Annotated in this window: 53 protein-coding genes (2 of these 53 running past the window's edge); 42 read left to right on the top strand and 11 right to left on the bottom strand. The window is 73.2% G+C overall.

The window, feature by feature from the left end; genetic code table 11:
• The 5 genes from ACGFK0_RS26345 to glyS form a co-directional block, all read left to right on the top strand.
• On the top strand, positions 1 to 193 hold the 3' end of the coding sequence (locus tag ACGFK0_RS26345) for a carbamate kinase (RefSeq protein WP_392909244.1). The gene continues 779 nt to the left of window position 1, outside the view; the window shows 193 of its 972 coding nt (coding positions 780-972); the start codon falls outside the window, past its left edge; its stop codon occupies positions 191 to 193.
• Positions 194 to 237: 44 nt separating this feature from the next.
• The gene (locus ACGFK0_RS26340) at positions 238 to 1344 is read left to right on the top strand and encodes a ring-opening amidohydrolase (RefSeq protein WP_392909242.1); all 1107 of its coding nucleotides are present in this window, start codon (positions 238 to 240) and stop codon (positions 1342 to 1344) included.
• Positions 1345 to 1413: 69 nt separating this feature from the next.
• On the top strand, positions 1414 to 2109 hold the full coding sequence (locus ACGFK0_RS26335) for an SseB family protein (protein ID WP_392909240.1): 696 nt from the start codon (positions 1414 to 1416) through the stop codon (positions 2107 to 2109).
• A 42-nt stretch (positions 2110 to 2151) separates the two neighbouring features.
• Entirely contained in the window at positions 2152 to 2901 is a 750-nt protein-coding gene (locus tag ACGFK0_RS26330) for a phytanoyl-CoA dioxygenase family protein (RefSeq protein WP_392909238.1), read from the top strand.
• Positions 2902 to 2950: 49 nt separating this feature from the next.
• Entirely contained in the window at positions 2951 to 5485 is a 2535-nt protein-coding gene (glyS, locus tag ACGFK0_RS26325) for a glycine--tRNA ligase subunit beta (protein WP_392909277.1), read from the top strand.
• Here glyS and ACGFK0_RS26320 read toward each other — a convergent pair.
• Positions 5472 to 6479, bottom strand: a complete 1008-nt coding sequence (locus ACGFK0_RS26320; protein WP_392909236.1) for a DUF2332 domain-containing protein — start codon at positions 6477 to 6479, stop codon at positions 5472 to 5474. The two genes, glyS and ACGFK0_RS26320, sit on opposite strands and share 14 nt — an antisense overlap.
• 78 nt (positions 6480 to 6557) lie before the next feature.
• Between ACGFK0_RS26320 and aroC the strand changes: the two genes are divergently transcribed.
• From aroC to aroQ, 4 genes are read left to right on the top strand one after another with little or no spacing between them, the layout of a single operon-like run.
• On the top strand, positions 6558 to 7736 hold the full coding sequence (gene aroC / locus ACGFK0_RS26315; RefSeq protein WP_392909234.1) for a chorismate synthase: 1179 nt from the start codon (positions 6558 to 6560) through the stop codon (positions 7734 to 7736).
• 15 nt (positions 7737 to 7751) lie between these two features.
• The gene (locus tag ACGFK0_RS26310) at positions 7752 to 8261 is read left to right on the top strand and encodes a shikimate kinase (RefSeq protein ID WP_392909232.1); all 510 of its coding nucleotides are present in this window, start codon (positions 7752 to 7754) and stop codon (positions 8259 to 8261) included.
• Positions 8258 to 9370 (top strand): 3-dehydroquinate synthase, encoded by a 1113-nt coding sequence (gene aroB / locus ACGFK0_RS26305; RefSeq protein ID WP_392909230.1) that lies wholly within the window; start codon positions 8258 to 8260, stop codon positions 9368 to 9370. The genes ACGFK0_RS26310 and aroB overlap by 4 nt, the downstream gene beginning before the upstream one ends.
• On the top strand, positions 9367 to 9810 hold the full coding sequence (aroQ, locus tag ACGFK0_RS26300; RefSeq protein ID WP_392909228.1) for a type II 3-dehydroquinate dehydratase: 444 nt from the start codon (positions 9367 to 9369) through the stop codon (positions 9808 to 9810). The genes aroB and aroQ overlap by 4 nt, the downstream gene beginning before the upstream one ends.
• Positions 9811 to 9853: 43 nt before the next feature.
• On the opposite strand, the gene ACGFK0_RS26295 is transcribed toward aroQ, so the two are convergent.
• The gene (locus ACGFK0_RS26295; RefSeq protein ID WP_392909226.1) at positions 9854 to 10432 is read right to left on the bottom strand and encodes a TetR/AcrR family transcriptional regulator; all 579 of its coding nucleotides are present in this window, start codon (positions 10430 to 10432) and stop codon (positions 9854 to 9856) included.
• A 155-nt stretch (positions 10433 to 10587) separates the two neighbouring features.
• Between ACGFK0_RS26295 and ACGFK0_RS26290 the strand changes: the two genes are divergently transcribed.
• The 5 genes from ACGFK0_RS26290 to ACGFK0_RS26270 all read left to right on the top strand — a co-directional run bounded on the left by ACGFK0_RS26290 (position 10588) and on the right by ACGFK0_RS26270 (position 15245).
• Entirely contained in the window at positions 10588 to 11253 is a 666-nt protein-coding gene (locus tag ACGFK0_RS26290) for an enoyl-CoA hydratase/isomerase family protein (protein WP_392909224.1), read from the top strand.
• A 73-nt stretch (positions 11254 to 11326) separates the two neighbouring features.
• Complete coding sequence (locus tag ACGFK0_RS26285; RefSeq protein ID WP_392909222.1) at positions 11327 to 12373, top strand: LLM class F420-dependent oxidoreductase; 1047 nt, start codon at positions 11327 to 11329, stop codon at positions 12371 to 12373.
• A gap of 60 nt (positions 12374 to 12433) precedes the next feature.
• A complete protein-coding gene (locus tag ACGFK0_RS26280; RefSeq protein WP_392909220.1) occupies positions 12434 to 13552 on the top strand; it encodes an NAD(P) transhydrogenase subunit alpha in 1119 nt (372 codons plus the stop codon).
• Positions 13552 to 13884 (top strand): NAD(P) transhydrogenase subunit alpha, encoded by a 333-nt coding sequence (locus ACGFK0_RS26275; RefSeq protein WP_392909218.1) that lies wholly within the window; start codon positions 13552 to 13554, stop codon positions 13882 to 13884. The genes ACGFK0_RS26280 and ACGFK0_RS26275 overlap by 1 nt, the downstream gene beginning before the upstream one ends.
• Entirely contained in the window at positions 13881 to 15245 is a 1365-nt protein-coding gene (locus ACGFK0_RS26270) for an NAD(P)(+) transhydrogenase (Re/Si-specific) subunit beta (protein WP_392909216.1), read from the top strand. The genes ACGFK0_RS26275 and ACGFK0_RS26270 overlap by 4 nt, the downstream gene beginning before the upstream one ends.
• A 20-nt stretch (positions 15246 to 15265) precedes the next feature.
• Here the strand turns inward: ACGFK0_RS26270 and ACGFK0_RS26265 are convergent, their stop codons facing one another.
• Positions 15266 to 16744 (bottom strand): flavin monoamine oxidase family protein, encoded by a 1479-nt coding sequence (locus ACGFK0_RS26265; RefSeq protein WP_392909214.1) that lies wholly within the window; start codon positions 16742 to 16744, stop codon positions 15266 to 15268.
• A 182-nt stretch (positions 16745 to 16926) separates the two neighbouring features.
• Here ACGFK0_RS26265 and ACGFK0_RS26260 point away from each other — a divergent pair, with 182 nt between their 5' ends.
• The 6 genes from ACGFK0_RS26260 to ACGFK0_RS26235 all read left to right on the top strand — a co-directional run bounded on the left by ACGFK0_RS26260 (position 16927) and on the right by ACGFK0_RS26235 (position 21765).
• Positions 16927 to 18003: a M24 family metallopeptidase gene (locus tag ACGFK0_RS26260; protein ID WP_392909212.1), complete on the top strand. Its 1077-nt coding sequence runs from the start codon at positions 16927 to 16929 to the stop codon at positions 18001 to 18003.
• A 29-nt stretch (positions 18004 to 18032) separates the two neighbouring features.
• Entirely contained in the window at positions 18033 to 18590 is a 558-nt protein-coding gene (gene efp, locus ACGFK0_RS26255; protein ID WP_392909210.1) for an elongation factor P, read from the top strand.
• Positions 18591 to 18594: 4 nt separating this feature from the next.
• Entirely contained in the window at positions 18595 to 19011 is a 417-nt protein-coding gene (gene nusB, locus ACGFK0_RS26250) for a transcription antitermination factor NusB (protein ID WP_392909208.1), read from the top strand.
• A 178-nt stretch (positions 19012 to 19189) separates the two neighbouring features.
• Entirely contained in the window at positions 19190 to 19924 is a 735-nt protein-coding gene (locus ACGFK0_RS26245) for a methyltransferase domain-containing protein (protein ID WP_392909206.1), read from the top strand.
• 5 nt (positions 19925 to 19929) lie between these two features.
• Positions 19930 to 21204: a DNA polymerase IV gene (locus ACGFK0_RS26240; RefSeq protein ID WP_392909204.1), complete on the top strand. Its 1275-nt coding sequence runs from the start codon at positions 19930 to 19932 to the stop codon at positions 21202 to 21204.
• 147 nt (positions 21205 to 21351) lie between these two features.
• Positions 21352 to 21765: a DUF3040 domain-containing protein gene (locus tag ACGFK0_RS26235; RefSeq protein WP_392909202.1), complete on the top strand. Its 414-nt coding sequence runs from the start codon at positions 21352 to 21354 to the stop codon at positions 21763 to 21765.
• 141 nt (positions 21766 to 21906) lie between these two features.
• Here the strand turns inward: ACGFK0_RS26235 and ACGFK0_RS26230 are convergent, their stop codons facing one another.
• The 3 genes from ACGFK0_RS26230 to ACGFK0_RS26220 are packed head-to-tail and all read right to left on the bottom strand — an operon-like array spanning position 21907 to position 26789.
• A complete protein-coding gene (locus ACGFK0_RS26230) occupies positions 21907 to 24393 on the bottom strand; it encodes a DUF3488 and DUF4129 domain-containing transglutaminase family protein (RefSeq protein WP_392909200.1) in 2487 nt (828 codons plus the stop codon).
• Positions 24394 to 24401: 8 nt separating this feature from the next.
• Positions 24402 to 25721: a DUF58 domain-containing protein gene (locus tag ACGFK0_RS26225; protein ID WP_392909198.1), complete on the bottom strand. Its 1320-nt coding sequence runs from the start codon at positions 25719 to 25721 to the stop codon at positions 24402 to 24404.
• Positions 25722 to 25772: 51 nt separating this feature from the next.
• Positions 25773 to 26789, bottom strand: coding sequence for an AAA family ATPase (locus tag ACGFK0_RS26220; RefSeq protein ID WP_392909275.1), 1017 nt, complete (start codon positions 26787 to 26789; stop codon positions 25773 to 25775).
• Between the two features lie 430 nt (positions 26790 to 27219).
• Here ACGFK0_RS26220 and mraZ point away from each other — a divergent pair, with 430 nt between their 5' ends.
• From mraZ to ACGFK0_RS26125, 19 genes are all read left to right on the top strand, one after another.
• Positions 27220 to 27651 (top strand): division/cell wall cluster transcriptional repressor MraZ, encoded by a 432-nt coding sequence (gene mraZ, locus ACGFK0_RS26215; protein WP_346046544.1) that lies wholly within the window; start codon positions 27220 to 27222, stop codon positions 27649 to 27651.
• A gap of 249 nt (positions 27652 to 27900) precedes the next feature.
• Positions 27901 to 28881 carry a 16S rRNA (cytosine(1402)-N(4))-methyltransferase RsmH gene (gene rsmH / locus ACGFK0_RS26210; protein ID WP_392909195.1) on the top strand — a complete coding sequence of 327 codons (981 nt, stop codon included), beginning with the start codon at positions 27901 to 27903 and terminating at the stop codon, positions 28879 to 28881.
• Positions 28878 to 29594 carry a hypothetical protein gene (locus ACGFK0_RS26205; protein ID WP_392909193.1) on the top strand — a complete coding sequence of 239 codons (717 nt, stop codon included), beginning with the start codon at positions 28878 to 28880 and terminating at the stop codon, positions 29592 to 29594. Before rsmH ends, ACGFK0_RS26205 begins: the two co-directional genes overlap by 4 nt.
• Before the next feature lie 34 nt (positions 29595 to 29628).
• Entirely contained in the window at positions 29629 to 31917 is a 2289-nt protein-coding gene (locus ACGFK0_RS26200) for a penicillin-binding transpeptidase domain-containing protein (RefSeq protein WP_392909191.1), read from the top strand.
• Positions 31918 to 32001: 84 nt separating this feature from the next.
• A complete protein-coding gene (locus ACGFK0_RS26195; protein WP_392909189.1) occupies positions 32002 to 33537 on the top strand; it encodes a UDP-N-acetylmuramoyl-L-alanyl-D-glutamate--2,6-diaminopimelate ligase in 1536 nt (511 codons plus the stop codon).
• Positions 33534 to 34964, top strand: coding sequence for a UDP-N-acetylmuramoyl-tripeptide--D-alanyl-D-alanine ligase (gene murF / locus ACGFK0_RS26190; RefSeq protein ID WP_392909187.1), 1431 nt, complete (start codon positions 33534 to 33536; stop codon positions 34962 to 34964). Before ACGFK0_RS26195 ends, murF begins: the two co-directional genes overlap by 4 nt.
• The gene (gene mraY, locus ACGFK0_RS26185) at positions 34961 to 36016 is read left to right on the top strand and encodes a phospho-N-acetylmuramoyl-pentapeptide-transferase (protein WP_392909185.1); all 1056 of its coding nucleotides are present in this window, start codon (positions 34961 to 34963) and stop codon (positions 36014 to 36016) included. Before murF ends, mraY begins: the two co-directional genes overlap by 4 nt.
• Complete coding sequence (gene murD / locus ACGFK0_RS26180; RefSeq protein WP_392909183.1) at positions 36001 to 37557, top strand: UDP-N-acetylmuramoyl-L-alanine--D-glutamate ligase; 1557 nt, start codon at positions 36001 to 36003, stop codon at positions 37555 to 37557. Before mraY ends, murD begins: the two co-directional genes overlap by 16 nt.
• Positions 37558 to 37561: 4 nt before the next feature.
• On the top strand, positions 37562 to 38818 hold the full coding sequence (gene ftsW / locus ACGFK0_RS26175; protein WP_392909181.1) for a putative lipid II flippase FtsW: 1257 nt from the start codon (positions 37562 to 37564) through the stop codon (positions 38816 to 38818).
• Between the two features lie 144 nt (positions 38819 to 38962).
• Positions 38963 to 40057: an undecaprenyldiphospho-muramoylpentapeptide beta-N-acetylglucosaminyltransferase gene (gene murG, locus ACGFK0_RS26170; RefSeq protein ID WP_392909179.1), complete on the top strand. Its 1095-nt coding sequence runs from the start codon at positions 38963 to 38965 to the stop codon at positions 40055 to 40057.
• A complete protein-coding gene (gene murC / locus ACGFK0_RS26165; RefSeq protein WP_392909177.1) occupies positions 40054 to 41460 on the top strand; it encodes a UDP-N-acetylmuramate--L-alanine ligase in 1407 nt (468 codons plus the stop codon). Before murG ends, murC begins: the two co-directional genes overlap by 4 nt.
• A gap of 72 nt (positions 41461 to 41532) precedes the next feature.
• On the top strand, positions 41533 to 42276 hold the full coding sequence (locus ACGFK0_RS26160) for a cell division protein FtsQ/DivIB (protein ID WP_392909175.1): 744 nt from the start codon (positions 41533 to 41535) through the stop codon (positions 42274 to 42276).
• Between the two features lie 496 nt (positions 42277 to 42772).
• Entirely contained in the window at positions 42773 to 44266 is a 1494-nt protein-coding gene (ftsZ, locus tag ACGFK0_RS26155; RefSeq protein WP_392909173.1) for a cell division protein FtsZ, read from the top strand.
• On the top strand, positions 44263 to 44991 hold the full coding sequence (gene pgeF, locus ACGFK0_RS26150; protein WP_392909171.1) for a peptidoglycan editing factor PgeF: 729 nt from the start codon (positions 44263 to 44265) through the stop codon (positions 44989 to 44991). The genes ftsZ and pgeF overlap by 4 nt, the downstream gene beginning before the upstream one ends.
• On the top strand, positions 44988 to 45689 hold the full coding sequence (locus ACGFK0_RS26145; protein WP_392909169.1) for a YggS family pyridoxal phosphate-dependent enzyme: 702 nt from the start codon (positions 44988 to 44990) through the stop codon (positions 45687 to 45689). The genes pgeF and ACGFK0_RS26145 overlap by 4 nt, the downstream gene beginning before the upstream one ends.
• Before the next feature lie 104 nt (positions 45690 to 45793).
• On the top strand, positions 45794 to 46330 hold the full coding sequence (locus ACGFK0_RS26140; RefSeq protein ID WP_392909167.1) for a cell division protein SepF: 537 nt from the start codon (positions 45794 to 45796) through the stop codon (positions 46328 to 46330).
• Positions 46331 to 46351: 21 nt separating this feature from the next.
• The gene (locus tag ACGFK0_RS26135; protein ID WP_392909165.1) at positions 46352 to 46648 is read left to right on the top strand and encodes a YggT family protein; all 297 of its coding nucleotides are present in this window, start codon (positions 46352 to 46354) and stop codon (positions 46646 to 46648) included.
• A gap of 55 nt (positions 46649 to 46703) precedes the next feature.
• Complete coding sequence (locus tag ACGFK0_RS26130; protein ID WP_392909163.1) at positions 46704 to 47636, top strand: DivIVA domain-containing protein; 933 nt, start codon at positions 46704 to 46706, stop codon at positions 47634 to 47636.
• A 136-nt stretch (positions 47637 to 47772) separates the two neighbouring features.
• Positions 47773 to 49041, top strand: a complete 1269-nt coding sequence (locus ACGFK0_RS26125; RefSeq protein WP_392909161.1) for a hypothetical protein — start codon at positions 47773 to 47775, stop codon at positions 49039 to 49041.
• Positions 49042 to 49057: 16 nt separating this feature from the next.
• Here ACGFK0_RS26125 and ACGFK0_RS26120 read toward each other — a convergent pair whose 3' ends face one another.
• Positions 49058 to 49711, bottom strand: coding sequence for a DUF1707 domain-containing protein (locus ACGFK0_RS26120; protein WP_392909273.1), 654 nt, complete (start codon positions 49709 to 49711; stop codon positions 49058 to 49060).
• A gap of 166 nt (positions 49712 to 49877) precedes the next feature.
• The gene (ileS, locus tag ACGFK0_RS26115; protein WP_392909159.1) at positions 49878 to 53084 is read right to left on the bottom strand and encodes an isoleucine--tRNA ligase; all 3207 of its coding nucleotides are present in this window, start codon (positions 53082 to 53084) and stop codon (positions 49878 to 49880) included.
• Between the two features lie 759 nt (positions 53085 to 53843).
• Between ileS and ACGFK0_RS26110 the strand changes: the two genes are divergently transcribed.
• The 3 genes from ACGFK0_RS26110 (at position 53844) to ACGFK0_RS26100 (ending at position 55896) form a co-directional block, all read left to right on the top strand.
• Positions 53844 to 54248, top strand: coding sequence for a TraR/DksA family transcriptional regulator (locus tag ACGFK0_RS26110; RefSeq protein WP_392909271.1), 405 nt, complete (start codon positions 53844 to 53846; stop codon positions 54246 to 54248).
• A gap of 68 nt (positions 54249 to 54316) precedes the next feature.
• Positions 54317 to 54964, top strand: a complete 648-nt coding sequence (gene lspA, locus ACGFK0_RS26105) for a signal peptidase II (protein WP_392909157.1) — start codon at positions 54317 to 54319, stop codon at positions 54962 to 54964.
• Entirely contained in the window at positions 54964 to 55896 is a 933-nt protein-coding gene (locus tag ACGFK0_RS26100; RefSeq protein ID WP_392909155.1) for an RluA family pseudouridine synthase, read from the top strand. The genes lspA and ACGFK0_RS26100 overlap by 1 nt, the downstream gene beginning before the upstream one ends.
• Positions 55897 to 55900: 4 nt before the next feature.
• Here the strand turns inward: ACGFK0_RS26100 and ACGFK0_RS26095 are convergent, their stop codons facing one another.
• The 3 genes in view from ACGFK0_RS26095 to ACGFK0_RS26085 are tightly spaced (at most 56 nt apart) and all read right to left on the bottom strand, a layout consistent with a single transcriptional unit that may run on beyond the window.
• Positions 55901 to 56212 (bottom strand): AzlD domain-containing protein, encoded by a 312-nt coding sequence (locus tag ACGFK0_RS26095; protein WP_392909153.1) that lies wholly within the window; start codon positions 56210 to 56212, stop codon positions 55901 to 55903.
• On the bottom strand, positions 56209 to 56925 hold the full coding sequence (locus tag ACGFK0_RS26090) for an AzlC family ABC transporter permease (RefSeq protein WP_392909151.1): 717 nt from the start codon (positions 56923 to 56925) through the stop codon (positions 56209 to 56211). The genes ACGFK0_RS26095 and ACGFK0_RS26090 overlap by 4 nt, the downstream gene beginning before the upstream one ends.
• 56 nt (positions 56926 to 56981) lie before the next feature.
• Positions 56982 to 57082 carry the end of a chorismate mutase gene (locus ACGFK0_RS26085; protein ID WP_392909149.1) on the bottom strand. The gene runs 298 nt beyond the window's last position, so the window shows 101 of its 399 coding nt (coding positions 299-399); the start codon falls outside the window, past its right edge — the gene reads right to left on this strand; its stop codon occupies positions 56982 to 56984.

Below are 57082 nucleotides of genomic sequence, written 5' to 3'. Positions count from 1 at the left end.
GCTGCACCGCACGACGGTCGCGGAACTGCGCGAGCTGGCCGCCGCCGGGCATTTCGCCGGCGGCAGCATGGGCCCGAAGGTGGAGGCGGTGCGGCGGTTCGTCGCCGCCGGCGGGCGGCGCGCCGCGATCGCGTCGCTGGCCCGGCTGGGCGACGCGGCGCACGGCAAGGCCGGGACGGTCGTGGAGGCGTGACCCGGGGTACAGGACGATCACCAGAGCAGCCGAGGAGCGATGACGTGCCCGATCCGATCGAAGTCCGCAAGATCCCCATCGAGAGCGTGACCGACGCGTCCGGGCTGGCCCGGCTGATCGACGACGGCGTCCTGGACGCCGACCGGGTGCTCGCCGTCGTCGGCAAGACCGAGGGCAACGGCGGCGTGAACGACTACACGCGGCTGCTGGCCGACCGCGCGTTCCGCGAGGTGCTGCTCGGCAAGGGGACCCGTACCGCGGACGAGGTGCGGCGCGTCCCGCTGGTGTGGTCGGGCGGCACCGACGGCGTCCTGTCCCCGCACGCCACCGTCTTCGCCACCGTCGACCCGGCGAAGGCGCCGAGGTCGGACGAGCCGCGCCTGTCGGTCGGCGTCGCGATGAGCGAGATCATCCTGCCCGAGGACATCGGCCGGCCCGCGATGGTCGAGACCGTCGCCGCGGGCGTCCGCGAGGCGATGAAGACCGCCGGGATCGACGACCCCGGCGACGTCCACTACGTCCAGACCAAGACGCCGCTGCTCACCCTCGACACCATCAACGACGCCAAGTCGCGCGGCCGCGACGTCGTCACCGAGGACACCCTCAAGTCGATGGACATCTCCAACTCCACGACCGCGCTCGGCATCGCCGTCGCGCTCGGCGAGATCGAGACGCCTTCCGCGGAGCAGATCCACAAGGACCTGTCGCTGTTCTCGTCGGTGGCGTCCTGCTCGTCCGGCGTGGAACTCGACCGGGCGCAGATCGTCGTCGTCGGGAACGTGCGCGGCATCGGCGGCCGGTACCGCGCCGGGCACGGTGTGATGAACGACGCACTGGACGCCGACGGCATCTGGGACGCGATCAGGTCGGCGGGCCTCGACCTGCCGGAACGCCCTCGGACGCCCGACCTCGGCGACCGCCTCGTCAACGTGTTCATCAAGTGCGAGGCCGACCCGGGCGGCTCGGTCCGGGGACGCCGCAACATCATGCTGGACGACTCCGACGTGCACTGGCACCGGCAGATCAAGGCGTGCGTCGGGGGCGTCGCGGCGTCCGTCACGGGCGACCCGGCGGTGTTCGTGTCGGTGGCCGCCGTCCACCAGGGGCCGTCCGGCGGCGGCACCGTCGCGGCCATCGCCGACCTCGGCTGACCGCGCCGGTGGCGGAAAGCATCCGAATAGTCGCCCACGGTGCCCGGTGGAGGTTATAGCCTTCCTGGCGTGTCCGGACTGACCATTCCCGAACCCCAGTTCCCCGGGGACGACGGCAGCGCCGACCCGCGGCTGTGCGAGGCCCTCGCCGGCTACGCGGCGGGGCGCGTGGGCGTGCACGTGGTGCTGCGGCGGCTCCAGGGTGCGCGGCTCCTGGTGCCCATCGTCGCCGTCCTCACCGAAGAAGAGGACCTGCCGCCCGGCGAGCCGCGCCGGGAGAAGACGAGCGACATGGCGCTGCCCACGCTCATCGGCGACGACGGGCGGCGCGGTGTCCTCGGCTTCACCTGCACCGAGACGATGAAGGCGTGGCGCGCCGACGCCCGCCCCGTCGCGGTCCGCGCCGGGGAGGCGTGCCGCGCCACCCTCGACGAGGGCGCGGACGCCCTGGTCGTGGACGTGGCGGGCCCGGTCCCGTTCGCCGTGGACGGCCTGCGCCTGCACCTGCTCGCCGAGGGCCGCCCCGTCCCGCCCCCGCACGAGGACCCCGACGTCCTCGCCGCCGTCGAGGCCGCGTTCGGCTCCGACGAGTCCGTCAGCGGGGTCCGCGTCACCGAGGGCACGTCCGCCGAGGTCGCCGTCCGGTTCGCCGTCGTCGCGGGCCACGACGAGCGCCGCACCGTGCAGCGGGTGTCCGACCGGCTCGCCGAGGTGCTGCGCGGCCGCATCGTCGGCGGCGTCGAACTGAACGTCGTCCGCCGGTAAATCATTGGCGTCCCGCGCCGCCTCACAGGCAGGCTGGGCGGCATGACCGACGTCGACTCATTCGTCGCGGACGGGTTCGTCCGGGTGGCGGGCGCCTTCTCCCGCCGGCTGGCCGCCGAATGCCGGGAGATCCTCTGGCGGGACACCGGCTGCGACCCCGGCGACCGCTCGACGTGGACGCGGCCCGTCGTCCGGCTCGGCGACTACGCACAGGAGCCGTTCCGGGCCGCTGCCAACACGCCGGAGCTGCACGCCGCGTTCGACGCGATCGTCGGCGCGGGGGCCTGGCGGCCGCGCGGGAGCCTCGGGACGTTCCCGGTGCGGTTCCCCGGCGCCGAAGCGCCCGGTGACGACGGCTGGCACATCGACGCGAGCTTCCCCGGCGACGACCCGTCCGACTTCATGTCCTACCGGGTGAACGTGGCGTCCAAGGGGCGCGCGCTGCTGATGCTGTTCCTGTTCTCGGACGTGGGCGAGGACGACGCGCCCACCCGCGTCCGGGCCGGCTCGCACCTTGACGTCCCGCCGATCCTCGAACCGGCGGGCGACGATGGCCTCGCGTTCATGGACATCGCGGGCAAGGCCGTCCAGGCATCCGAGGAGCGTCCCGTCGTCCTGGCGACCGGGCAGGCCGGCGACGTCTACCTGTGCCACCCGTTCCTCGTGCACGCCGCGCAGCCGCACCACGGCACGGAGCCGCGGTTCATGGCGCAGCCGCCGCTGGCCCCGGCGGGGCCGCTCCCCGAATCGTCCCCGGTGCGGATCGCGATCGACCGAGGTCTCGGGCGCTGAGCTTCTAGGCTTGGTCGTCCCGTCACCCTTGGAGATTTCCGTGCTGACCATGCAGGACGCCCTGATCCGGCTCACCGGCTACTGGGCGGGGCGCGGCTGCCTCGTCGCGCAGCCGATGAACACCGAGGTCGGGGCGGGCACGCTGAACCCGGCCACCGCGCTGCGCGCCGAGTACGAGATGAGCCGCTACTACCTCGACGACGCCGACATCGGGGCGAACCGCGAGCTGTTCGAGGCGTACGCGGCGGAGGCGCGGCGGATGCTGGACGCCCGGCTGCCCGTCCCCGCCCACTCCTACGTCCTGAAGTGCTCGCACGCGTTCAACGTCCTGGACGCGCGCGGCGCGATCGGCACGACCGAGCGCGCCCGCGCGTTCGCCCGGATGCGGGGACTCGCCCACGACGCCGCCGCGCTGTGGGTGGAGCGCCGCGCCGAACTGGGCTACCCCCTCGGCGACGCCGCGACGCGTCCCGCCGCCGTCACCGCGCCGGACGCGCCGGCCTCCCTCGCCTCGACTGCCGCGTTCACCCTGGAGATCGGCGTCGAGGAGCTCCCGCCGCACGAGGTCGCCCGCACGGCGGACGATGTGGCGGAACGGCTGCTGCGCGGGCTTGAGGAGGCAGGCCTGTTCACGGACGCCTCATCGCTCGACGGCTACGCGACGCCACGCCGCATCATCGTGCTCGTCCGCGACCTGGAGCCCCGGGAACCGGACACCGAGCAGGTCGTGAAGGGGCCGCGCCTCGCCGCCGCCTACGACGCGGCCGGTGAGCCGACGCGGGCGTTGCGGGGGTTCGCGCGGGGCCACGGGGTCGATGTCTCGGACGTCCGGCAGGTCACGGTGGGCGGCGGAGAATACGCCGGGTTCGTCCGCGAGGTGGTGGGCCGCCCCGCCGCCGAGGTCCTGGCGGGCCTGCTCCCGGAGATCGTCACCGGGCTGCGCGCCGGGAGGAACATGCGGTGGAACGCGCACGGCCTGGCGTTCGCCCGCCCGATCCGCTGGCTGCTCGCCCTCCTGGACGGGCACGAGATCCCGTTCACCGTGTCCCGCATGACGGCGGGCCGTTCCACCCGCGTCCACCGCACGGCGGGCGAGCCGCGGGTCGAGGTCCCGGACGCGTCGTCGCTGATCTCGGCGCTTCGCGAGCACGGGATCGAACCCGACCCGGCCCGCCGCCGTTCCCGCGTCATCGAGGACGCCGGGGTGCTCGCCCGCGGCCGCGGGGGCGTCATCGACTTCGCCGGTGAGCGGGACCTCGTCGAAGAGATCGTCAACCTCGTCGAGGAACCCGTCGCCATCCTGGGCTCCTTCGACGAGAAGTACCTGGAGCTGCCCGAGGAGATCCTCACCACGGTCATGCGCAAGCACCAGCGCTACCTGCCGGTGCGGACGTCCACGGACGACCTTCTCCCGTACTTCGTCACCGTCGCCAACGGCGAATGCGACCACGACGCCGTCCGGACCGGGAACGAGGCGGTCCTGCGCGCGCGCTACGAAGACGCTTCCTTCTTCTACCAGCAGGACCTCCGCCACACGCCCGAACAGATCAAGGACGGCCTCGCCAGGCTCACGTTCACCGAACGGCTCGGCTCGATGGCCGACCGCTCGTCCCGCATCGCCGCGATCGCCGCCGAACTGGCGGATCGCCTCGACCCCGCTCCGGACGAGCGGGAGACGATCCGCCGCGCCGCCGGGCTGGCCAAGTTCGACCTCGCCTCGTCCATGGTCATCGAGCTGCCGAGCCTCGCCGGGACGATGGCCCGCGAGTACGCCCGCCGCGCGGGCGAGGACGAGGCCGTCGCGCAGGCCCTCCACGAGATGGAGCTTCCCCGCTCCGCCGGGGACGCCCTGCCCGTCACGGCCGCCGGGGCGCTGCTGTCCGTCGCCGACCGGCTCGACCTCCTCGCCGGGCTGTTCGCCGTCGGCTCCGCCCCCACCGGCGGTTCCGACCCGTTCGGCCTGCGCCGCGCCGCCCTCGCGCTGACCGCGATCCTGCGGGCCGTCCCGCGCCTCGCGCCCGTCACGGTGGGGGACGGCCTCGCCGTCGCCGCGCACCACCAGCCCGTCGACGTCACCCCCGAGGCCCTCGCCGAGGCGGAACGGTTCGTCGCGCGCCGCCTGGAGCAGAACCTCCTGGACGAGGGCCGCGCCGTCCACATCGTCCGGGCGGTCCTCCCGCACGCGGGCGCTCCCGCCCGCGCCGCCCAGGCCGCGGCCGACCTGGAGGATCTGCTCCGCTCGTCGCGGTTCGCGCGGCTCACGGCGGCGCTGCAGCGCGTCCTGCGCATCGTCCCGGACGGCACCGCCGCCGGCTACGACCCGGCGCTCTTCACCGAACCCGCGGAAAGGGACCTGCACGCCGCGTTCACCGCCGTCCAGGACGAACTCACCGCCCACCCAACACTGCCGGAGTTCTACGCGGCCGCGACCGCCCTCATCGACCCGATCGGCACCTACTTCGACGACGTCATGGTCATGGACGAGGACCCGGCCCGGCGCGCCAACCGCCTCGGCTTCCTCGCCGCGGTCAGGGACTGGACGGCCCCGTCCTCGACTGGCGCGAGATCGCCTAAGCCCAGGTGACGGGCAGGCCGTGCGACGGTCCCTCGCCGAGGATCCTCCGCTCGCCGCCCGGCCACAGCCGCAGCGCCACGACCTGAACGGCGTCGAGGCGGGACGCGTCGCGTCCCTCGAACGACAGGTGGGCGACCGGAGCCTCCTCGCTCGCCGCCGCGCCCGCCTCCTCCAGATGGCGGTGCATCCGCGCGGCCTCGTCCTCGGACAGGTACGCCCGCATCGTCGAATGCCACACGACCGTCGCCACGCCTGGCTCCGGGGCCAGGCCGCTGAGGAAGTCCGCCGCGCCCGCCCGCACGACCGTCGCGGGAACCCGCGCGGCCACCTCGAACGCCGCCCGCAGCCGCTCGACCCGCGCCGCCTGATCGGGCCACACGTACGACAGCAGCCGCCGCTGAGCCTGCGGCGAGGTCGCGTCCAGCGGACTCAGGTCGCATCCCCGCCGCTCGGCGAGTGTGAGCGGCGCGTCCACCGGGGGAAGGCCCCGCCAGGCGTCCGGGAGCACGACCGGCGACTCCGGCCCGTACGCACCGTGCTCGTGCAGGATCCGGAAATGGTCGGCGCGCAGGTTCAGGCCGGCGCTGGCGCCGATCTCCAGCAGCCGGATCGGCAGGGCCGTCGCCTCGGCCACCGCGAGGAGCCCGCCGACCAGCGGGGCAGCTCGTCCGACCTCGTTCGTCTGCGGCGGGTCCGCGAGCCCCGCGCGTATCTCCGCCGCGTGCTCGACCAGCACGTCCCGGAACGCGGGCCAGGCGGCCAGGGGATCCTTCGTCCCGCCCGCGGTCGGGTAGTGCCCGGCGAGCTCCGGCGCCCGCCCTTCCAGGACGAGCCGGTGCACGGTCCCCAGCATGCTCAGGATGAATCGCGGCTCCGCACGGTCCCCGAGCACCTCCGCCACGGCCCCGCCGGGGTCGTCCGCCGCCCGCGTGAGAAGCTCCGCGTACATCGGCGACCCCAGCTCCGCGCACCCCCGCGCCTGGGCCAGCAACGCCTCCCTCATCGTCCCACCTCTGCCGACTAGCCTCTCAGATGGTGGACGGCGTCACGGGCGGGCGCGCGGAGTCAATAGGATCGGGGCATGCTGCGCTGGTTGACCGCGGGGGAGTCCCATGGCCCGGCCCTCACCGCGATCGTGGAGGGGCTGCCGGCCGGTGTGCGCGTGACCTCGGGGGAGATCGCCGAGGAACTGCGCCGCCGCCGGCTCGGCCATGGGCGGGGCGCCCGGATGAAGTTCGAGCAGGACCAGGTGACGATCCTCGGCGGCGTCCGGCACGGGGTGACGCTCGGCGGCCCGGTCGCGATCGAGGTCGGAAACACCGAATGGCCCAAATGGGAGACGGTGATGTCGGCCGACCCCGTGGACGCCGACCTCCTCGCGGCGCAGGCGCGCAACGCCCCGCTGTCGCAGCCGCGGCCCGGCCACGCCGACCTCGTCGGCATGCAGAAGTACGGCTTCGACGACGCCCGGCCCGTCCTGGAGCGGGCGAGCGCGCGGGAGACCGCGGCGCGGGTCGCGCTCGGGACCGTCGCCAAGGCGTTCCTCAAGCAGGCCCTCGGTGTGGACGTGCTGAGCCACGTGATCGCGCTCGGCGAGGTCGAGGCGCCCGACGGCGTCCTGCCGGGGCCGGGCGACCTCGCGCGGGTGGACGAGAGCCCGGTGCGCTGCTTCGACGACGAGGCGTCCGCCGCGATGGTCGCGCACATCGACGAGACCAAGAAGGCCGGCGACACCCTCGGCGGCGTCGTGGAGGTCCTCGCCTACGGGCTGCCGCCCGGCCTCGGCAGCCACGTCCACTGGGACCGGCGCCTCGACTCGCGGCTCGCCGGGGTCCTGATGGGCATCCAGGCGATCAAGGGCGTGGAACTCGGCGACGGGTTCACCACCGCGCGGCGCCCCGGCTCCCGGGCCCACGACGAGATCGACGGCACCCCCGAGGGGATCCGGCGGCGGACGAACCGGGCCGGCGGCGTCGAGGGCGGCATGACGACCGGCGAGGTGCTGCGGGTGCGGGCCGCGATGAAGCCGATCTCGACCGTCCCGCGCCGCCTCGACACCATCGACGTGAAGACCGGCGAGCCCGCCAAGGCCATCAACCAGCGCAGCGACGTCACCGCCGTCCCCGCGGCCGGGGTCGTCGCCGAGGCGATGGTGGCGCTGATCCTCGCGGACGCGGCGCTGGAGAAGTTCGGCGGCGACTCCGCCGAGGAGACCGCCCGTAACCTGCGGGGATACGTGTCCTCGCTGACCGTCAAGTGAACTGGACCCGCTGACATGCGACCGAAGGCAGTCATCATCGGGCCGCCCGGCTCCGGCAAGACCACGATCGGCGGCGCGCTCGCCGGAAGGCTCGGCGTCGCGCTGCGCGACACCGACGCCGATGTGGAGAAGACGGCCGGCAAGCCGGTCGGCGAGATCTTCGTCGACGACGGCGAGGAGCGTTTCCGCGAGCTGGAACGCGCGGCCGTCGCGGCGGCGCTGGCCGGGCACGACGGCGTCGTCGCGCTCGGCGGCGGCGCCGTCCTGGCGCGGGAGACGCAGGAACTGCTCGCCGGGCACACCGTCGTCTACCTGCGGGTCGGGCTGTCGGAGGCGATCAAGCGGGTGGGGCTGGCGTCGGCGCGGCCGCTGCTGGTCCTCAACCCGCGCAGCCAGATGCGCAAGCTCCTGGAGGAGCGCCTGCCGATCTACGAGCGGCTCGGCACGGTTCAGGTCGACACGGACGGCCGCGAGCCGGACGACGTCGTCGAGGAAGTCGTCAAGGCCCTTGAGGACGAGTCGTGACGCAGGCGCGGGTGCACGTCGGCGGCGCCGACCCGTACGACGTCGTCATCGGGACCGGTGTCCTCGGCGAACTGCCGGGCCTGGTCGGGGAACGCGCCCGGACGGTCGCAGTCGTGCACGCCGAGGGGCTGCCGGAGATCGCCCGCCCCGTGTGCGGTGCCCTTGAACAGGCCGGATACACCGTCCACCCGCTGCCCGTCCCGGACGGCGAGGCCGCGAAGGAGGTCGGTGTCCTCGCCGGGCTGTGGTCGGCGTTCGCCCGGTCCGGCATGACCCGGACGGACGTCGTCGTCGGCGTCGGCGGCGGCGCGACCACCGACCTCGCCGGGTTCGCGGCGGCGTCGTGGCTGCGCGGAGTGCGGGCGGTGCTCGTCCCGACGACGCTGCTCGGCATGGTGGACGCGGCCGTCGGCGGCAAGACCGGCATCAACGTCCCGGAGGGCAAGAACCTCGTCGGCGCGTTCCATCCGCCCGCCGGCGTGCTGTGCGACCTGGCCACGCTGCCGACGATGCCCCGCGAGGACTACGTCAGCGGCCTCGCCGAGATCATCAAGGCGGGGTTCATCGCCGACCCGAAGATCCTGGAACTGGTCGAGGACGACCCGGAGGGCGCGGCGTCCCCGGACGGCCCGCACACCCGTGAGCTGGTCGAACGCGCCGTCCAGGTCAAGGCGGACGTGGTGTCCGCCGACCTCAGGGAGAGCGGCCTGAGGGAGATCCTCAACTACGGCCACACCCTGGCGCACGCGATCGAGAAGGCCGAGGACTACCGGTTCCGGCACGGCCACGCCGTCGCGATCGGCATGGTCTACGCCGCCGAGCTGGCCCGCCTCGCCGGGCGCCTCCCGGACGGCGTCGTCCAGCGGCACCGTGACGTGCTCGCCTCCGTCGGCCTGCCCGTCTCCTACGGCGCCGACTGGCCCGCCCTGCGCGCCACCATGACGATCGACAAGAAGTCGCGGGGCGCCACCTTGCGGTTCGTCGTCCTCGACGGCATCGCCGAGCCCGGCCGCCTCGAAGGCCCGGACGAGGAACTGCTCGCCGCCGCGTACCGGGAGATCGGCCGGCGGGGGTCCGAGGGGCGTCCTCCGGAGGGGAGCGGCCGATGACGCGAGTGCTCGTCCTGAACGGACCGAACCTGCGCCGGCTCGGCGTCCGCGAGCCCGACAAGTACGGGTCGACCAGCTTCGACGATCTCGCCGCGCTGTGCCGCGACGCCGGCCGCGGCCTCGGCCTGGACGTCGAGGTCCGGCAGACCGACGACGAGGCCGAGATGATGCGCTGGGTGCACGAGGCCGCCGACGGGCGCATCCCCATCGTGCTGAACCCGGCCGCGTTCACCCACTACTCGTACGCGCTGCGGGACGCGCTCGCCCAGCGCACGGCGCCGCTCATCGAGGTGCACATCACCAACCCGGCGACCCGCGAGGAGTTCCGCCACACCTCCGTCGTCGCCGGCGTAGCCACCGGCACCATCGCCGGCTTCGGCACGATGTCCTACGTCCTGGCCCTCCAGGCCATCGCCGAGCTGACCGCCGAGAACACCTGACAGCCGAGACCCATCGACCGCAGGAGCCGCCGACCGCCGAGAACTACTCGGCCTCCTGCACGGCCCTGCGGGTCATGTCCTTGAGCTCGGCGACGACGTCGTCGAGGGGCGCGACGTCGCGGTGGGCGCGGCACAGGATGGTGGCGCCCTCGACCGCGGCGACGGTCAGGCGGGCCAGGCGGGCGGCGCGGTCGTCGGCGACGCCCGCGTTGCCGAGGCCGGTGGCGAGGGTGTCCTGCCAGAGGCCGAACGCCGCCGCGGCGGCCGCGGCGAGCTGCGGCGCGTCGTCGTGGCATTCCACGGTGACGGCCACGATCGGGCAGCCCGCGCGGAACTCGCTCTTCATGAGGACCTGCCGCCACCAGCCGACGAAGGCGTCCACGGCGGACGCGGGATCGCCGCCCTCGGTGGCGGCGAGGATGCCGGCGTTGAGGAAGTCGCCGGCGTAGCGGACCGCCTCCTCGGCGAGCTGCGCCTTGCCGTCCGGGAAGTGGTGGTAGATCGACCCGCGCGGCGCGCCGCTGTGCGCGATGACGTCGCGGAACCCGGTGCCGCTGTAGCCGCGCTCGCGGAAGAGGTAGGCGGCGCTGCGCACCATGCGTTCCCGGCTGTCCGTCCCCATGGCTCGATTATGACATTCATCATAGGGTGTTCGCATTGACCATGACGATCGTCATAGGAACTCTGGCTTATGCCGGACGTCATACCGAGCGGGGGAGTGCACCCGCCGACTACCCGCGAGTAGGGTCGGCTCAGGCACGGACGAAGGAGACTCTCGTGATCGATCTCCAGCGCGACGGGGACGTGTACGTCTTGCGGTTCGACGCGGGTGAGAACCGCTTCAGCCCCGACTTCCTCGGCGCGGCCGAGGGTGCGCTCGACACCCTGGAGAAGAACGACGGGCCGGGCGCCCTCGTCACCGTCGGGACCGGCAAGTTCTACTCCAACGGACTCGACCTCGACTGGCTCGGCGCCAACCAGGACAGGTTCGAGGACTACCTGCGCCGGGTCCACGGCCTGTACGCGCGCGTCCTGTCGCTGCCGATGCCCACGGTCGCCGCGCTGAACGGGCACGCGTTCGCCGGCGGCGGCATGCTCGCCCTCGCCCACGACTTCGCCGTCATGCGGACGGACCGCGGCTACTTCTGCCTGCCCGAGGTCGATCTCGGCATGACGTTCACGCCCGGGATGAACGCGCTGATCCAGTCGCGGCTGCCGAAGCGCACCGCGCACGAGGCGATGGTCACGGGCCGCCGGTACACGGCCGAGCAGGCGGAGGCGGCCGGGATCGTCCAGCGCACCGCCGCCGAGGACGAGGTCCTGCCCGCCGCCGTCGAGTGGGCCGCGTCCATGGCCGGCAAGAACGGCACGACCGTGGGGAAGATCCGCGCCGACCTGTACCGGCCGGCGCTGGACGCTCTGAACGGCCCGGCCCTGTCCTGACCCTCGTCGCGGCCGGGCCGCCGGAGTAGGTTACGTTCGACTGGAATCTGATTCGGTTATGGAAGGGACGCCGATGCGCATCGGGATGGCGCTCAGTTACTCCGGCGGTTTCAAGGAGACCGTCGAGGAGCTGGCCGACTATGAGAAGGCCGGGCTCGACATCGTCTATGTAGCGGAGGCGTACAGCTTCGACGCGGTGAGCCAGATGGGCTACATCGCCGCCAGGACCGAACGGGTGGAGATCGCCTCCGGCATCCTCAACATCTACTCGCGGACGCCGACCGCCATCGCGCAGACCGCCGCGGGCCTGGACTACGTCTCGGACGGACGGTTCACGCTCGGCATCGGCGCGTCCGGCCCGCAGGTCATCGAGGGGTTCCACGGCGTCCCCTACACCGCGCCGCTCGGCCGCACCCGCGAGATCATCGACATCTGCCGCAAGACGTGGCGGCGCGAGCGGGTCCAGTACGACGGCAAGCACTACAAGCTGCCGCTGCCCGAGGGGCAGGGCACCGGGCTCGGCAAGGCTCTCAAGATCATCAACCACCCGGTGCGGGCGGACATCCCGGTCATGGTCGCCGCGATCGGCCCGAAGAACGTCGAGCTGACCGCCGAGATCGCCAACGGCTGGGAGCCGATCTTCTACATGCCGGAGAAGGCCAAGGACGTGTGGGGCCCGTCCCTGGCCGCAGGGAAGGCCAAGCGCGACCCGTCCCTCGGCGAGCTGGACGTCGTCGGGCAGTCCGCCCTCGCCATCGGCGACGACGTGCAGGGCTACCTGGAGTTCGGCCGCCCGATGGCCGCGCTGTACATCGGCGGCATGGGCGCCAAGGGCAGGAACTTCTACAACGACCTCGCCCGCCGGTACGGCTTCGAGAAGGAGGCCGAGGAGATCCAGGACCTGTACCTCGACGGCAAGAAGGACGAGGCCGCCGCGAAGGTCCCGCAGGAACTGCTGGAGAAGATGTCGCTCATCGGCTCCGAGGGCCACGTCCGCGAGCGGCTCGCCGCGATGAAGGAGTCCGGCGTCACCACGCTGAACGTCTCCCCGATCGCGGGCGACCACAAGGGCCGCCTCGCCCTCATCGAGAAGGTCAAGGAGATGGCCGCCGGCCTGTAGCCCGACCGGGCACGGGGTCGGGCCTGGCCGGACGCGCGAATCCGTGTTTATGTGGGGCGTGTGAAAGTCTCCGTGGCCCGTGAGACCGCTGAGGGCGAGCGGCGCGTGGCACTGGTCCCCGAGCTCGTCGGGCGCCTGACCGGCGCCGGCCTGGAGGTGGGCGTCGAGCCCTCGGCGGGCCTGCACGCCCACCACCGGGACGAGGACTACCGCGAGGCCGGGGCCGCGGTCGCCGCGGACGCCCTGGACGGCGCCGACGTCCTGCTGGGCGTGCGGGCGCCGGCGCCGGAGCAGGTCCGCCGGCTGTCTGGGGCCGCGACGGTCGTCTCGTTCCTGCCCCGGGCCGATGACCTCGACGTGGTCCGGCTGCTGCGCGACAGCGGCCGGACCGCGTTCGCGATGGAACTGGTGCCCCGCATCTCCAGGGCCCAGTCGATGGACGCCCTGTCCTCGCAGGCGCTGATCGCCGGATATCGCGCGGCGGTGGTCGCGGCCGAGCGGCTGCCGCGGCTGTTCCCCCTGTACATGACCGCGGCGGGCACGATCCCGCCGGCCCGCGTCCTGGTGCTGGGCGCCGGGGTCGCGGGGCTGCAGGCCATCGCCACCGCCCGCAGGCTCGGCGCCGCGGTCAGCGTCTACGACGTGCGCGCGGCGGCGGCCGAGGAGGTGCGCAGCGTCGGCGCGGACTTCGTCGAGCTCGACCTGCCGAGCCTGGAGGGCGCCGGCGGCTACGCCAGGGAGATGACCGAGGAGCGCTCGCGGCTGCAGCGCGAGCTGCTGGCCCCGCACGTGGCCGCGGCCGATGTGCTGATCACCACGGCCGCGGTGCCGGGGCGGCGGGCGCCGGTGCTGGTGACCGCGGAGATGCTGGCGGGCATGCGGCCCGGCTCGGTGGTGGTCGACCTGGCCGCCGAGCAGGGCGGCAACGTGGAGGGCGCCCGGCCGGGCGAGGAGGCCGTGGTCGGCGGCGTGCCGGTGTGGGGCGGCCGCGACGTGCCGAGCCAGCTTCCGGCGCAGGCCAGCCGCCTGTACGCGGGCAACGTCGTCAGCCTGCTGCTGCTCATGGCCGACGGCGGGGTGGTCGAGCCCGACCTCGGCGACGAGGTGCTGGCGGGCGCCTGCCTCATCCACCGCGGCGAGGTCCGCCATGCCCCGACCCGCGAACTGCTGGAGGAGTGATGGACGGCGTCGCCCTGCTCACGGTGTTCGTGCTGGCGGTGTTCACCGGCTACGAGGTCATCTCGAAGGTGTCGACGACGCTGCACACCCCGCTGATGTCGGGGTCGAACGCCATCAGCGGCATCATCCTGGTCGGCACGATCGTGGTGGCGGCGCGGGCCGACTCGGCGGGCGCGCTCACCCTCGCGCTGATCGCGGTCGCGCTGGGCGCGGTCAACACCGTCGGGGGGTTCCTGGTCACCGACCGGATGCTGCACATGTTCCGGCGGCGGGATCCGAAGGCGGTGCGCGGGGCGTCCGCGGACTCCACGGACCCGGGGGCCCGGCCATGAACGAGACCTGGACGTCGCTCGCCTACCTGCTGGCGGCGGTGTGCTTCATCGTCGCCCTCAAGGGGCTGTCGTCGCCCCGCAGGGCGCGGGCCGGCAACCTGGCCGGCGCGGCAGGCGCCGTGATCGCCGTCGTCGTGACGTTCGTGGACGCCGGTACCAGCAACCTTCCCTACATCCTCGCCGCGCTCGTCGTCGGCGGCGGTGCGGGCGCCGTCGCCGCGCGCCGTGTCGCGATGACCGGCATGCCGCAGATGGTGGCGGTGTTCAACGGAGTCGGCGGCGCCGCGGGCACCCTGGTGGCGCTGGTGGAACTGTCGTCCGGCGACCCGTCGCGGGGGGAGGTGGCGGTCGGCGCGTTCACCGTGCTGATCGGCGCGGTGACCTTCTCCGGTTCCATGCTCACCTTCGCCAAGCTGCAGGAGCTGATGACGGGGCGGCCGGTCGTCTTCCCGGGGATGCGGTGGGCGGCCGTGCTGCTGGTGATCGCCACCCTCGTGCCCGGCGTCTGGACGGCGCTGGACGGGCCGGTCGCCGCGGCCGCCGTGCTCGCGGTGCTGAGCCTGGTCGCCGGGGTCTTCCTGGTCCTGCCGGTGGGCGGCGCCGACGTGCCCATCGTGATCTCGCTGCTCAACGCGTTCAGCGGCATCACCGTGGCGGCCGGCGGCTACGTCCTCGGCAACACGCTGCTGATCGTCGCCGGCACGCTGGTGGGCGCCTCCGGCATCCTGCTGACCCGGCTGATGGCGAGCGCGATGGGACGCTCCGTCGTCAACATCCTCTTCGGCGCCTTCGCCGGGACGACGCTGGGCGGCGGTACCGCCACCGACCGGCCGGTCCGCTCCGCCGGGCCCGAGGACATCGCGATCCTGCTGGGGTACGCGCGCAAGGTCATCATGGCGCCCGGATACGGGCTGGCGGTCGCCCAGGGGCAGCACGCCCTGGGCGACCTGGCCGAGGAACTCGGCCGCCGCGGCGTCGAGGTCCTGTACGCGGTGCATCCCGTCGCCGGCCGCATGCCCGGCCACATGAACGTGCTGCTCGCCGAGGCCGACGTCCCCTACGAGCGGCTCAAGGAGATGGACGTCGTCAACCCCGAGTTCCGGACCGCCGACATCGCCCTGGTCGTCGGAGCCAACGACGTCGTCAACCCCGCCGCCCGCACCGTGCCCGGGTCGCCGATCTACGGCATGCCCATCCTCGACGCCGACCAGGCCCGGTCCATCGTGTTCCTGAAGCGCTCGCTGCGCCCCGGCTTCGCCGGCATCGAGAACGAGTTGTTGCACGACCCCAAGACGACACTGCTGTTCGGTGACGCCAAGGACTCGCTCACGCGGCTTCTGGCCGCCCTCAAGAACGTCTGACCGGGCCCGGCCCGCCGCTCTCAGAGGGCGGCGTGGACCTCCTTGGCGACGCGTTCGCCGGAGCGGACGGCGCCGTCCATGTAGCCCGTCCAGTAGTCGGACGTCTCGGTGCCCGCCCAGTGGACCGGGCCGCACGGCGCCCGCAGCGCCGGGCCGAAGGCCGTGAGCGCGCCGGGCGGCGCGATGCCAGTCGGGCCGCCGCCGCTCCACATCTCGTTGTCCCAGCGCTGGAACGCCGTGATCCGCGGGGCGCCCGCCTTGTCGCCGAACAGCTTCTTGAACGAGTCGAGCCCCGCGGCCCTGATCTCGTCCGCCGGCGCGCCGTCGAGCCTCCTGATGTTGGCCTGGTTCATGAAGCCCATCAGGATGCCGCGCGACCCGTCCGGCGGGCTGTTGTCGAACGTCGCGTCGATGGCGCCGCTGTCGGCGACGGCCTGCCCGGTGAGGCCGTCCGCCCGCCAGAACGGGGTGTCGTAGACGCCGACGAACTTGGCGATCGAGCCCATCGGGTAGCGCTGCATCAGCTGCGCCCTGCTGGCGGGCAGCGCCGGCGAATAGTCGATCTTGTCGGCGATCGCCGGGGACATCGCCACCACGACCCGCTTCGCCGACACCGTGATCCCGTCCGCGTTGACGGTGACGCCGCCCGAACCGGTGACGATGGACCGCACCGGCGCGTTGTAGCGGACGGCGCCGCCGAGGCTCGCCGCCAGGCGGATGGGCACCTGCTCCGAGCCGCCGACGAACCGGGACTCCTGCGCGCCGTCCTTGGTGTTGATCAGCCGGTCGATCGTCCCCGGGTTGCTCTCGTTGCCCGCGGCGGCCGCGTAGTGCAGCAGGTAGAGCAGCGACACCTCCTGCGAGCGCATCGACAGCGTCGAGGAGACGAACGCGTCCATCAGGAACCGGGCGCCGCTGCTGATCGAGTTGGCCCGCGACCAGGTGTGGAACGTCTGGGCGTCCCACTCGTCGGCCTTCGCCGCCTTCCACGGTTCGCCGACCGGGACGTCCTTGATCATGCCGCCGAGCTTCAGCAGCGCGATCTCCAGGTCGATGACGCCCCAGTCCGGCGGGACCGCGCCGAGGATGCCGTCGGTCTCGTACAGGGACCGCGTTCCGTTGCGGTAGTAGACGTTCTTGCCGGTGTTGTAGGTCTTGAAGGTCTCCACGCCCATGTCCCGGGTGAGCGCGGCGATGCGGTCCTGGGTGGGGCCGATGAACTCGGCGCCGCCCTCGCTGGTGGTGCCGTCGCCGAGCGGCAGGCCGTAGACGCGGCCGCCGGGCCGGTCGCGGGCCTCCAGGACGATCACCGACCTGCCGGCCGCGGCGAGGTCGCGGGCGGCGCTCAGTCCGGACAGGCCGGCGCCGACGATCACCACGTCGGCGGTGAGGGGTGCGGTTCGGGCGGCGGCGGGCGGTGCCGCGGCCGCGGAGACGACGGCTCCGACGGCGGTGAGCGCGCCTGTGCCGAGCAGTCTGCGGCGGCTGACTCGGGTCACGGGAATGCCTCCTGGGGGGAAGTCCAAGAGCGGGGGACGGAAGATCACACGGTCGGTCACGCTATGCCAGCCCCGGCGGAAAAGTCGAGGGTTCTTCATGTTTTGTGATCGCGATGTTCGGTGACCGCTCCACCGTGCCCGCGGCCGGACCCGCCGCCCGGACGTGCCCTAGAGTCCTGGCCATGGGGGAGACGCACATCGCGCGGCGCCGCCGGCTGGCCGCGCTCGTCGCCGGGCGCGACGCCGGCGCCCTGCTGGTGACCGGCCTCGTCAACGTCCGCTACCTGACGGGCCTCGACAGCTCCAGGGCCGCGCTGCTCGTCCCGGCCGCCGGCCCGGCCGTGCTCGCCACCGACGGCCGCTACGCCGGCATGGCCGCGCAGGTCTGCCCCGAGCTCCCCGTCATCGTCGACCGGCAGGTGGCGGCCGCGCTCGTCACGCGGGCCGCCGCCGACGGCCACGGCCGGCTCGGCTTCGAGGCCCACCACCTCACCGTCGAGCAGCACACCGGGCTCCGCGACCAGGCCGACATCGAACTGACCGCCCCCGGCCACCTGGTCGAGGACCTGCGCATGGTCAAGGACGAGGAGGAGATCGCCCTGCTGCGCGAGGCGTGCGCCATCACCGGGCGCGCGTTCGAGGCCGTCCTCCCCGCGATCCGCGCCGGGGTCACCGAGCGGGCCGTCGCCATCGCGCTCGAACGGGCGATGGCGGACCTCGGCGCCGACGCCCCCGCCTTCGAGTCGATCGTCGCGTCCGGGCCGAACGGCGCCGTCCCGCACCACCATCCGGGCGGCCGCGAACTCCAGGGCGGCGACCTCGTGACCATGGACTTCGGTGCCCGGTACGGCGGCTACCACGCCGACATGACCCGCACCGTCGCGATCGGCGAGCCCGCCGGATGGCAGCGCGACCTCTACGACCTCGTCCACCGCGCGCAACTCGCCGCGATCGGCGCCGCCGCCCCCGGCGCCGACACCCAGGCCGTCGACGCCGCCGCCCGCGACGTCATCAAGGCCGCGGGGCACGGCGACGCGTTCACCCACGGGCTCGGGCACGGCGTCGGCCTGGAGATCCACGAGGCTCCGCTCATGGGGTACGACAAGACCGGTAGGCTGATGGACCGGGTTCCGATCACCGCGGAGCCGGGGATCTACCTCGCGGGCCGGGGCGGGGTCCGCATCGAGGACACCCTCGTGGTCCGCGCGGACGGCCCGGAGCTCCTCACCACAACGACCAAGGACCTGCTCGTGCTCTGACGCGGGCCCGCGACCGGGAGAACAACGCAGTGGCGACGACGAACGACCTGAAGAACGGCATGACGCTGAACCTCGACGGCCAGCTGTGGACCGTCCTGGAATTCCAGCACGTCAAGCCCGGCAAGGGCGGCGCGTTCGTCCGTACCAAGATCAAGAACGTGCTGTCGGGCAAGGTCGTCGACAAGACCTTCAACGCCGGCACCAAGGTCGAGGTGGCCAGCGTCGACAAGCGGGAGATGCAGTACCTCTACCGCGAGGGCGACGACTTCGTCTTCATGGACACCGAGACCTACGACCAGCCCCACATCCCCCAGGCCGTCGTCGGCGACGCGGCGAACTACCTGCTCCCCGAGCAGAACGCCACGATCGCCTTCAACAACGAGAACCCGCTGTACATCGAGCTGCCCGCCGCGGTCGTGCTGGAGATCACCGAGACCGAGCCCGGGCTGCAGGGCGACCGCTCCACCGGCGGCAGCAAGCCCGCCACCCTGGAGACCGGCGCGCAGATCCAGGTGCCGCTGTTCATCACCACCGGCGAGAAGGTCAAGGTCGACACCCGCTCCGGCGATTACCTCGGCCGCGGCTGAGGCGATGAGCGCACGCACGAAGGCACGCAAACTCGCGCTGGACATCCTGTTCGCGGCGGAGCTGCGGGAGGAGCGACCGACCGCGGTGCTCGCCGCCCGCGGCCGGCCCAACCAGGACGAGCTGGCCGAATACCCGCACGCCGTCCGGCTGATCGAGGGCGTCCAGGAGCACCGGGAGCGCATCGACGAGCTGATCGCGACCTACGCGACCGGATGGACGCTGGAGCGGATGCCGGTCGTCGACCGCAGCGTCCTGCGGATGGGAGCCTTCGAGCTGCTGTGGGTCGACGACGTCCCCGACGGCGTCGCGGTCGCCGAGGCGGTCGGCCTGGTCACCGAGCTGTCCACCGACGAGTCCCCGCGCTTCGTCAACGGCCTCCTGTCCCGCCTCCAGCAGCTGAAACCCTCCCTAACCTTGTAGCACAGACCCCAGCGGTCGCCTCGACCACGCACTAACCTCGACAGTCGCGATCGCGTCCGAAGGCAGGTTTCGAGCTTGCGAGGAACCTGATCGCGCAGCGAGTCGGAGCGATGCAGCGATCGCACGCAGGGCTCGACGATGGAGGGCCCTCTAGGGCCCGAAGGAGGAGGGCACTGCAATGAAATACAGCCGCGTGCGCAGCGCGGTCCTGTGGGAGGCCCTGCGCACCGTCCTCGACCGCATCGCGCCGGAGGCCGGCCAGAGCGAGGTCGTGGACGTCGGCGGCGGCACCGGCGGCTTCGCGGTGCCGCTCGCCGAACTCGGGCACCGGGTCACCGTGGTCGACGCCAACCCCGACGCGCTCGCCGCACTGGAACGCCGCGCCGCCGAGTCCGGGGTGACCGTCCGCGCGGTGCAGGGCGACGCCGTCGACCTCCCCGACCTGCTGGGCCCGGACGCCGCCGACCTGGTGCTGTGCCACAGCGTCCTGGAGTACGTGGACGACCCCGGCGAGGCGATGGCGGCGCTGACCGGCACCGTCCGACCCGGCGGCTCGGTCAGCCTGCTGGTCGCCGGGCAGATCGCCGCCGCGCTGCACCGCGCGGTGTCCGGGCACTTCGACGACGCCCGCCGGGTGCTGACCGACCCGTCCGGCCGGTGGGGCGAGGGCGACCGCATGCCCCGCCGGTTCACCCGGGAGACGCTGTCGTCGCTGGCGCGCGGCGCGGACCTGCGGGTCGCCGAGCTGCACGGCGTCCGGATCTTCGCCGACCTCGTGCCGAGCGGCATGGTGGACGGCGACGCCGACTCGGCCGACGCGCTGATCGCGCTGGAGTCGGCCGCGGCCGTCCATCCCGTCCTGCGGGAACTCGCCACCCAGCTGCACCTGGTGGCCGACAAACCGGCCGGGTAGCAGCCGTGAGCCGCAAGCAGCAGCTGCATCGGCCGGGGCCGCAGCCCGGCCCGCCCGCCGACGACACCGGATGCGCGATCCTGCATGTTGACATGGACGCGTTCTTCGTCAGCGTCGAGCTCCTCGAACGCTCCGAACTGCGGGGACGTCCCGTGATCGTGGGCGCCGCGGGGCCGCGCGGGGTGGTGTCGGCGGCGTCCTACGAGGCCCGCCGGTTCGGCGTGCACTCGGCGATGCCGATGACCCGGGCGCGGCGGCTGTGCCCGCAGGCGGTGATCCTGCCGGTGAGCCACGGCAAGTACTCCCGCGTGTCCGCCGCGGTGTTCGAGCTCTTCCGCTCCATCACGCCGCTGGTGGAGGGCCTGTCGCTGGACGAGGCGTTCCTCGACGTGGCGGGCGCCCGGCGGCGGCTCGGCCGGCCCGCCGAGATCGCGGCGATGATCCGCGAGCAGGTCCGCGACCAGCAGGGCATCACCTGCTCGGTCGGCGTCGCCAGCACCAAGTTCATCGCCAAGCTGGCCTCCACCCGGTGCAAGCCCGACGGGTTGCTCGTCGTGCCCCCGGACGGCGTCGTGGACTTCCTGCACCCGCTGCCCGTCGCGTCCCTGTGGGGCGTCGGGGAGCGGACGGAGGCGGCGCTGGCCCGCCTCGGGCTGCGGACCGTGGGGCAGCTCGCCCAGGTGCCGCCGGAGACGCTGAGGCGTGAGCTGGGCAACGCGACGGGCACCCATCTGCACGCGCTGGCCTGGGGCCGCGACCCCCGCGAGGTCGTCCCGCACACGCCCGACAAGAGCATCGGCGCCGAGGAGACGTTCGACACCGACATCGACGACCCGGAGGTCATCCGCCGCGAGCTGCTGCGGCTGGCGGAGAAGGTCGGCGCCAGGCTGCGGGAGAGCGGGAACGCCGGTCGGACGGTGAGCGTCAAACTACGGATGGCGAGCTTCAAGACGATCACGCGGGCGCGGACGCTGGACGAGCCGACCGATCTCGCGCGTGTGATCTATATCACAGCATGCGAGCTCTATGAGGGGGCGGGGCTGGATCGGGTACGTCTCCGACTGGTCGGGGTCAGGATGGAGAACCTTGGTCCCGCCGGCGAGGCCCCCCGTCAGCTCGCCTTCGACGAGCCGGAACGCGGCTGGCGTGAGGCCGAGCGAGCCATGGACCAGGTCGCGCACCGGTTCGGCCGCGGCGCGGTCCGCCCCGCGGCGCTGGTCCGGCGCGCGGCCGACGGTGACGGACGTGACGGCAGGGACGGCAGGGACGGAAGACAATGAAAGAAGGCTGTGAGGTGACCGGCGCCGGGCCCTCGACGGGCCGTTCGCTTTCGTACGCTCGACAGTGCTCGTATTCTGGGCATATCACCGTTGACGTTCGCGTCCTGCATCGGATACCCCGCCGCGGGGCTGTCGTTGGGAGGTGCCGTGCCGCTCTCTGAGCACGAGCAGCGCATGCTCGAACAGATCGAATCGGCGTTGTACGCCGAGGATCCGAAGTTCGCTCACGCGGTTCGCTCGACCAACCCCCAGGTCCACTACAAGCGCCGGATCGCCAAGGCCGCCTTCGGCTTTGTCGTGGGCGTGTGCACCCTGATGGCCGGTCTTGTGATCAACGCGGGCACCGTGACCATCGCGGTCAGCGTGACCGGCTTCCTCCTCATGGTGGTGTGCTGCGTCTGGGCGTTGACGAGTTGGAAGCGGATGACCGGAATCGGAAACGAGCCCGCGTCAGGCGGCGGCGGCCGGCAGGCCAAGCCCGCCAAGTCCGACAGACCCGCGAAGGCGGGCTTCATGGAACGCATGGAAGAGCGCTGGCGCCGCCGCAACGAGGGCGACTAGCTCTTCCCGGCCGTCCCGGTCCGACACGGGCACTGCCCGCATCGGCCGGGACGGACGTATGCCCGGGAAACGTATGCCCGGGAAACATGTGCCCGGGGAACGTGTGCCCGGAAACGCATGCCCGGGCCCCCGGCGCGGGGGCTACCGGCGGCGCAGGCGGCCGGGCAGGTCGTTCAGGCGGGCGGTCACGTCCAGCACGCGGTCACCCGCCGACCGGAGCGTCTCCCGCGTCTGCGCCATCGTGGACGGCGGCAGCAGCCGGGCGCGCCAGCGGGTCCGGCGCCCCACGGACGCGGCGAACGCCTCCCGGACGGTGCGGACGTCCGCGCGCAGCACCTCCGGGCGTTCGGGGGAGCGGGACAGGGAGTAGCGGGCGAGCTCCTCGGCGCGGGCGATGCGGGTGAGAGCCCGCGCGCCCGCCGCGTCCAGTTCCAGTAGCTCCCCGAGGCGGCGCGCGGTGGCGCGCGGCGAGTCACTGGAACGCCATTCGAACCCGTGGTCGAGTGCGTCGGCGCGCATCTCCCGCCATGCGGCGTGGGCGGCGCCCGCGGGATCGGGCTCCCACTCCGGGGAGGCCGCGCCGGACGGCGCCCTCCCGGAGGAGCGCTCCGGAGCCGGCCCGGCCGCCGGTGGGGGCGGCGCCGTCAGAGCCGCCCAGCGGCGGCGCCGGGTGACCACCCGCAGCGTCATCGGGACCGCCAACAGCAGCAGGACGAGGAGCCCGCCCGCCAGCCAGGGCGTCGCGGAGAACCCGCCCTCCTCGTCCTCCTGAGCGGCGGCGGCGCCCTCCGGGCCCGTGTCGCTGCGGTTCCCCGGCCCGGCGCTGGGCACGGCCGCGCCGTCGTCGGCGGGCGACGACGACTCCGGCGCCGGCGCGTTCCGGCCCTCCGAGTCGCCGCCGGTGCTGACCGCCGGAAGGGTGTAGCCGGGGGCGTCGGCGGTGCCCTGCCCGGCGGTGCCCGACGGCGTCGGCTCGAAACGCACCCAGCCGGTGCCCTGGAAGTACAGCTCCGGCCAGGCGTGCGCGTCGCGGGACCGGACGACCCACTCGCCGGGCTTGGTCTCGCTGCCCGGCGTGTAGCCCATCGCGACGCGCGACGGAATGCCGAGGATCCGGGCCATCAGCGCCATCGACGCCGCGAACTGCTCGCAGTAGCCGCGCTTGCTGTGCAGGAGGAAGTCGACGAGGTCGCTGCCGTGCTGCGGCGCCGGCGCGGAAAGGTCATAGGTGAACCCGCCGGTCTGGGTGAACCAGCGCTGCAACCGCACGGCCTGCCTGAATGCGGTCGCCGACCCGGCGGTGACGTCCTGCGCGAGCTGCCTGACCTGCTGCGGGATGTTCTTCGGCACCGCCGTGTAGTGCGAGACGATCTCGGCCGGGTAGTTGCCGGCGGCGGCGAGCTGCGCCGGCGTCGGCTCCGCGCGCAGGCTCTCGACGGTGTAGGAGCGCCCGCCCGCGGAGTCGCGCAGCGAGTAGACCATCAGCGACGGGCCGTGCACCCGCCAGTCGCCTTTGATCGACACCTTCGACGGGGCGTACGGCACCGGCAGGAACGTCATGTTCCTGACCTCGGGCCGGACCTCCACCTTGGTCCTCACCTTCCGGACGGAGGCGGCGGACAGTCCGGGCGGCGGCGGGAGGTCGTCCCCGGTCAGCCGGTCCTTGGAGCTGCTGCGCAGGGGGCTGTAGGTCCACCTGTCGCCGTCGAACCGGTCGAGGGCGTACAGGCGCAGGTAGTCGGGTCCCTGCGGGTCGTCCGTCCGGTAGGTGAGCACGACCGAGTCGTCCAGCCGGGTCAGCTCCCGCTTCAGGCTGACCAGCGGGTCGGGCGTGGTCACCGTCTGGGTGCCGCCGCCTTCACCGCCGCCCAGGCCGAGGAAGCCGCGGGGCTGTAGCCCGGGCACCGCCGCGGGGACGAGCACGGCGACGGCGACGGCCCCGACGGCGATCCGGCGGCCGCTCGCCGCCAGCGCCGCCGCGTCGAGCCGGACGGCCGACTCCTCCGGGCGGAGCTCGGTCCCCGCCAGCGGGACGTCCCGCTGGCGGCGCCGCGTCGTCACCGTCCGGCCCCAGCCGCCGACCCGCTCGCGGGAGTCGGCCATCAGCAGCGCGAGGAACCCCGCCGCCCCGACGCCGAACGCCAGCCAGCTGACGCCGTCCTCGCGGACCGCGGCGGGCACGCTGTACATGGCCAGCAGCGGCAGCCCGGCGGGGGCGGACCGGCGCAGCCGCACGGCCAGCAGGTCGACCAGGACGGCGACGAGCCCGACCCCGGCGGCGGCCATCATCGAGATCCCGGGCAGCAGCGGGACGGGTGCCGCGTACCGGTTGGCGGCCTGCCAGCCGGCCTCGTTGAGGTCGGCGAGGTGGCGCAGCGACTCCGGCGACGGGATGACCGCCAGCCACGCCCGGCCGTCGGCGTAGACGAGGTTGAGGTAGAGCAGCAGCGCCAGCAGCCCGGCCAGGAGGTTGAACACGGCGGGCAGCCGCAGCCGCCGGGCCAGCAGCCCGCCCGCGGCGACGGCGAGCACCGCCCCGAACCCCGCCCCGAACCAGCCGGCCTCCTCGAACAGCGGATAGAGGCCGATCGAGCCGGCGAGCGTCGCCAGCCCCGCCATGACCGTCATCCGGATTCTCATGAGCCGTCCCTGACGAAGTCCTCGCCGGCCTGGCCGGCCCGTGCCCATGCGCCGGCCAGCTCCGCCGCCGACCGGACGATCACCACCCGCCAGCCGCCCGCGCGCAGCAGCCCCGCCGCCTGAGCGGACACCGTGCCCGTGTTCGTGCCCGTGTTCGTGTTCGTGTTCGCGCCGCCGTCCTGCGGCGCCGTGCTTTCGGCGGTTCCGCGCCCCTCGACCAGCACCGCGACGCACGTCCCGGCGCCGCGCCGCGCCGCCGCGACCGAGCGCGCCTCCTCGCCGGACAGGACGCCGAACACCGCGATGATCAGCCCGTCGCCGTCCCGCGCCTTGCCGACCCGGCCCCGCAGAGCCGCCAGCCCGGGGGACAGCGAATCGCCCTTGGACCTGCGGGCGACGGCCAGGGCGTCCAGCAGCAGCCCCTCGAAGCCCCCGTCCGCCGACGCGGCCGGCAGTGCCTCACCGGCGTCGGTGACATAGCGCAGGTTCATTCCCGTCCGGACGAGATGCACCCCGATCGACGCGGTCGCCGACACGGCCTGCTCGAACGACCCGGCCATGCCGTCGCCCCAGTGCGCGGTGCGGCGGGTGTCGAGGAACAGCGTCCCGCTGCTCTGGAAATGCTGCTCCTCGCGCCGCACCATCAGCTCCCCGTGCCGGGCCGTGGACCGCCAGTGCACGCGGCGCAGGTCGTCGCCGTGCCGGTACTCGCGCGGGGTCACGTCGTCCTCGCCCGCCGCGGAGACCGCGCGGGCGATGCTGTCGCCGCCGCCCGTCCACGCACCGGTCAGCCGCTCGTACGGCAGCGGCACGATCGAGGGCGTCACCGTGAGACTGTCGGACAGGCTGAACGAGCGGACCAGCTCCACCATCCCGAACGGGTCGGCCAGCCGCACGGTCAGCGGCCCCACCCGGTAGCGTCCGCGCACGTCGGAGCGGATTCGGTAGCCGAGCTCACGCTTTCCGTGCGGCTCGATCCGGTCCAGGACGAACCGCGCCCGCCCGCCGAGCGCGTACGGCACCCGGTCCTCCACCATCAGCAGCCCGCTCGGCAGCCGCGACACGTTCTCCAGCCGCAGGTCGACGCGGGCCTCGTGGCCGACCGGCAGCCGCGGCGGGTCCAGCCGCCGCGCGCAGGCCAGCCGGTAGCGGGTCCGCGACACGGCCAGCGTGCACAGCAGCGGCAGCACCAGCACGAGCACGCCCGCGCGCAGCAGGTCGCGCTCGCCGAGGATGAACGCGCAGAGGATCGCGGTCGCGCCGGCGGCCACGAAGGACCGCCCGCGCGTGGTGAGGCCGGCCAGCGCTCGTCTCACTGGTCACTTCCGGTCAAGTCACTTCCGGTCAAGGTCGCTTCCGGTCAAGGGTCACTTCCGGGGGGACGGGACCGGCAGCCGCTTCACCAGGTCGGCGACGACCTGCTCGGGGCGGCGCCGTTCCACCTGCGCCTCGGCGGTGGGCAGCAGCCGGTGCGCGAGGACGGGAACGGCGAGGTCCTGGACGTCGTCGGGGACGACGTAGTCGCGGTCGTCGAGCGCCGCGTACGCCCGCGCGGCCCGCACCAGCTGCAGGGTCGCCCGCGGTGAGGCGCCGAGCCGCAGCTCGGGGTGGTTGCGGGTCGCGGTGACGAGGTCGATCGCGTACTGGCGCACCGCGGGCGACACGTGCTGCTTGCGCACCACCTCGATGAGGTCGCGGACGTCGGCGGCGTGCGCGACCGGGCTCAGCCGGTCGAGGGGGGACGTCTCACCGTGGGTCTCCAGCATCTCCAGCTCCGCCGCGGGGTCGGGGTAGCCCATCGAGATGCGGGCGGTGAACCGGTCGCGCTGTGCCTCGGGCAGCGGGTAGGTGCCCTCCATCTCCACCGGATTCTGCGTGGAGATCACCATGAACGGGGGCTCCAGCCCGTAGGTGGTGCCGTCGACCGTGACCTGACGCTCCTCCATGCACTCCAGCAGCGCGGACTGCGTCTTCGGGGAGGCGCGGTTGATCTCGTCGCCGACCACGATGTTGGCGAACACCGGGCCCGGCTTGAACTCGAACTCGCGCAGCTCCTGGTTGTAGGCGCTGACCCCGGTGATGTCGCTCGGCAGCAGATCGGGCGTGAACTGCACGCGGCGCACCGAGCAGTCGACCGAGCGCGCCAGCGCCTTGGCGAGCATCGTCTTGCCGACCCCGGGCACGTCCTCGATCAGCAGGTGCCCCTCCGCCAGCAGCACCGTCAGCGCGAGCCGCACCGCCGAGGGCTTGCCCTCGATCACCGACTCCACCGCGTCCCGGATCCTGTTCGCGACCTTGGCGAGGCCGTCGAGCCCCGGACCCGTCCCTCCACGTCCCGTGGCGCCGTGCCGGGCCGGGTGGGATGCCGGGGGGTCGGTCTCCATGAACGACTCGCCGTGCGTGCCTACTGCCACCAAACCCTCCTCAGTGCGCCCGCCCAAACGACAGTACGTCGTCGGAACGCCCTCTGCGATGTTCATGATGAACGCGAGCCCATTGTGCTCCACGGTGATCGGGGTCTGAGCCCGCGAAGCACACCACTTCACTCCACACGTTCACTTCACGCGTTCACTGCACACGTCCCCCCGGACCCCCGGGTGATGGCCGTCGCACGTGCCGCGCCGTCCCCGTCCGCCGCGGCGCGCGGATGGGGCCGCCGTGGGCCCCACTCGGCACCACCCGCTCTGACCTGCGAATTCGTCCATGAACTCGGTTCGGCACCGGTGTTTTCATTGTTGACGGTGGGGAAGAGTGGAGTAGAGTGGGGCGCCGTGGGGAGCAGTAGCGCCTCATGCGGCGCGGGAGGTGGGGCCGGTGTTCCTCGGCACCCATTCACCGCGCCTCGACGACAAGGGACGGCTGTTCCTGCCGGCGAAATACCGCGAGGAGCTGTCGGGGGGATTGGTGATCACGAAGGGCCAGGAGCGCTGCCTGTACGTCTTCCCCATGGCGGAGTTCCAGCGGATTACCGAGGCTCTGCGTGCCGCGCCGGTCACCGAGAAGGCCGTACGGGGCTACAGCCGGGTCTTCTTCGCCAGCGCCTCCGACGAGGTCCCCGACAAACAGGGCCGCGTCACCATCCCGCCTCCACTGCGAAAGTACGCGGGGCTCACCCGCGACTGCGCGGTCATCGGTGCCAACACGCGTCTGGAGATCTGGGACGCGCAGGCATGGGAGACCTACCTGGAGCAGGAGGAGCAGACGTTCTCCGACGTCTCGGAGGAGGTGTTGCCAGGGATCCTCTGAGAAACGACTCGTCGGTCCGATGACCGGCAAAGGCCCACGTTCGGCCAGGTCTCCAGCCGCTCTCCGAGCCAGCTGGCGCAGCTTCCCCGGCGCCAGACGGCGACCCCCCGCGTATCACGCGGTGATCTTCCTCTAGGGCAGCGGATGGGGACCTGGCCGGGCGAGGCCGCCGCCGGGGGTGCGAAGCGGTCGTCCGGCCCGGCGAAGCCACAAGTCCGCGAGCGAAGTGGCGAGTACAGGGGGTGAAGCATGGACGTGGGGAACCACGCGCCCGAGCCCGGTCACGTACCGGTCATGCTCGGTCGCGTCCTGACGTTGCTCACCCCCGCGGCGCAGGCCGTCACCGGCCGCGCGCCCATCTACCTCGACGCCACGCTCGGCATGGGCGGCCACGCCGAGGCGATGCTGCGGGCCGTCCCGGGCCTCCGCCTCATCGGCCTGGACCGCGACACCACCGCGCTGGAGCGCTCCGCGCGCAGGCTCGCCCCCTTCGGTGACCGGGTGACGCTGGAGCACGCCGTCTACGACGAGATCCCCGTGGTCCTGCGCCGGCTCGGCGTCCCCGCGGTGGACGCCGTCCTGTTCGACCTCGGTGTCTCCTCCCCGCAGCTCGACGAGACCGGCCGCGGTTTCGCCTACTCCCACGACGCCCCCCTCGACATGCGGATGGACACCACCCAGCGGCTCACCGCGGCGGAGGTCGTCAACGGCTACGCTCCAGCCGAACTCGCCAGGATCCTGCGCGAGTACGGCGAGGAGCGCTTCGCCCAGCGCATCGCCTCGGCGATCGTCCGCGAGCGCGAGCGCGCCCCGCTCGACTCCACCCGGCGCCTCGCCGACCTGGTGCGCACCTCCATCCCGGCCGCGACGCGCCGCACCGGCGGCAACCCGGCCAAGCGGACCTTCCAGGCGCTGCGCATCGAGGTGAACGGCGAACTGGACATCTGGCGCCGGGCGCTGCCCGCCGCGCTGGGCGCGATCCCGGTCGGCGGCCGCATCGCCGTCCTGTCCTACCACTCCCTTGAGGACCGCATCACCAAGCAGGTCCTCGCCGCCCAGGCGGCCGACACCACCCCGCCGGACCTGCCCGTCCCGCTGCCCGAGCACGAGCCGCGGTTCCGGCTCCTGACGCGCGGGGCGGAGCTGCCGTCCGACGAGGAGACCACGACCAACCCACGGGCCGGATCGGTGCGGCTGCGCGCCGCCGAGCGGGTCCGGGAGGCGACATGACCACGACGAGCAGACGCCCGCCGGCCAAGGCGCCGAAGAAGAGGACCAGGACCCGGGAGCGCCCGGCCGACGCCGCCGTCCCGGCGCCCGCCAAGAGCAGGCCCGCGCCGGCCAAGGGCACGGCGGCCAAGGGCACGGCGGCCAAGACGAGGCCCGTCGCGCCCGCGGCGGGCAAGAGCGCCGCGACGAAGACCGCGCCCGCGAAGACCACGCCCGCCAAGACCGCCAAGGGCGGGGCGAAGCCGGTCGCCGGTGGGACTCGTCCGGCCGCGTCGCGGCGGACGGCGGCCCAGGCGCCGCCGCGGACGCCGTTCGTGCTGCTCATCGTCGGGCTGCTCGGCGGCGCCCTGGTGAGCCTGCTGCTCCTCAACACCGTCCTGGCGGAGGACGCGTTCACGCTGACCCGGCTGCAGCAGAGCAACAAGCAGCTCGAGCAGCAGCGCCAGTCGTACGAGGAGGAGATCGCCCGCGAAGGCTCCCCGCAGGGGCTGTCGAACAAGGCCAAGGCGCTCGGCATGAAGGAGGCCGAGGACCCCGCGTTCTTCCACACCGGCACCGGACAGGCCAGCGACGGCAAGATCCGCCCGGTCCCGCACGCGGCGGCCGCGGCGGCCGGCGCCGCGGGCGTGGTCGGCGTCCCCGGCACCGTGGTGCCCGGCGACGGCGTCCCGCCCTCCCTGATCGGCGGCGGGCGCGGAAGCGGAGCGCCGTGAGCGTGCACGGCCGCATCGGGGAGCGGGGGGCACGGTGACGAAGCCGCCGGGACGCGGGACCGCCGGGCCTCCGCCCGGCCGGAAACGCGGTTCGGACGGGCGCGGCGCCCGTGGCTCGGCGGGGCGGGACGACAAGAGCGGCCCGGGCGCGGCGCGCGCGTCCGGGCGTCATTCCGGCAACTCCCCGCGCCCTCCGGGCGGGAGATCGGACGGCGCGGGACGGCGGGGCACGAAGGGCGGCGCCGCCCGGCGTCCCGCCCGCGGCGGCGCGGCACCCGCGGCGCCTAAGGAGCCCCCCCGCAAGGACGCCGGGACCGGCGGCGCGTCCGCCAAGAAGCCCACCGCCAAGAAGCCCACCGCCAAGAAGCCCACCGCCAAGAAGCCCGCAGCGAAGAGGCCGGCACAGAAGAAGGCCACGCCGCGGAAACCCGCGCAGAAGAAGGCGCCCGCCACGGGCACGGCCGGCAGGAGCGGCGCGGCCCGGACGGCGCGGAGCGGCCAGGGCGCCGGACGCGGGCCCGGACCCAGGCGCGGCACGGGCGGCTCCGGCCGTCCCCCCGAACGGGGGCCGCGCACCCGTGCTCCGTTTCACCGGCGCGACCCGCTCAAGCGGCTGAACGTCGCGCTGCTCGTCGTCGCGTTCGTGCTGTCGCTGTTCGCCGGGCGGCTCGTCCAGCTCCAGACGATCGAGTCCGGCAAGTACACCGAGCAGGCGATGCGGCAGCGCCTCCAGGAGATCACACTGCCCGCGATCCGCGGCGACATCACCGATGCCCAGGGTCACCCGCTCGCCATGACGGTGGAGGCGCGGGCCGTCTACGCCGACCCGTCGCTGATCGAGCCCGCCAAGCGGCAGCCGGTCGTCAACGCCCTGGCCCCGACGCTCGGGCTGAACCCCGCGACGCTGATGAAGAAGATCAGCAAGCCCGACACCCGGTTCGTGTACCTGGCGCACGGCGTCCGGCCCGACCAGGCGCGGCTGATCACCTCGTGGGACCTGCTGGGCATCGGGACGCTGCCGGAGTACCGCCGCGAATATCCCAACGATTCGCTGGCCGCGAGCGTCATAGGTTTCGTGAACGACACGGGGAAGGGCGCCGCCGGCCTGGAGAGCTCGATGAACGACGTGCTCGCCGGGCGCGCGGGCTGGCAGCGGGTGGAGATCAGTCCCGAAGGCCAGCACATCCCCATGGGCAAGGACCAGAAGCGTCCCTCCGTGCCCGGCCGCGGCGTCCGGCTCACGCTGGAGCGCGACCTGCAGTTCAAGGCGCAGGAGGCGATCGAGAAGCAGGTCAGGGCGTCCAACGCCAAGAGCGGCAGCGTCATCGTCATGGATCCGCGCACCGGTGAACTCCTCGCGATGGCCTCCGCGCCCGGGTTCGACCCGAACGACTACGCCGAGTCCGACAAGCGGCTGTGGGGCAGCCCCCTGGTGCAGGAGGCGTTCGAGCCGGGCAGCACCGGCAAGGTCGTCACCGCCGCGGCCGTCATGGAGAAGGGCGGCGTCACGCCGCAGACGCCCTACACCGTCCCCGACAAGATCAAGAAGTACGACGCCGTCTTCCGCGACTCGCACCCCCACCCGCCCGAGCGGCTCACGTTCGCCGGCGTCCTCGCCAAGTCCAGCAACGTCGGCACCATCATGGCGAGCGAGAGCATCACCCGGCAGCAGCTCTACACGACGCTCCGCGACTTCGGCTTCGGAGAGAAGACCGGCCTGCCGCTTCCCGGGGAGACGCCCGGGCTGCTGAAGCCGCCCGGCCAGTGGTCGGGCACCGACCGGTACCCGATCGCGTTCGGGCAGACGGTGTCGGTGAACGCGGTGCAGATGGCCAGCGTCTACGCGACCGTCGCCAACGGCGGGGTGCGCGTCCGGCCCACCCTCGTCGCGGGCACCGTCGGCGAGGACGACAGGTTCACGCCGTCGCCCGCGCCCGAGCGCGAGCGGGTCATCAGCGAGAAGACGGCCCGGCAGATCAGCGACATGCTGGAGGGCGTGACGACCGACGAGGGCACGGCACCGAAGGCCCAGGTCAACGGATACCGCGTCGCGGGCAAGACGGGTACCGCCGAGATCGTCAACCCGCGCTGCGGCTGCTACGACGGCGGCGGCTACACCGCCTCGTTCGCGGGGTTCGCCCCGGCAGACGATCCGCAGCTGGTCGTCCAGGTCGTCCTGCAGGACCCCAAGCGGGGCAGCCACTATGGTGGCGATGCGGCCGCACCGGTCTTCAAGGACGTGATGGGCTTCGCGCTGCAGTCCGAGAAGATCCCGCCGACGGGGAGCCGACCGCCGATCATCCAGATCCACGCCCGCGACTGACGGCAGCGAGTACCCTCCTCGCCTGTGAGTCCACCATCACCCGTGTCCCAGCAGTCCCGTTCCGCTCGTACCGAAAGAAACGCCATGCGTCCCACCACCAATCCGGCCCGTCCGCTGAATGGACTCGCGGCGCTCCTCGGAATCGAGCAGACCGGCTGGGACGGAGTGTCGGCGACCGGCATCACCCACGACTCGCGAGCGGTGCGGCGCGGCGACATCTACGTTGCGCTGCCCGGCGCGCGCGCACACGGCGCGCAGTTCTCCGCCCAGGCCGCCGAGGCGGGCGCGGCGGCGATCCTCACCGACCCCGACGGGTACGACCGGGCGGCGGCGACGGGCCTTCCCGTCCTGGTGGTGCCCGACGTCCGCGCGCGGCTGGGCGACGCCGCGTCCTGGGTGTACGGGGAGCCCGGACGCGACATCACCCTCATCGGCGTCACCGGGACCAGCGGCAAGACCACCACCGTCTTCCTGCTGGACGCCGGCCTGCGCGCCGCCGGAATCGAGACGGGCCTGGTCGGCGGCGTCGAGATCCGGGTGGCGGGCGAAAGGGTCCCGAGCGCGCTGACCACGCCGGAGTCCACCGACCTGCACGCGCTGCTGGCGATGATGCGCGAGCGGGACGTCGGCGCCGCCGCGATGGAGGTCTCCAGCCACGCACTCACCCAGGGCCGCGTCGGCGGCGCGGTGTTCGAGGTCGCGGTCTTCACGAACCTGTCCCAGGACCACCTGGACTACCACCCGACCATGAAGGACTACTTCCTGGCCAAGGCCCGGCTGTTCACGCCCGAGTACTCCCGCGTCGGCGTCGTCAACCTCGACGACCACCACGGCCGCGAGCTGCTGGACATCGCCACGGTGCCGACGACGACGTTCTCGGCGTCCGGCGACCCGGCGGCCGACTGGCGGGCCGAGGACGTGCGCGTCGGCGCCGACGGCAGCGTGTTCCGCGTCGTCGGGCCCCTCGGCATCGAGGCCGACGCCGAGGTCCGGCTCGCAGGGCCGTTCAACGTCGCCAACGCGCTCGCCGCGATCGTCGCGCTCGTCGAGGCCGGCATCCCGCTCCAGGCGGCCGTGCACGGGGTGGCGTCGCTGCCCGGCGTCCCCGGCCGGCTGGAGCGCGTGGACGAGGGCCAGGACTTCGTCGCGCTCGTCGACTACTCCCACAAGCCCGGCGCGGTCGAGGCCGTCCTGAACGCGCTGCGGCCCGTCACCGAGGGCGACCTCACGGTGGTGCTCGGCTGCGGCGGCGACCGTGACCGCGGCAAACGCCCGCTGATGGGGGAGGCCGCCGCCCGGCTGGCCGACACCGCCTACTTCACCAACGACAACCCGAGGTCGGAGGATCCGCTGGCCATCCTCGCCGCTATGGTCGAGGGCGGACTCAAGGTGCCGCAGCGCGGGCGGGCGCACATCGTGGTGGAACCCGACCGTGCCGCCGCGATCGCCCTGGCCGTCGGCCGGGCCCGCCGCGGCGACGTCCTCGTCATCGCGGGCAAGGGGCACGAGCAGGGCCAGAACGCGGCGGGCGAGGTCCAGCCGTTCGACGACCGGGAGGTCGTCCGCGGGGCGCTGCGGCGCCATGCGAAAGAAAGAAGAGGGGACGGAACGCAGGCGTGATCCCACTTCCGCTGTCGACGATCGCGGAGATCACGGGGGGCACCCTTCACGGGCCTCCGGACGCCGTGGTGAGCGATCCCGTGGTGAGCGATCCCGTGGTGAGCGATCCCGTGGTGAGCGGTCCCGTCGTCATCGACTCCCGCGCGGCCGGGCCCGGGGCGCTGTTCGCGGCGCTGAAGGGCGAGCGCGCGGACGGGCACGACTTCGCGTCCGCGGCCCTGGCCGCCGGCGCCGCCGCGGTCCTCGCGCAGCGCCCGGTGGACGGCGGGCCGTGCGTGGTCGTCGCCGACGTCCAGGAGGCGCTCGGACGGCTGGCCAGGGGCGTGCTGGAGCGGCTGCCGGACGTGACCGTCACCGCGGTCACCGGCTCCGCCGGCAAGACGTCCACCAAGGACCTCATCGGGCGGCTCGCGGGCCGCGCGGGCCCCGTCGTCTTCCCGCCCGGCTCGTTCAACAACGAGATCGGGCTTCCGCTGACCGTGCTGCGCGCCGACGCCGCGACCCGCCACCTGGTCCTGGAGATGGGCGCCCGCGGCATCGGCCACATCGCCTACCTCACCGGGATCGCGCCGCCCGACGTCGGCGTCGTGCTGAACGTCGGCACCGCGCACGTCGGGGAGTTCGGCAGCCGCGAGAACATCGCCCGCGCCAAGGGCGAGCTCGTCGAGGCGGTCCGGCCGGGCGGCACCGCCGTGCTGAACGCCGACGACCCGCTCGTCGCCGCCATGGCGTCGCGCACGCGCGGCGAGGTCGTCACCTTCGGCCGGTCCCCGGACGCGGCGGTCCGCGCCGCGGACGAGACGCTCGACGAGCAGGGCCGGGCCAGGTTCACCCTCGTCACGCCGGAGGGCTCGGCGCCGGTCGCGCTGCGCCTGCACGGCTCGCACGCCGTCCCCAACGCGCTGGCCGCGGCCGCGGCGGCGCGGGCGGCGGGGCTCGCGCCCGCCGAGATCGCCGCGGGCCTCTCGGAGGCGGAGCCGGTCAGCCGGTGGCGGATGGAGGTCACCGAGCGGGCCGACGGGGTGACCGTGGTGAACGACGCCTACAACGCCAACCCCGACTCGACGCGAGCCGCGATCGACGTGCTCGCGCACATGGCGCGGGGCCGCCGCGCGTACGCGGTGCTGGGGGAGATGGCCGAACTGGGCGACTCGTCCGCCGCGGAACATGCCAAGATCGGGGAGCATGCGGCGCGCAGCGGGATCGCGGGCCTCGTGGTCGTCGGCGCGAACGCGGCGGCGATGGCCGGCGGGGCCGGGCAGGTGGGGTCATGGACAGGAGAGTGCGTGCAGGTGGATGACGTCGGCGCGGCGGTCGCCGCGCTCAGCGAGCGGCTCGCGCCGCGGGACGTCGTGCTGGTGAAGGGCTCTCGCGTGGCCGGACTGGAACGGGTGGCCGAGGCGATCCTCGCGGAGGGCGGCCGATGACCAACATCATCATCGCCGCGGGGGTCGCGCTGATCCTCGTGATGCTCGGCACGCCGGTGTGGATCCGGATCGTCAACCGGCTCGGCTACGGCCAGATGATCCGCGACGAGGGGCCTCAGGCGCACCTCAACAAGCGCGGTACCCCCACGATGGGCGGGACGGTCTTCATCGTCGGCTCGCTCGTCGGCTACGCGGTGGCGCACCTCGTCACCGGCACCGAGCCGACCATCTCCGGCATGCTGGTGCTGTTCCTGATGACCGGGCTCGGCCTCGTCGGCTTCGTGGACGACTACATCAAGGTGTTCAAGCAGCGCAGCCTCGGCCTGCGCAGCGGCGCCAAGATGATCGGCATCGTCCTCGTCGGCGTCGTGTTCGCCGTGGCGTCCCTCAACTTCCCCAACGGCTACCAAGTCACCCCCGCCGACCCCCACCTGTCCTTCCTGCGCGACTTCGGCCCCTCGATCGGCCCGTACTTCTTCGTGGTGTGGGCGCTGCTGCTCATCGCGGCCATGTCCAACGGCGTGAACCTCACCGACGGCCTCGACGGGCTCGCGGCGGGCCCGGCCGGCATGGTGCTGGCCGCCTACGTGATCATCGGGAACTGGCAGCTGCGCAACAGCTGCGAGTTCGCGCTCGACCCCAAGTGCTACACCGTCCGCGACCCCCTCGACCTCGCGGTGGTCGCCGCGGCCGTGCTCGGCGGCGTGTTCGGGTTCCTGTGGTGGAACGCGCCGCCCGCGAAGATCTTCATGGGCGACACCGGTTCTCTGGCCCTCGGCGGCGTGCTGGTCGGACTCGCGATCCTCACCCGCACCCAGTTCCTGCTCGCCATCCTGTGCGGGCTGATCGTGATGATCACCCTGTCGGTGATGATCCAGGTCGGCGGGTTCAAGATGACCGGGAAACGCGTGTTCAAGATGGCCCCGCTGCAGCACCACTTCGAGCTGTCCGGCTGGGCCGAGACCACGATCGTCGTGCGCTTCTGGCTGATGTCCGCGCTGTTCACCGCGATCGGCATCGGCCTGTTCTACCTGGAATGGATGCCCAAGTAGTGAGCAGCAGCCGTTTCGCAGACCGGTCCGTGTGCGTCGCCGGGCTCGGCGTCTCCGGGCGCGCCGCCGCCCGCGTTCTCGCCGGGCACGGCGCCCGCGTCACCGTCGTGGACGCCCGCGACGGCGAGGAGCAGCGCGGCCACGCCGCCGAACTGGAGGCCCGCGGGGTCACGGTCCGGCTCGGCGACGGCGAAAGCCTGCCGGACGGCACCGGCCTGGTGGTGACATCGCCGGGCTGGCGTCCGGACGTGCCGCTGCTCGCCGCGGCCGCCGCGTCCGGCGTCGAGATCATCGGCGAGGTCGAGCTGGCCTGGCGGCTCCGCCCCGAGGGCGCCGCGCCGTGGCTGGCCATCACCGGGACCGACGGCAAGACCACCGTCGTCCGGATGCTGGCGTGCATGCTCACCGCCGCCGGCCACCACGCACTCGCCGTCGGCAACGTCGGGACGCCCATCGTGGAGGCCGTCTCCCGGGGGCATGGGGAGCCGTCCCCCCAAGGGACGCAACGGCCGTATGACGTGCTGGCGGTGGAGCTGTCGAGCTACCAGCTGCACTGGTCCGCATCACTCGCCCCGGAGGCGGCCGCGGTGCTGAACGTCGCGCCCGACCACCTCGACTGGCACGGCTCCATGGACGCCTACGTCGACGCCAAGGCCAAGATCTTCGGGCCGGGCTGCGTCGCCGTCTACAACGCCGACGACGAGACGTCCGCCGCGCTGGCCGAACGCGCCCCCGACGTGGACCGGCGGGTCGGCTTCACGCTCCAGGTGCCGCGTCCCGGCGAACTCGGCGTCGTCGAGAACCTGCTGGTCGACCGGGCGTTCACCGGCGACCCCGCACGGCAGGCCGCCGAGCTGGCCGCGCTCGCCGACGTCCACCCGTTCGCGCCGCACAACGTCGCCAACGCGCTCGCCGCCGCCGCCCTCGCCCGCGCGTTCGGGGTGCCGCCCGAGGCCGTCCGCGACGGCCTGCGGGCGTTCGTGCCCGACCCTCACCGCATCCAGCACGTCGCGGACGTCGCGGGCGTCACCTACGTCAACGACTCCAAAGCGACCCAGCCGCACGCGGCCGCCGCGTCCCTGGCCGCCTACGAACCGGTCGTGTGGATCGCCGGCGGGCTCCTCAAGGGCCTGGACGTCGACGACCTGGTGCGTTCGTGCACCGGGCGGCTGCGCGGCGTCGTGCTGATGGGACGCGACCGGCACCGGATCGCCGAGGCGCTCGCGCGACACGCCCCGGATGTCCCCGTCGTGGACGTCCCCGACACCGACACTGGGGCCATGGACCGCGTCGTCAACGAAGCCTCCGGGCTCGCCCGGCCGGGCGACACCGTGCTGCTCGCCCCCGTCGGGGCGTCCTTCGACATGTTCGCCAACTACCCGGCCCGCGGTGACGCCTTCATCGCCGCCGTCGAACGCCTCGCCGGCACGGCCCGCGGCGCCGACCTGGGGGACGCCCCCCGGAACCCCAGTGCCGATCCGGGGGACGACCCCCGGAACCCCCGTGCCGACCCGGGGGACGGCCCCCGGAACCCCCGGTAGAGACGTGACCGCCGTACCGGCCGACGAGGAGGACGGCGGGCGCCCGGGGCCGCGCGAGCAGGTGGTCGCCGCCATCGGGCTGCTCGACCGCCCCCTGACGTCCTACTACCTGATCCTGGGCTGCACGGTGATGCTGCTCGCGCTCGGCCTGACGATGGTGCTGTCGGCGTCCAGCGTCAGCCAGCTCCAGGCGACGGGCTCGGCCTACCCCCTGTTCCAGAAGCAGGCCCTCTGGATGGCGATCGGGCTGCCCGGCATGTGGGTGGCGTCCCGCCTGCCGGTGAAGACGTTCCGCGCGCTCGCCTACCCGCTGCTGCTGCTGTCGATCGTCGTGCTGTCGATGGTGCTGGTCCCCGGGCTGGGCCGCAGCGCGGGAGGGGCGACCCGCTGGGTCGACCTCGGGCCGGTGCAGATCCAGCCGTCCGAACTGGCCAAGCTCGCCCTGGTGCTGTGGGGCGCCGACCTGCTGGCCCGCAAGGAGCGGCTCGGGCAGCTGACCGAGTGGCGGCCGCTGCTGGTCCCGCTGATGCCCGGCGCGGGCATCGTGGTCCTGCTGGTGATGATGGGCAGCGACCTCGGCACCACGCTGGTGCTCCTCACGATCTTCCTGGCGCTGCTGTGGGTCGTCGGCGCCCCCGGGCGGCTGTTCGTCGGCATCGCCGGGCTCGTGTGCCTGCTGGTGTCGATCCTCATCGTCGTCGAGCCGTACCGGATGCAGCGGCTCACCGGGTTCCTCGACCCGTCCGGCAACCAGCTCACCACCAACTACCAGGGCACGCAGGGCCTGTACGCGGTCGCCTCGGGCGGCCTGTTCGGCACGGGCCTCGGGGAGGGGCGTGCCAAATGGGACTATCTGCCGGAGGCCGAGACCGACTTCATCTTCGCGATCGTGGGGGAGGAGTTCGGGCTCGTCGGCACCCTCGTCGTCCTGTCCATGTTCGGGCTGCTCGCCTACGCGGGCCTGCGGATCGCCCGGCGGGTGGCCGACCCGTTCACCCGGCTGGCCGCCGCGGGCGCCACGTCCTGGCTGGTCGTGCAGGCCATCGTGAACATCGGGGCCGTCATCGGCGTCCTCCCCATCACCGGCATCCCGCTTCCGCTCGTGTCCTACGGCGGATCGGCGCTGATCCCGAGCCTGTTCGTGCTCGGGATGCTGCTCGCGTTCGCCAAACGCGAGCCCGGTGCGAGGCAAGCACTCTCCGCACGGGGCCCCGGACCGGTCGTGAGGGCTCTAAGCTGGCTGGGTCTGGCACGGCGTTGAAAACCCCCTCCGGGGGTCCGGGGGACGTCCCCCGGATCGACCCGCCCCCACCGGGATGCCGGAACGTCGCGTCCGCGTGCGTGCCCACTAGCCGGACGCGCGGCACCCGACACAGTCGAACACGCTGAGGAGTTGTCAACCAGCATGAGGGTTGTCCTGGCCGGCGGCGGCACCGCCGGACACATCGAGCCCGCTCTGGCTCTCGCCGACGCGCTGCGCCGCAACGACCCGAACACCGGGATCGTCTGCCTCGGCACCGAACGGGGCCTGGAGACCCGCCTCGTCCCGCAGCGTGGCTACGAACTCGCCCTGATCCCGCCGGTGCCGCTGCCGCGCACGCTGACCCCGCGGCTGCTGTCGGTCCCCGGCCGGCTGCGCGGGGCGATCAACGCGGCGGCGGCCGTCCTCGACCAGGCCCAGGCCGACATCCTGGTCGGTTTCGGCGGCTACGTCGCCACCCCCGGCTACCTGGCCGCGCGCAAGCGGAAGGTACCGATCATCGTCCACGAGGCCAACCCCAAGCCCGGCCTCGCCAACAAGCTCGGCGCCCGCTTCACCGAGCACGTCGCGGTGTCGCACGCCGACTCGCCGCTGCCGAACCCCACGTTCGTCGGCATCCCGCTCCGCCGCGAGATCGCCACCCTCGACCGCCTCGCCATGGGCGACAAGGCCCGCTCCTACTTCGGGCTGCTGCCCGACCTGCCCACCCTGCTGATCTTCGGCGGGTCGCAGGGCGCCCGGTCCCTCAACCAGGCCGCCGTCGCCTCGGCGCCCTACTTCCGGCAGGCGGGCATCCAGGTCCTGCACATCGTCGGGCCGAAGAACACCGAAGAGCCCGAGCCGGTGTCCGGCGGACCGCAGTACGTCACGATCCCGTACTGCGACCGGATGGACCTCGCCTACGCCGCCGCCGACATGGCCATGTGCCGCGCCGGCGCCATGACGTGCGCCGAACTGGCCGCGGTCGCGCTGCCCGCCGCGTACGTGCCGCTGCCGATCGGCAACGGCGAGCAGCGGCTGAACGCCGAGCCGATCGTCGAGGCCGGCGGCGGCCTGCTCGTCGACAACGCCGACCTGACCCCCGACTGGATCGCGCAGAACATGCTGCCGGTGCTGGCCGACCCGGCCCGCGTCGCGACCATGTCGGAGGCCGCCGGGCGGATGGGCCGGCGCGACGCCGACGTCGCGCTCGCCCAGATGGTGTACGACGTGGTCCGTTCGGCGGGCGCCGGCCGATGAGCCTGATCGATCCATGCGACGTCGTGCCCGCCGGCGAGCTCGGCCGGGTCCACTTCATCGCGATCGGGGGCGCCGGGATGTCCGGCATCGCCCGCATCATGCTGCGGCGCGGCCTCGCCGTGTCCGGCAGCGACGCCCGCGACTCCGAGCTGCTCACCCAGCTCGGCGACCTCGGCGCCAAGGTCTTCGTCGGGCACGACGCCGGGCACGTCGGCGACGCCGACACCGTGGTCGTCTCCACGGCGATCCGCGACACCAACCCGGAGCTGGTCGCCGCCCGCGAGCGCGGCCTGCGGGTCCTGCACCGCTCGGCCGCGCTCGCCTCGCTGATGGCCGGCCGCCGGGCGGTCGCGGTCGCCGGCACGCACGGCAAGACGACCACGACCTCGATGCTGACGGTCGCGCTCCAGCACGCCGGCGCCGACCCGTCCTACTGCATCGGCGGGCAGCTGGTCACCACCGGCCTCGGCGCCGACGAGGGCACCGGCGACGTGTTCGTGGCCGAGGCCGACGAGAGCGACGGCTCCTTCCTCATGTACACGCCGCACATCGCGGTCGTCACCAACGTCGAGGCCGACCACCTCGACAACTACGGCGGCTTCGCGATGGTGAAGGAGAACTTCGCCAGGTTCGTCGACCGCGTCGAGCCGGGCGGGACGCTCATCGTCGGCGCCGACGACCCGGTCGCGATGGAACTGACGGAACGGGCCCGGGCGCGGGGGCTGACCGTCCGGACGTACGGCGAGGCCGAAGGCGCCGACCTGCGGGTGGCCGGATTCACCCCGCGGGGCCTCGGCTCCCGGTTCGAGATCGGCGGGATCGGCGAGGTCGCGCTGGGCGTCCCCGGCCGGCACAACGCGCTCAACGCCGCCGCCGTGGTCGCGGTCGCGCAGGCCCTCGGCCTGGACGACGTGCCCGTCCGCGCGGGCCTCGCCGCGTTCGGCGGCGCGATGCGGCGGCTGGAGCGCAAGGGCGAGGCGGGCGGTGTCGAGGTGTTCGACAGCTACGCCCACCACCCGACCGAGCTGACCGCCGACCTGGACGCCACCCGTGACTACCTGGGGGAGAAGCAGGGCGGCCGGATCATCGCCGTCTTCCAGCCGCACCTGTACAGCCGCACCCGGTTCTTCGCCGCCGAGTTCGGCGCGGCGCTCGGCCTCGCCGACGTCGCCGTCGTCCTGGACGTGTACGGCGCCCGCGAGGACCCCGAGCCCGGTGTGACGGGCGCGCTGGTCGCCGACGCCGTCCCGGCCGGCACCGACGCCGTGTACGCGCCCGTCCGGGACGAGGTACCCGGCATCGCGGCCGCGCTCGCCCGGCCCGGCGACGTCGTCATCACCCTGGGCGCGGGGGACGTGACCCGGCTCGGCCCGCTCATCATGGAGCGCCTCGCCGGTTCGTGAAGGACCGGTTCGTGAAGGACACGCCGCCGCGCGGTCGGCGGCGGGCGGGCAGAACACTGCCAAGCTTGGGTCATGACCGAGGCGCGGACGGGCCGGCGGGCCGCTTTGGACGGCGGGCCGGGGGAGGAGCACGGCCGTCCGGGACGGTGGAAGGTCGTCTTCGTCACCCTGCTGGTGCTGGGAGCGCTGGGTGCGGTGACGTGGGTGCTGCTCGGCTCCCGTCTGCTGGTGGTGCGGTACGTCGAGGTGACCGGCGCCGAACTGGCCTCCCGCGACCGGATCGTCGCCGCCGCCGGAATCCACATCGGCAGGCCGATGGCGCGGCTGGCGACCGGCGAGATCCGGGAACGGGTCGAGCGGCTCCGGGAGGTCGAGTCCGCCGAGATCGAGCGGCACTGGCCGGGGACCGTCCGCATCGCGGTCCGCGAACGGGTGCCGGTGGCCGTCTTCGAACGCGACGGCCGCTACCACCGGATCGACCGGCACGGCGTCGTCGTGGCCGACGGGGAGGGCAGGCCGTCCGGGTTTCCGACGCTGACCGTCGCCTCGCCGGGCCCATCCGACAGGACGACCCTCGCGGCCCTCACCGTGCTCTCCGACCTGCCGGAACGTCTGAGGGAGAGGCTGCGCGAGGTGGCCGCGACCGGGCCCGAGGCGGTCACCCTGCACATGGCGGGCGGCCAGACGGTGGTGTGGGGCGCCGCAGAACGGGCAGAGCAGAAGATCCGTCTGCTGGACGCGTTGTGGCGCACGGCGGCGGGGCGGGCCGTCCGCACCGCCGACGTCAGCTCCCCCGAGGTGCTCAAGACGAAGTGAGCATCCGGGCGCACCGGCCGTCCGGGCGCTTCACGGGAAAGGCGTTTGCGGTGCCGTTCGGGTCCGGTGCGTGTGTCGCGGCGATTCCGGCGGTTCGATGGGGCACGCTTGAACGGTCGGCCGGAAGTACCGGCGGGCGCGGACGAATTGATTTCGGCGGTACCGACATCGCAGTGAAGGCGGACGACGGTGTGCACAGCCCGGGAACGGCCAGATCTCCTTTGCCGACCAGGGCGAACCCGCGGCCTTCGCGACACGCCGGTGGAGTTGGGGGGAGGTTAGTTGACCCTGGCGGTAAGGCCGCCCTACTGTCCGTATCAGTCCTCAGGTTGACATAACTGTAAGCCTCAAGTTGAGGGTGAGGGTTCTGGTGGACCGGCTTCCAAGGCCGGATCCCGCCGGGCTCGGCCCGCAAGTGCACACAGGTCAGGAACACCGCGGCGGCACGGTCTCAGACCGGGCAGGGCGGTCGGATAGAGCGGAAAGGCCCCTCGTCGTGGCAGCACCGCAGAACTACCTCGCGGTCATCAAGGTCGTCGGCATCGGCGGCGGCGGCGTCAACGCCGTCAACCGGATGATCGAAGAGGGACTCAAGGGCGTCGAGTTCATCGCGATCAACACGGACGCCCAGGCGCTGCTGATGAGTGACGCCGACGTGAAACTTGACGTGGGCCGCGAGCTCACCCGGGGCCTCGGCGCCGGAGCCAACCCCGACGTCGGCCGCAAGGCCGCCGAAGACCACCGTGAGGAGATCGAAGAGGTCCTCAAGGGCGCCGACATGGTGTTCGTCACCGCCGGAGAGGGCGGCGGCACGGGCACCGGCGGCGCGCCCGTGGTGGCCAACATCGCCCGCTCCCTCGGCGCGTTGACGATAGGAGTCGTCACGCGCCCCTTCAGCTTCGAGGGAAAGCGCCGCGCCATGCAGGCCGAGGCCGGCATCGAGACGCTGCGCGACGAGGTCGACACCCTCATCGTCATCCCCAACGACCGGCTGCTGTCGATCTCCGACCGGCAGGTCAGCGTGCTGGACGCGTTCAAGGCCGCAGACCAGGTGCTCTTGTCCGGTGTGCAGGGCATCACCGACCTGATCACCACGCCCGGCCTGATCAACCTCGACTTCGCCGACGTCAAGTCCGTCATGTCCGGCGCCGGCTCGGCGCTGATGGGCATCGGTTCCGCGCGCGGCGACGACCGCAGCGTCGCCGCGGCCGAGATGGCGATCTCCAGCCCGCTGCTGGAGGCCAGCATCGACGGCGCGCACGGCGTGCTGCTGTCCATCTCCGGCGGCTCCGACCTCGGCCTGTTCGAGATCAACGAGGCGGCGCAGCTGGTGTCCAACGCCGCCGCACCCGACGCCAACATCATCTTCGGCGCGGTCATCGACGACGCGCTCGGCGACGAGGTCCGGGTCACGGTGATCGCGGCGGGTTTTGACGAGGGCCGCCCTGCTAAGCCGGCCCCGGAACCCGAGACCAAGAGACTGCCCCCGCCGCCCCGTCCCGCGCCGCTGCCCGCGTCCGCGGCGCCCGCCGCGCCCGCCAACCCGATCCCGAGCAGGGTCGGGCGATCGGAGCAGCCGGCGAGCGCCCAGCAGTCCGCGCCGCAGCAGTCGGTGGCGCAGGCGGCCGCGGCGCCGCAGACCGCGGGTCACGCGTCCGCCGCACCGCAGCGCTCCGACACCGACCGGGCCCAGACGCCCGCACAGGGACAGGACGACCGCGCCGCCGGACGCGGCGGATCGGGCGAGCACGCCCGGCCCGACGGCACCGCCTCCCCGCAGCCCGGCCCGCCCGCCGACCGGGACGCGGGCGCGTCCGGCGGAGAGCCCGGCGGCTCGCGTGCCCCCGCGCCCCGCCCGGCGTCCGAGCAGACCCCTTCCCGCGTGCACGCGGGGGAGAGCGACGGCGGCCCCGCCTCCTCCGGGCAGCGCCGCCGTCCCGTGGTGTTCGACGAGGACGACGACCTCGACGTCCCCGACTTCCTGAAGTGATCACCACCGTCGCCCTGGGCGACGGCGTCGGCGCCGCCTTCACCGGCCGTGCCGGCGGCGTGAGCACCGCCCCCTACGACTCCCTCAACCTCGGTGGCGCGGCCGGCGACGACTCCGCCGCCGTCCTGGACAACCGGCGGCGCGCCGCCGCCCGCCTCGGCGTCGACCCCGGACGCACCGTCTTCATGCGGCAGGTGCACGGCGCCGGCGTCGCGTTCGTCACGTCCCCCGATGTTCCCGGCCCGGTCGACGCGGTCGTCACGACCGTCCCCGGCCTCGCCCTCGCCGTCCTGGTCGCCGACTGCGCGCCCGTCCTGCTGGCCGACCCCGTCGCCGGGATCGTCGGCGCCGCCCACTCCGGCCGCCCCGGGACCGCCGCCGGAGTCGTCCCCGCGCTGGTGAAGTCGATGTGCGAGCGGGGCGCCGACCCCGCGAGGATGACGGCCGCGATCGGCCCCGCCGCGTGCGGCCGCTGCTACGAGGTCCCCGAGACGATGCGCGACGAGGTCGCCGCCGTCGTGCCCGCCGCGTACTCCACCACGTCGAAGGGCACCCCGGGCCTCGACATCCGCGCCGGCATCGTCGAGCAGCTCGCCGCCGGCGGCGTCACCGGCGTCCGCGTCGACCACCGCTGCACCATCGAGGATTCCGGGCTCTTCTCCTACCGCCGCGACGGCCGCACCGGCCGCTTCGCCGGATACGTCTGGCTCAAGGGCGACGCGTGACCGGGGAGCGCCGGGCCGAACTGGCCGAAAGCATCGCCGGGGTGCGCGCGCGCATCGCCGCCGCCTGCGCCGCCGCCGGCCGGGACGAGGACGAGATCACGTTGATCGCGGTGACCAAGACGTTCCCCGCGTCCGATGTGCGGCTGCTGGCCGGACTCGGCCTCACCGACGTCGGCGAGAACCGCGACCAGGAGGCCCGCCCGAAGGCCGCCGACTGCGCCGACCTCCCTCTCACCTGGCACTTCGTCGGCCGTCTGCAGACCAACAAGGCCCGCGCCGTCGCCGGGTACGCCGATGTCGTCCACTCGGTGGACAGGCCCCGCCTCGTCTCGGCGCTGTCGGACGCCGCAGTCCGCGCCGGCCGCACCCTGCGCTGCCTCGTCCAGGTCTCCTTGGACGAGGCGGAGGGGCGCGGCGGCGCATCACCCGCGGACGTTCCCGCGCTCGCCGACGTGATCGCCGAGGCCGGCGGCCTGGAGTTCGGCGGCGTGATGGCCGTCGCGCCGCTCGGCGCCGACCCGGCTCCCGCCTTCACGCGGCTGGCCGGGATCGCCGAAAGTGTCCGCCGGAACCATCCGGGCGCCCGGATCGTCTCTGCGGGTATGAGCGGCGATCTGGAACAGGCGATCGCGTGCGGCGCGACACACCTGCGGGTCGGTACGGCGTTGCTCGGCGGCCGACGGGCAATCGTCAGGTAATGTCCCCCCAGTGGTACCTGCCGGAACGCGGGCCGCCACAACGGATCAGTCCACGGCGGCCCCGGACGCGCCCGGAGCCGCGGCCACAGGACACGGAGGGGCGTATGGCCAGCGCGATGCGCAAGATGGCGGTCTACCTCGGCCTTGTGGAGGACGATCGCTACGACGACAAGTACGGCGACTACGACGAGTACGAGATCTACGACGAGGAGACCGACTCCGGGCAGGGCCGCCGTCGCGAGGACGAATCCGGCGGTCAGCTTACCCGAGCCGACGAGGCCGCGGACCGCGAACGCGACCATCACTCCACGTCGACCATAGAGCGGCGCTCCGTGGCGCTGTACGAGTCCGGTACCACCGACCTCGCTCGTATCACTACGCTGCATCCAAGGACCTACAACGAGGCGAGGACCATCGGCGAGCACTTCCGGGAGGGCACACCGGTCATCATGAATCTGACCGAGATGGTCGACAGCGACGCCAAGCGTCTGGTCGACTTCGCGGCGGGTCTCGTGTTCGGCCTGCACGGGAGCATCGAGCGTGTTACGAACAAGGTGTTCCTCCTGTCGCCCGCCAACGTGGAGGTGACGGCCGAGGACAAGGCCCGGATGGCTGAACGAGGTTTCTTCAACCAGAGCTGAGATCCACATGCGAGAGAACCCGTGAACATCGTTGGAACCGTCCTGCAGGCGGTGCTCTACTTCTTCCTCCTGTTCCTGATCGGGAGGTTGATCCTGGAGATCCTGCAGTCGTTCGCCCGGCAGTGGAAGCCGACCGGGGTCGTACTGGTGATCGCCGAGGCGACCTACACCGTCACCGATCCGCCCCTGAAATTCCTCAGACGCTTCATCCCGCCCATTCGACTGGGTAACGTTGCGCTGGATCTCAGCTTCACCGTCCTCATCCTTGTGGTCTGGATCCTGATCATCATCGTCGGCTCCGCGTTCGGCGGAGGTTAGGTCGATCGGATACCGTCCTTCGGGACAGACTCCAAGCGCGCCAAGGAGACGAGACATGCCGCTGACACCCGCGGATGTGCGGAACAAGCAGTTCAGTACCACCAGGCTGAGGCCGGGGTACGACGAGGAGGAGGTGGACGCCTTCCTCGACGAGGTCGAGGCCGAGCTCGACCGCCTCATCCAGGAGAACGAGGAGTTGCGGGCCAAGCTCGCCGAGTGCCTGCGCGGCAAGGTTCCCGCCATGGCGGCCCCCATCGTGGAGCCCAAGCCGGACGTCCAGAAGATCCCGGAGCCGCCCCGGCCCGAGCCGCAGCCGCAGCCCGAGCCGGAGCCGGTCCTCGGCGGTCTCGGCATGTCCGCCGCGCCCACCGGCGAGGACAACATGGACACCGCCGCCCGCGTGCTCGCGCTGGCGCAGCAGACCGCCGACCAGGCGATCGCCGACGCCCGCCGCGAGGCCGACGAGACGCTCGGCCGCGCCCGCCGCGAGGCCGAGGAGATCCTCGGCAAGGCCCGCCGGCAGGCCGACCAGATCGTCAGCGAGGCCCGCTCCCGCGCCGAGGCCCTCGACCGCGACGCCCAGGAGCGGCACCGCCAGGTCATGGGCTCGCTCGTGCAGCAGCGCGAGGAGCTCGAGCGCGAGGTCGACAACCTGCGCGCGTTCGAGCGCGAGTACCGCAGCAGGCTGAAGGTGTACCTGGAGGGCCAGCTGCGCGACCTGGAGGCGGGCAGCACCGAGACCGGCGCGTTCGCCGCCGTCCCGGGCGCGGCCCCCGCGCAGCCGCAGCAGAACGTTCCCCAGGGCGGTCCGCAGACGGGCCCGCAGAACACCCTGCAGCACAATGACAACCGCAACGGCGCCCCTGGCGGCTCCGGACCGGCGCCGGGCCAGTTCCCGCCGCCCGCCGAGCACACCCAGCAGGTGCAGCACTCCGCGACCGGGGCGTTCCACGCCGGCGGTGACAACCCGCCGCACGAACGGCGCTGAGGCGGGCATCGCGGGCGATAGTGTCTTCCCGATCGCCGCGCCGAGGATGGCACCGCAGCCCTCCCGGCGGCGCGGGGAGTCCGGCCGGTGCCGGCCGCCGGGGAGCCGAGCGGCCTGAACGAGGGAGAGAGACCCTGTGATCATCCTGAGCGGCGTTCTCGTGGTGGTGGCGATCGCCCTGCTGGTAGCGGGAATCGTCGCCGGCAACGGAGACAGCGCCGAGGTGTTCAACCTGGACGCCCTGTTCGTGATCTATATTTCGATCGCGGTCAGCATCGTCTCGGCACTGTGCCTGGCCATCGGGGTGTTCCTGCGCCGCAAGGAGCTCTTCGGCGCGGGGGTCTCACCGACGGCCGCCCGCAGGAGCAAGAAGCCCAAGAAGGACAAGCGCAAGAAGGCCGCCCCCGCCCCCGCCCCCGCAGCCGGCGCCATGGGCGTACCGGCGGCCAAGGCCCCGGTGGCGGACCCGGCCGACGACGAGGTGGAGATCCCCGCCCCGCCGGCCGACGTCCCCCAGGACGCGCTGGTGTTCGTCGTCCGCGGCCGCAAGCGCTACCACCTCGACACCTGCCGGCAACTCGCCGGGCGTGAGACCGAAGAGCTCACCTACGCCGAGGCCAAGGAGGAGGGGTTCAGCCCCTGTACCGCATGCATGCCCGACACCGCACTGGCGGCGCGCGCCGCGGCGTCGGGACCCGTGTCACCCGGCACGGGCAAGGCGGCAGGGGACGTGCCCGTACCTCCGAAGCCCGGCATGGAGCGCTCTGAGGGCGGCCTGGCCGGTCTCGCCAAGCCGGCGCCCTCGCCGGCTTCCGCGCCCACCTCGTTCGACAAGACGGCGGAGATCCCGCGGGCGGACCGGTCGGCCGAGCCGGAGCGCCCGGCGCCCGGGCCCGCGGGCCCGACCCTCACCGACATGCCGGTGGCGAGCCTCTTCGCCCGCGAAGAGCCCGCCAAGGCCGCGGAGAAGGCCGAGGCCGCCGAGCCGGAGCCGGAGGGTCACTCCGCCGGCGAACGGCCCGCTGAGGCCGAATCCGCGCCAGCTGACACCACCGTCGGCGTGGGCGCCGCATCCGCCGCCGAGCCGGACGCCGACACCGCCGTCCCGGAGGCCGCGGCTCCGAAGCCCCGCGGCGCCGACGACGACGACGCCCCGCCGCAGCCGGCCGGGGAGCCCGAACCCGAGCCGGCCGCCGAGGCCCCGCAGGACGAGCCCGGCGACGGCGGTCCGCAGGTCCGCATCCTGAGCGGCACCAAGCGCTACCACCGCACCGACTGCGCCCTCATCGAGGACATCGGCGACGAGGCCGACGACCTGGAGGCGCTGTCCCGCGCCGAGGCCAAGTCCCGCGGCTGCACGCCCTGCCTCGTCTGCCAGCCCGACCGCGAGCACGCCCGGGACTGATACCGCCCGGGGCGGCTCAGCGGTCGCGGCGGCGCTCGCGGATCTCCGCGCGCCGCTCCTGGTGCAGCCGGTGGGCCTCCCCGTGCCGGTCCCGGCGACGGCCCTTGCCGCCCACCTCCCGGCGGGTGACGGACACGCCGCCGAACAGCACCAGGCCGGTCAGCCGGATGACGGGCGCGTCCGGGTCCGTCGTGTCGTCGTCCGGCAGGTCGTTGCCGCCGAAGATCGCGACATTGGACCCGACGACCCGGACCCCGGGCGGCACGATCAGGTTCACGCCGCCGAACACGCAGGTGACGTTGACGGTCACCTCGCTGCGGCTGAGGACTGCCTGCCGGAAGTCCATGTCCACGCCGCCGAACACGCACGACACGTTGGTGGTCGGCTCGACCAGCCAGCGGCCCTTCCGCTCCGCCCCACCGAAGATCGCCACCAGGTTCGGCGACTGAGGCGCCGGCGGGGCGGGCACCTGCTCGTCCTTGCGCAGATCGACCCTCGGTCCCTGCGCCGGCGGCAGGTCGCTGAGGACCGGCTCGAGTTCGGCGTACGTCTTGGCCTTGTAGACCGCGTCGATCCGCTCCGCGTGCTCCTCCGGCGTGATGCGCCCTTCGGCCAGCGCTTCGCGCAGACGGTCGGCGACCTGATCACGATCGGCGTCCGACGCGCGCATGCCGGCGGCGGGGGGCCGCGCCGGAGGTTCGGAAGGCTGCTCGGGAAGATTCACCCTCCAATCATTGCAGCGTTGCCCAAGGGGGACGACCCCCCGCGGGCCGGGCGGCCTTCGGGCGCGGAGCGCCTTCCGGCCACCCGGCCCGCGGAGCGCGTGGTCGGGATTCCTACTCGGCGGCCTTGCGGAGGTAGTGGGTGAGGCCCAGTTCCTCGTCCCGGGTCGCCGGGAGGCCGTCGGGGCGGCCTTCGGTGACCGTGGTCGCGAGGACCTCGGCGGCGATCTCGCCGGTGTGGGCGCGCAGCGCCTCGGCCAGGTCGGTGCCGGTGGCCTCCCACCACAGGTCGATGCGGTCGGTGACGTCCAGGCCGGCGGCCTTGCGGGCCTCCTGGACGAGGCGGACGGCCTCGCGGACCAGGCCGGCGCGGCGCAGTTCGGGCGTGACCGTGAGGTCGAGCGCGACGGTCTCGCCGGCGGCGCTCTCCACCGCCCAGCCGGTGCGCGGCCGCTCGGTGACGATCACGTCGTCCGCGGAGAGCGGCACCGTGCCGAGTCCCTCGACCTCGACTCCGGCGGTGCCGTCGCGGACGGTGCCCACGAGGGCCGCCGGATCGGCGGACGTGATCGCCTTGGCGACCTTCGGGGTGTCCTTGGCGTAGCGCTTGCCGAGTTCGCGGAAGTTGGGCTTCACCTCGTACTCGACCAGGTCGCCGCCGATCGAGGAGAGCTCCTCGAAGCCGAGGACGTTCAGCTCCTCGGAGATCTGCGCGCGGAGCTGGGCGGGCAGCGCGGACCAGCCCGCGGCGCCGACCAGGGCACGGCCGAGGGGCTGGCGGGTCCGGACGCCGCTGGCGGCGCGGGCGGAGCGGCCGAGCTCGACCAGCCGGCGGACGAGCGCCATCTGCGCGGTCAGTTCCTCGTCCACGAGGTCCTCGTCGACGGCCGGCCAGTCGGCGAGATGCACCGACTCGGGGCCGCCGGCGGGGCGGATGACGTCCCAGACGTGGTCGGTGATGAAGGGGACCATCGGCGCCATCAGGCGGGTGAGGGTCTCCAGGCACTCGTAGAGGGTCGCGAAGGCCGACGAGCCGTCGGGGGTCTCGGGCCCCTCCCAGAAGCGCCGGCGGGAGCGGCGCACGTACCAGTTGGACAGGTCGTCGACGAACTGGGCCAGGTGGCGTCCGGCGCGGGCGGTGTCGAAGTCCTCCAGGGCGGCGTCGACCTCGCGGACGGTGCGGTGCAGCCCGGCGAGCGCCCAGCGGTCCAGGAGGGGGCGGTCGGCCGGGGCGGGCGCCTCGCCCAGGCGGTCGGGCGTCCACGCGCGGCCCTGCGCCTGTGCCGCGTTGGCGTACAGGACGAAGAAGGACGCGGTGTTCCAGTAGGTGAGGAGGACCTTGCGGACTATCTCCTCCAGGGCGCCGTGGCCGACGCGGCGGGACGCCCAGGGCAGGCCGCTGGCGGCCATGAACCAGCGCACCGCGTCGGCGCCGTGCTCGTCCATCAGCGGGATGGGCCGCAGCACGTTGCCGAGGTGCTTGCTCATCTTGCGGCCGTCCTCGGCGAGGATCAGCCCCAGGCACACGACGTTCTCGTAGGACGAGCGGTCGAAGACCAGCGTCCCGACGGCCATGAGGGAGTAGAACCAGCCGCGGGTCTGGTCCTGGGCCTCGCAGATGTACTGCGCGGGGTAGGAGTTCTCGAAGACCTCGTCGTTGCGGTGGGGGGCGCCCCACTGCGCGAACGGCATGGAGCCGGAGTCGTACCAGGCGTCGATGACGTCGGGGACGCGGCGCGCCTCCGCCCCGCACCGGTCCGAGTCCGCGTCTCCGGCGCGGGCGGGGCAGGGGAACGTCACGTCGTCGACGTAGGGGCGGTGCGGGTCCAGTGCGGACATGTCGCTTCCGGCGAGTTCGCCCAGTTCCTTGAGCGACCCGACGCAGGTGACGTGGTTCTCGTCCTCGCCGCAGACCCACAGGGGGAGCGGCGTGCCCCAGTAGCGGCTGCGGGACAGCGACCAGTCGACGTTGTTGCGCAGCCACTCCCCGTACCGGCCGTGCTTGACCGTTTCGGGGTACCAGTTGGTCTTCTCGTTCTCCTCCAGCAGCCGGTCCTTGATCTGGGTGGTGCGGATGTACCAGGCGGGGAGCGCGTAGTAGAGCAGCGGCGTGTGGCAGCGCCAGCAGTGCGGGTAGCTGTGTTCGAAGTGCCCGCCGCGGAACAGCAGCCCGCGCGCGCGCAGGTCATCGGTGAGGGGCTCGTCGGCGTCTTTGAAGAACTTGTCTCCGACCAGCGGCACCTCGCGCAGGAAGCGCCCGTCCGGCCCGATGGGGTTGACGATCGGCATCCCGTAGCGCTTGCAGACGATCATGTCGTCGCCGCCGAACGCGGGGGCCTGGTGGACGAGGCCGGTGCCGTCCTCGACGGTGACGTAGTCGCCCAGGACGACGTAGTGCGCGTCCGGGATGTCGACCAGGTCGAACGGCCGCCGGTAGGCGGTGCGCTCCAGTTCGGCGCCCTGGTACGCGGCGAGTCGTTCGGCGCCTTCGCCGAGGACCTGGTCGAGAAGGGGCTCGGCCACGACGAGGACCTCGTCGGAGCCCGCGGGCCGGGCGGCGACGTAGGTGACGTCGGGGTGGACGGCCACGGCGGTGTTGGACACCAGCGTCCACGGCGTCGTCGTCCAGATGAGCAGCGCGGCGCCCATCTCGGCGAGCGGACCGGACGTGGCGGGCATCCGCACGTACACCGACGGGCTGGACACCTCCTCGTACGCGCCGGGCTGGCCCAGCTCATGGTCGGACAGTCCCGTCCCGCAGCGCGGGCAGTACGGCGTGATGCGGAAGTCGCGGAACAGCAGGCCCTTGTCGAACACCTGCTTCAGGGACCACCAGACCGCTTCGACGTACTCGGGGTCCATCGTGCGGTACGCCTGGTCGGTGTTGACCCAGTAGCCCATGCGCTCGGTCATCTCTTCGAACGCGTCCACATGGCGCAGGACCGATTCGCGGCAGCGGTCGTTGAACTCCGCGACGCCGTACTCCTCGATGTCCTTCTTGCCGGTGAGGCCGAGTTCCTTCTCCACGGCGACCTCGACGGGCAGCCCGTGGCAGTCCCAGCCCGCCTTGCGGGGGACGTGGTAGCCCTTCATCGTCTTGAAGCGCGGGAAGACGTCCTTGAACACGCGCGCCTCGACGTGGTGGACGCCCGGCATGCCGTTGGCGGTCGGCGGGCCCTCGTAGAACACCCATCGGGGGCCGGACGCGGTGCGTTCCAGCGACCGCTCGAAAATCTTGCTCTCCCGCCAGCGGCGCAGCATGTCCCGCTCCAGGGCGGGCAGATCGACCTGCGCTGGCAGCGGCCGAAAACCTCGGCTCACGATGGCGGACCTCCGGATCGACGTGACCACGTTGACCGGAGGGACGAGGCGTGCCCGGTCCGACCGAGCGGGGCCCCGCGGTACCACCCTCCTTGACCCTGCCACCGGGCGCCCCGGCGGCACGATCCGCTTCGTTCGAGTCTCGGCTGCCGGGTCTACTGGGCCCGCGGACGGACGTCCGGGACGGTTCCTCCGGCGGCTCCGGGGTGATCAGACCGCCGGGCTCGCCCCCGGGCTCGCACCGTCCCCGGGTCGCTCATGGCTGCGTGCGGCGGCAGGTGTCCCCATCAGCGCCTGCCGATACGACTGCTCGTCCAGACTCTAACGCACGCGGGACGCGCCCTCTTCCCGTTTTCCCGCCGGGCGGCCGCCGGGGGGGCGGGTTCCGTTCCTTTGCGATCTCGTGCGGCGACCTGGGGTTTCCAGGCGATCGACGACGGGGCATAAGGCGTCGGTAACGCAGCCGAGGTCGTTTGCCGCGTCCGAGAAAGGGGACTTATGCTGCCCGCACTGCCCGTCGAGGCGATCAGCGCGAGGGGGGCCGATATGGCCGGCGCGAAGAGGGGCACCAAGCCCGACGAGACGCTGCCCGATGAGAAGCCGTCTCCGGAGAGGCCGGCCCCGGAGAAGTCGCCCGCCGGCAAGAAGCGCCGGGGCACGAGGCGGTCCCCGGCCGCGAAACCGGGCGGGGCGGCGTCCGGACGCGTCTCCGCCAAGCCCGGGAAGGCGGGCGGGAACGGCGCCGCGGCGGTGGACGGCCTGTCCCCGGCGAAGGCGGCGGAGCTGCCGGTCCGCGAGGGGGAGCACCAGTGGACGCCCGGTGAGCTCGCCGAGGTGCGGGCCGGCCTGCAGGAGCAGATCGAGGCGCTGCGCGGCGAGATCGCCGCGTCGGCGAGCCAGATCGCCGAGGGCGACAGCAGCGACGGCGCCGGCGACGACCAGGCCGACGCGGGCGCCAAGACCTACGAGCGCGAACACGAGCTCGCGCTGTCCTACAATTCTCAGGACCTGCTCGCCCAGATCGAGCGGGCCGTCCAGCGGATGGACGGCGGCACGTACGGAATCTGCGAGTCCTGCACCAGGCCGATCGGCAAGGCGCGGCTCCAGGTCTTCCCGCGTGCGACCCTGTGTGTGACATGCAAACAACGCGAGGAACGTCGCTGAGCGACTCAACGAACCCAGAGGGCGGGGCCGGGGAATCCACGGGATCTCCTCGGCCGCGCCGCGTCGGCGTGCTGATCGCCGTGGCGCTGACCGCGCTCACCGCCGACATCGTGTCCAAGATCATCGTGGTGGCGGCGCTGCAGGACCGCGAGCCGATCCGGCTGCTCGGCGGGCTGCTGACCCTGCGCGAGACCCGCAACAGCGGCGCCGCCTTCTCCATCGGCACCGGCTACACGATCGTCTTCACCCTGATCGCCATCGGTGTGGTGGTCGCGATCCTGCGCACCGCCCGCAACCTTCGGAGCCTGCCCTGGGCGATCTGCCTGGGCCTGCTGCTCGGCGGCGCGGTCGGCAACCTCATCGACCGGCTGCTGCGGGCCCCGGCGCCGCTGAAGGGCCATGTCGTCGACTGGATCCAGGTACCGAACTTCCCGGTGTTCAACCTGGCCGACTCGTCGATCGTCTGCGGCGGCGTCCTGGCCGTCCTGCTGGCGGCGCGCGGGCTCCAGATCGACGGGACGCGCCTGCCCGGCAAACACGAGGGCGACGCCGGGGAGCCCGGGCCCCCGGATCCCCGCGAGCCCGAGCCCGAGCCCGAGCCCGGCGGCGAGGCCGAGTCCGTACACGAGCCCGTGCACGAGCCCGAGCCCGTGCACGAGCCCGAGAGGCCCGCGTCAGACGGCGCCACCGCCGCGGCGCCGGAGGAGAAGGCCTGATGGGCGAGGTGCGCAGCCTCCATGTCCCGGACGGGCTGGAGGGGGAGCGGGTCGACGCGGCGCTGGCGCGGCTGTTCGGGCTGTCGCGGGGCAGCGCCGCCGACATGATCGCCGCCGGGGACGTCCTGCTGGACGGCGCCGAGGTGGCCACCAAGTCCGAGCGGCTGCACGCGGGCGCCTGGCTGGAGGTCACGCTCCCGCCGCCGCCCGCACCGCCCGCGCCGGTCGCCGAGCCCGTCCCCGGCATGGCCGTCCTGTACGAGGACGACGACATCGTCGTGGTGAACAAGCCGGTCGGCGTCGCCGCGCACCCGACCACCGGCTGGACGGGCCCGACCGTCCTCGGCGGGCTGCTGGGGGCCGGGCACACGATCGCGACCAGCGGCGCGTCCGAGCGGCAGGGCATCGTGCACCGCCTGGACGCCAACACCACGGGCGCGATGGCCGTGGCCAAGAGCGAGGTCGCGTACTCGCGGCTGAAACGCGCGTTCAAGGAACGCCGTGTCGACAAGCGTTACCAGGCGCTCGTGCAAGGCCACCCGGACCCGTTCCGCGGGACGGTCGACGCGCCCATCGACCGGCATCCGTCGGGCGACGGCCGGTTCGCGGTCGTGGGGGGCGGCAAGCCGTCGGTGACGCACTACGACACCGTCGAGGCGTTCCGGGCGGCCACGCTGCTCGACATCGACCTGGAGACGGGCCGGACACACCAGATCCGGGTGCACATGGCCGCGATCCGCCATCCCTGCGTGGGCGACATGGCGTACGGCGCGGACCCGACCCTGGCGGCGCGTCTCGGCCTGAAACGGCAGTGGCTGCACGCCGCCCGGCTGGGCTTCGAGCACCCCACGACCGGTGAGCGGGTGGAGTTCGAGAGCCCGTACCCGGACGACCTGGCCCGCGCCCTGGAGATCGTCGAAGCGGAGTCCTGAGCGGTCAGAGGCCGAGCAGGCGCAGCCCGGCGGCGACGCCGGCGGCCACGATCAGGACCACCAGGAACGGGAGCCGCAGCAGGAGCGCGGCGACGGCCGCGCCCAGGCCCGCCATGCGGGCGGCGTCGAACTCCAGGGCCTTGCCGTCGGCGAGCGCCTGCACGGCGATCAGCGCGGTCAGCAGCGCCACGGGGACGAGTTCGGTGAACCGGCGCACCCGGGGGCCGTCCAGGACCCGCTGCGGCGTGAGGAGCCCGGCGAGCTTGAGCGCGTAGCAGCCGAGCCCGGTGGCGACCACCGCGATCCACACGTTCACGTCGTCTCCGTCCGCCTGATCAGGGCGGGCAGCGCGGCGGCGGCGGCCAGCATGACCGGCACGCCGGGCGGCAGCAGCGGAGTCGTGGCGAGCGCGATCGCCGCGGCGGCCACCGCGACCCGCACCTCCCGCCGTCCCGCGGAGAGCCTGGGCCACAGCAGCGCCAGGAACGCCGCGGGCCCGAGGACGTCCAGGCCGACGACCTCGGGGTCGCCCAGCCGTGCCGCACCCGCCGCGCCCAGGAGCGTGGTGGTGTTCCAGGCCAGGTAGAGGCTGATCGCCGTGGTGTAGAACCCGGCGCGGGCGGCCGCCCGTCCGCGCTGCGCGGTCGCGACGGCGGTGGTCTCGTCGATGATGACGTGCGCGGTGAGCAGGCGGCGCCCGCCCCGGACGCCGAGCATGTCCGCGAGCCGCATCCCGTACAGGGCGTTGCGGCCGCCGAGCAGCACCGCGCCGAGCGACCCGGCGACCAGCCCGCCGCCCCCGCCGATCACTCCTGCCAGCGCGAACTGGGACGCCCCGGTGAACGCGAGCAGGCTCAGCACGCACGCCTGCGCGACGGTGAGTCCCGCCGTGACCGCCGCCGCCCCGAACGCGAGCCCGGACACGCCGACGGCGATGCCCACGCCCAGCCCGTCCCGCACGGCGGCCTTCCGGGCCTCGTCGTCCGGTGCGGCCTCCCCGGCGCCGGCCCTGGTCTCGGTAACGCTCATGCCGCCGACGGTAGGACCCCGCCCGCCGCGCGTTCTTGAACGTTCTTGCGGCCGCGTCAAGACGGCCGCCGGGCTTCGGCGGCGTCGAGCCCGGCCTCGATGACCGCGTTCATGATGCGGGTGAGCCGGTCCGGGCCGAGGGACGGGGCACGCGCCG

Source organism: Spirillospora sp. NPDC048823 (assembly GCF_043198445.1).
In the GTDB taxonomy this organism is placed as follows: domain Bacteria; phylum Actinomycetota; class Actinomycetes; order Streptosporangiales; family Streptosporangiaceae; genus Spirillospora.
Note: the sequence above shows the minus strand (reverse complement) of the source record. Positions and strands in the feature narration are given on the sequence as shown.

What these genes read in the sequence shown, in the direction of transcription:
- ACGFK0_RS26130 (WP_392909163.1), top strand. Translation starts at nt 46,704, where the DNA reads ATGCCGCTGACACCCGCGGATGTGCGGAACAAGCAGTTCAGTACCACC.
- ACGFK0_RS26270 (WP_392909216.1), top strand. Translation starts at nt 13,881, where the DNA reads ATGAACGAGACCTGGACGTCGCTCGCCTACCTGCTGGCGGCGGTGTGC.
- aroQ (WP_392909228.1), top strand. Translation starts at nt 9,367, where the DNA reads ATGACGCGAGTGCTCGTCCTGAACGGACCGAACCTGCGCCGGCTCGGC.
- ACGFK0_RS26100 (WP_392909155.1), top strand. Translation starts at nt 54,964, where the DNA reads ATGGGCGAGGTGCGCAGCCTCCATGTCCCGGACGGGCTGGAGGGGGAG.
- mraY (WP_392909185.1), top strand. Translation starts at nt 34,961, where the DNA reads ATGACCAACATCATCATCGCCGCGGGGGTCGCGCTGATCCTCGTGATG.
- ACGFK0_RS26285 (WP_392909222.1), top strand. Translation starts at nt 11,327, where the DNA reads ATGCGCATCGGGATGGCGCTCAGTTACTCCGGCGGTTTCAAGGAGACC.
- aroC (WP_392909234.1), top strand. Translation starts at nt 6,558, where the DNA reads ATGCTGCGCTGGTTGACCGCGGGGGAGTCCCATGGCCCGGCCCTCACC.
- ACGFK0_RS26275 (WP_392909218.1), top strand. Translation starts at nt 13,552, where the DNA reads ATGGACGGCGTCGCCCTGCTCACGGTGTTCGTGCTGGCGGTGTTCACC.
- murD (WP_392909183.1), top strand. Translation starts at nt 36,001, where the DNA reads ATGGATGCCCAAGTAGTGAGCAGCAGCCGTTTCGCAGACCGGTCCGTG.
- glyS (WP_392909277.1), top strand. Translation starts at nt 2,951, where the DNA reads ATGCAGGACGCCCTGATCCGGCTCACCGGCTACTGGGCGGGGCGCGGC.
- ACGFK0_RS26120 (WP_392909273.1), bottom strand. Translation starts at nt 49,711, where the DNA reads ATGCGCGCGTCGGACGCCGATCGTGATCAGGTCGCCGACCGTCTGCGC.
- nusB (WP_392909208.1), top strand. Translation starts at nt 18,595, where the DNA reads ATGAGCGCACGCACGAAGGCACGCAAACTCGCGCTGGACATCCTGTTC.
- ACGFK0_RS26330 (WP_392909238.1), top strand. Translation starts at nt 2,152, where the DNA reads ATGACCGACGTCGACTCATTCGTCGCGGACGGGTTCGTCCGGGTGGCG.
- ACGFK0_RS26230 (WP_392909200.1), bottom strand. Translation starts at nt 24,393, where the DNA reads ATGACGGTCATGGCGGGGCTGGCGACGCTCGCCGGCTCGATCGGCCTC.
- ACGFK0_RS26220 (WP_392909275.1), bottom strand. Translation starts at nt 26,789, where the DNA reads ATGGAGACCGACCCCCCGGCATCCCACCCGGCCCGGCACGGCGCCACG.
- murG (WP_392909179.1), top strand. Translation starts at nt 38,963, where the DNA reads ATGAGGGTTGTCCTGGCCGGCGGCGGCACCGCCGGACACATCGAGCCC.
- ACGFK0_RS26260 (WP_392909212.1), top strand. Translation starts at nt 16,927, where the DNA reads ATGGGGGAGACGCACATCGCGCGGCGCCGCCGGCTGGCCGCGCTCGTC.
- rsmH (WP_392909195.1), top strand. Translation starts at nt 27,901, where the DNA reads ATGGACGTGGGGAACCACGCGCCCGAGCCCGGTCACGTACCGGTCATG.
- ACGFK0_RS26295 (WP_392909226.1), bottom strand. Translation starts at nt 10,432, where the DNA reads ATGGGGACGGACAGCCGGGAACGCATGGTGCGCAGCGCCGCCTACCTC.
- ACGFK0_RS26140 (WP_392909167.1), top strand. Translation starts at nt 45,794, where the DNA reads ATGGCCAGCGCGATGCGCAAGATGGCGGTCTACCTCGGCCTTGTGGAG.
- ACGFK0_RS26310 (WP_392909232.1), top strand. Translation starts at nt 7,752, where the DNA reads ATGCGACCGAAGGCAGTCATCATCGGGCCGCCCGGCTCCGGCAAGACC.
- ACGFK0_RS26195 (WP_392909189.1), top strand. Translation starts at nt 32,002, where the DNA reads ATGCGTCCCACCACCAATCCGGCCCGTCCGCTGAATGGACTCGCGGCG.
- ACGFK0_RS26160 (WP_392909175.1), top strand. Translation starts at nt 41,533, where the DNA reads ATGACCGAGGCGCGGACGGGCCGGCGGGCCGCTTTGGACGGCGGGCCG.
- ACGFK0_RS26205 (WP_392909193.1), top strand. Translation starts at nt 28,878, where the DNA reads ATGACCACGACGAGCAGACGCCCGCCGGCCAAGGCGCCGAAGAAGAGG.
- murC (WP_392909177.1), top strand. Translation starts at nt 40,054, where the DNA reads ATGAGCCTGATCGATCCATGCGACGTCGTGCCCGCCGGCGAGCTCGGC.
- ACGFK0_RS26320 (WP_392909236.1), bottom strand. Translation starts at nt 6,479, where the DNA reads ATGAGGGAGGCGTTGCTGGCCCAGGCGCGGGGGTGCGCGGAGCTGGGG.
- ACGFK0_RS26245 (WP_392909206.1), top strand. Translation starts at nt 19,190, where the DNA reads ATGAAATACAGCCGCGTGCGCAGCGCGGTCCTGTGGGAGGCCCTGCGC.
- ACGFK0_RS26090 (WP_392909151.1), bottom strand. Translation starts at nt 56,925, where the DNA reads ATGAGCGTTACCGAGACCAGGGCCGGCGCCGGGGAGGCCGCACCGGAC.